56 protein-coding genes and 1 pseudogene (2 of these 57 only partly in view) are annotated in these 56,059 nt (G+C 64.5%); 36 read left to right on the forward strand and 21 right to left on the reverse strand.

Annotated elements, in window-relative coordinates; genetic code table 11:
- A protein-coding gene (locus tag XH85_RS06565; protein WP_128936665.1) for an IS481 family transposase crosses the window boundary here: on the forward strand, positions 1–6 show its 3' end. The gene continues 1,164 nt to the left of window position 1, outside the view; 6 of the gene's 1,170 nt are visible here — the last part of the coding sequence; the start codon falls outside the window, past its left edge; it ends in the stop codon at positions 4–6.
- Positions 7–142: 136 nt separating this feature from the next.
- On the opposite strand, the gene XH85_RS06570 is transcribed toward XH85_RS06565, so the two are convergent.
- The 5 genes from XH85_RS06570 to XH85_RS06590 form a co-directional block, all read right to left on the reverse strand.
- Positions 143–1,231: a TRAP transporter substrate-binding protein gene (locus XH85_RS06570; RefSeq protein WP_128931236.1), complete on the reverse strand. Its 1,089-nt coding sequence runs from the start codon at positions 1,229–1,231 to the stop codon at positions 143–145.
- A 180-nt stretch (positions 1,232–1,411) separates the two neighbouring features.
- Entirely contained in the window at positions 1,412–2,725 is a 1,314-nt protein-coding gene (locus tag XH85_RS06575) for an NAD(P)H-dependent oxidoreductase (RefSeq protein WP_128931237.1), read from the reverse strand.
- A 159-nt stretch (positions 2,726–2,884) separates the two neighbouring features.
- A complete protein-coding gene (locus tag XH85_RS06580) occupies positions 2,885–3,685 on the reverse strand; it encodes a phytanoyl-CoA dioxygenase family protein (RefSeq protein WP_128931238.1) in 801 nt (266 codons plus the stop codon).
- Between the two features lie 137 nt (positions 3,686–3,822).
- Entirely contained in the window at positions 3,823–4,500 is a 678-nt protein-coding gene (locus tag XH85_RS06585; RefSeq protein WP_128931239.1) for a GntR family transcriptional regulator, read from the reverse strand.
- A 201-nt stretch (positions 4,501–4,701) separates the two neighbouring features.
- The gene (locus XH85_RS06590) at positions 4,702–5,559 is read right to left on the reverse strand and encodes a sigma-70 family RNA polymerase sigma factor (RefSeq protein ID WP_128931240.1); all 858 of its coding nucleotides are present in this window, start codon (positions 5,557–5,559) and stop codon (positions 4,702–4,704) included.
- Between the two features lie 99 nt (positions 5,560–5,658).
- Between XH85_RS06590 and XH85_RS06595 the strand changes: the two genes are divergently transcribed.
- Positions 5,659–6,114: a carboxymuconolactone decarboxylase family protein gene (locus tag XH85_RS06595; RefSeq protein WP_128937126.1), complete on the forward strand. Its 456-nt coding sequence runs from the start codon at positions 5,659–5,661 to the stop codon at positions 6,112–6,114.
- Positions 6,115–6,182: 68 nt separating this feature from the next.
- Here the strand turns inward: XH85_RS06595 and XH85_RS06600 are convergent, their stop codons facing one another.
- Together XH85_RS06600 and XH85_RS06605 are read right to left on the reverse strand one after the other, a co-directional pair.
- Positions 6,183–6,995, reverse strand: a complete 813-nt coding sequence (locus tag XH85_RS06600; RefSeq protein ID WP_128931241.1) for an alpha/beta fold hydrolase — start codon at positions 6,993–6,995, stop codon at positions 6,183–6,185.
- 3 nt (positions 6,996–6,998) lie between these two features.
- Positions 6,999–7,817 carry an alpha/beta fold hydrolase gene (locus XH85_RS06605; protein ID WP_128931242.1) on the reverse strand — a complete coding sequence of 273 codons (819 nt, stop codon included), beginning with the start codon at positions 7,815–7,817 and terminating at the stop codon, positions 6,999–7,001.
- Between the two features lie 137 nt (positions 7,818–7,954).
- Here XH85_RS06605 and XH85_RS06610 point away from each other — a divergent pair, with 137 nt between their 5' ends.
- Positions 7,955–8,497 (forward strand): methylated-DNA--[protein]-cysteine S-methyltransferase, encoded by a 543-nt coding sequence (locus XH85_RS06610; RefSeq protein ID WP_128931243.1) that lies wholly within the window; start codon positions 7,955–7,957, stop codon positions 8,495–8,497.
- A 111-nt stretch (positions 8,498–8,608) separates the two neighbouring features.
- Here the strand turns inward: XH85_RS06610 and XH85_RS06615 are convergent, their stop codons facing one another.
- Together XH85_RS06615 and XH85_RS06620 are read right to left on the reverse strand one after the other, a co-directional pair.
- On the reverse strand, positions 8,609–10,153 hold the full coding sequence (locus tag XH85_RS06615) for an acyl-CoA synthetase (RefSeq protein WP_164940588.1): 1,545 nt from the start codon (positions 10,151–10,153) through the stop codon (positions 8,609–8,611).
- A 177-nt stretch (positions 10,154–10,330) separates the two neighbouring features.
- Positions 10,331–11,503, reverse strand: a complete 1,173-nt coding sequence (locus XH85_RS06620) for an acetyl-CoA C-acetyltransferase (protein ID WP_128931245.1) — start codon at positions 11,501–11,503, stop codon at positions 10,331–10,333.
- 151 nt (positions 11,504–11,654) lie between these two features.
- Here XH85_RS06620 and XH85_RS06625 point away from each other — a divergent pair, with 151 nt between their 5' ends.
- The 8 genes and pseudogenes from XH85_RS06625 to XH85_RS06660 all read left to right on the forward strand — a co-directional run bounded on the left by XH85_RS06625 (position 11,655) and on the right by XH85_RS06660 (position 20,710).
- Positions 11,655–12,314 (forward strand): TetR family transcriptional regulator, encoded by a 660-nt coding sequence (locus XH85_RS06625; RefSeq protein WP_206734307.1) that lies wholly within the window; start codon positions 11,655–11,657, stop codon positions 12,312–12,314.
- Positions 12,315–12,367: 53 nt separating this feature from the next.
- Positions 12,368–13,126, forward strand: a complete 759-nt coding sequence (locus XH85_RS06630; protein WP_128931247.1) for an SDR family NAD(P)-dependent oxidoreductase — start codon at positions 12,368–12,370, stop codon at positions 13,124–13,126.
- Positions 13,127–13,325: 199 nt separating this feature from the next.
- Positions 13,326–14,132: an enoyl-CoA hydratase/isomerase family protein gene (locus tag XH85_RS06635; protein ID WP_128931248.1), complete on the forward strand. Its 807-nt coding sequence runs from the start codon at positions 13,326–13,328 to the stop codon at positions 14,130–14,132.
- A 43-nt stretch (positions 14,133–14,175) separates the two neighbouring features.
- A pseudogene (locus XH85_RS06640) lies at positions 14,176–16,046 on the forward strand (AMP-binding protein).
- Between the two features lie 183 nt (positions 16,047–16,229).
- The gene (locus XH85_RS06645) at positions 16,230–17,357 is read left to right on the forward strand and encodes an acyl-CoA dehydrogenase family protein (RefSeq protein ID WP_128931249.1); all 1,128 of its coding nucleotides are present in this window, start codon (positions 16,230–16,232) and stop codon (positions 17,355–17,357) included.
- Positions 17,358–17,372: 15 nt separating this feature from the next.
- Positions 17,373–18,620, forward strand: a complete 1,248-nt coding sequence (locus tag XH85_RS06650; protein WP_128931250.1) for an acyl-CoA dehydrogenase — start codon at positions 17,373–17,375, stop codon at positions 18,618–18,620.
- A 9-nt stretch (positions 18,621–18,629) separates the two neighbouring features.
- Complete coding sequence (locus XH85_RS06655; RefSeq protein ID WP_128931251.1) at positions 18,630–19,874, forward strand: acyl-CoA dehydrogenase; 1,245 nt, start codon at positions 18,630–18,632, stop codon at positions 19,872–19,874.
- Between the two features lie 134 nt (positions 19,875–20,008).
- Positions 20,009–20,710: a nitroreductase gene (locus XH85_RS06660; protein ID WP_128931252.1), complete on the forward strand. Its 702-nt coding sequence runs from the start codon at positions 20,009–20,011 to the stop codon at positions 20,708–20,710.
- 102 nt (positions 20,711–20,812) lie between these two features.
- Here the strand turns inward: XH85_RS06660 and XH85_RS06665 are convergent, their stop codons facing one another.
- Both XH85_RS06665 and XH85_RS06670 read right to left on the reverse strand, forming a co-directional pair.
- Positions 20,813–21,361, reverse strand: coding sequence for a sigma-70 family RNA polymerase sigma factor (locus tag XH85_RS06665; RefSeq protein ID WP_008543571.1), 549 nt, complete (start codon positions 21,359–21,361; stop codon positions 20,813–20,815).
- Positions 21,361–21,594: a NepR family anti-sigma factor gene (locus XH85_RS06670; RefSeq protein ID WP_164934705.1), complete on the reverse strand. Its 234-nt coding sequence runs from the start codon at positions 21,592–21,594 to the stop codon at positions 21,361–21,363. The genes XH85_RS06665 and XH85_RS06670 overlap by 1 nt, the downstream gene beginning before the upstream one ends.
- 226 nt (positions 21,595–21,820) lie before the next feature.
- Between XH85_RS06670 and XH85_RS06675 the strand changes: the two genes are divergently transcribed.
- The 5 genes from XH85_RS06675 to XH85_RS06695 all read left to right on the forward strand — a co-directional run bounded on the left by XH85_RS06675 (position 21,821) and on the right by XH85_RS06695 (position 27,403).
- Positions 21,821–22,627 carry a response regulator gene (locus XH85_RS06675; protein ID WP_164934704.1) on the forward strand — a complete coding sequence of 269 codons (807 nt, stop codon included), beginning with the start codon at positions 21,821–21,823 and terminating at the stop codon, positions 22,625–22,627.
- 146 nt (positions 22,628–22,773) lie between these two features.
- The gene (locus XH85_RS06680; RefSeq protein ID WP_128931254.1) at positions 22,774–23,388 is read left to right on the forward strand and encodes a nuclear transport factor 2 family protein; all 615 of its coding nucleotides are present in this window, start codon (positions 22,774–22,776) and stop codon (positions 23,386–23,388) included.
- A 249-nt stretch (positions 23,389–23,637) separates the two neighbouring features.
- Entirely contained in the window at positions 23,638–24,069 is a 432-nt protein-coding gene (locus XH85_RS06685) for a hypothetical protein (RefSeq protein WP_128931255.1), read from the forward strand.
- A gap of 126 nt (positions 24,070–24,195) precedes the next feature.
- Positions 24,196–26,070 (forward strand): molecular chaperone HtpG, encoded by a 1,875-nt coding sequence (gene htpG / locus XH85_RS06690; protein ID WP_128931256.1) that lies wholly within the window; start codon positions 24,196–24,198, stop codon positions 26,068–26,070.
- Between the two features lie 379 nt (positions 26,071–26,449).
- The gene (locus XH85_RS06695) at positions 26,450–27,403 is read left to right on the forward strand and encodes an IS110 family RNA-guided transposase (RefSeq protein WP_128931257.1); all 954 of its coding nucleotides are present in this window, start codon (positions 26,450–26,452) and stop codon (positions 27,401–27,403) included.
- A 148-nt stretch (positions 27,404–27,551) separates the two neighbouring features.
- Here XH85_RS06695 and XH85_RS06700 read toward each other — a convergent pair whose 3' ends face one another.
- Positions 27,552–30,686 (reverse strand): multidrug efflux RND transporter permease subunit, encoded by a 3,135-nt coding sequence (locus XH85_RS06700; RefSeq protein WP_128931258.1) that lies wholly within the window; start codon positions 30,684–30,686, stop codon positions 27,552–27,554.
- A 424-nt stretch (positions 30,687–31,110) separates the two neighbouring features.
- Between XH85_RS06700 and XH85_RS06705 the strand changes: the two genes are divergently transcribed.
- The 7 genes from XH85_RS06705 (at position 31,111) to XH85_RS06735 (ending at position 36,546) form a co-directional block, all read left to right on the forward strand.
- Positions 31,111–31,389, forward strand: coding sequence for a DUF3551 domain-containing protein (locus XH85_RS06705; protein ID WP_128931259.1), 279 nt, complete (start codon positions 31,111–31,113; stop codon positions 31,387–31,389).
- 34 nt (positions 31,390–31,423) lie between these two features.
- The gene (locus XH85_RS06710; protein WP_128931260.1) at positions 31,424–31,693 is read left to right on the forward strand and encodes a DUF3551 domain-containing protein; all 270 of its coding nucleotides are present in this window, start codon (positions 31,424–31,426) and stop codon (positions 31,691–31,693) included.
- A gap of 235 nt (positions 31,694–31,928) precedes the next feature.
- On the forward strand, positions 31,929–33,743 hold the full coding sequence (locus XH85_RS06715; RefSeq protein ID WP_128931261.1) for a long-chain-acyl-CoA synthetase: 1,815 nt from the start codon (positions 31,929–31,931) through the stop codon (positions 33,741–33,743).
- 147 nt (positions 33,744–33,890) lie between these two features.
- On the forward strand, positions 33,891–34,136 hold the full coding sequence (locus tag XH85_RS06720) for an acyl carrier protein (protein ID WP_015688794.1): 246 nt from the start codon (positions 33,891–33,893) through the stop codon (positions 34,134–34,136).
- On the forward strand, positions 34,123–35,505 hold the full coding sequence (locus XH85_RS06725; RefSeq protein WP_164940710.1) for a class I adenylate-forming enzyme family protein: 1,383 nt from the start codon (positions 34,123–34,125) through the stop codon (positions 35,503–35,505). Before XH85_RS06720 ends, XH85_RS06725 begins: the two co-directional genes overlap by 14 nt.
- Positions 35,498–36,220, forward strand: coding sequence for an SDR family NAD(P)-dependent oxidoreductase (locus XH85_RS06730; protein WP_128931263.1), 723 nt, complete (start codon positions 35,498–35,500; stop codon positions 36,218–36,220). The genes XH85_RS06725 and XH85_RS06730 overlap by 8 nt, the downstream gene beginning before the upstream one ends.
- A 125-nt stretch (positions 36,221–36,345) precedes the next feature.
- Positions 36,346–36,546 (forward strand): hypothetical protein, encoded by a 201-nt coding sequence (locus tag XH85_RS06735; protein WP_128931264.1) that lies wholly within the window; start codon positions 36,346–36,348, stop codon positions 36,544–36,546.
- A gap of 4 nt (positions 36,547–36,550) precedes the next feature.
- Here XH85_RS06735 and XH85_RS06740 read toward each other — a convergent pair whose 3' ends face one another.
- Complete coding sequence (locus XH85_RS06740) at positions 36,551–36,937, reverse strand: hypothetical protein (protein ID WP_128937127.1); 387 nt, start codon at positions 36,935–36,937, stop codon at positions 36,551–36,553.
- A 227-nt stretch (positions 36,938–37,164) separates the two neighbouring features.
- Here XH85_RS06740 and XH85_RS06750 point away from each other — a divergent pair, with 227 nt between their 5' ends.
- Complete coding sequence (locus XH85_RS06750; RefSeq protein WP_128931265.1) at positions 37,165–38,310, forward strand: DUF3095 domain-containing protein; 1,146 nt, start codon at positions 37,165–37,167, stop codon at positions 38,308–38,310.
- Between the two features lie 7 nt (positions 38,311–38,317).
- Here the strand turns inward: XH85_RS06750 and XH85_RS06755 are convergent, their stop codons facing one another.
- The 3 genes from XH85_RS06755 to XH85_RS06765 form a co-directional block, all read right to left on the reverse strand.
- Entirely contained in the window at positions 38,318–38,752 is a 435-nt protein-coding gene (locus XH85_RS06755) for a DUF2147 domain-containing protein (protein WP_128931266.1), read from the reverse strand.
- Between the two features lie 109 nt (positions 38,753–38,861).
- Complete coding sequence (locus XH85_RS06760) at positions 38,862–40,247, reverse strand: MATE family efflux transporter (RefSeq protein WP_164940711.1); 1,386 nt, start codon at positions 40,245–40,247, stop codon at positions 38,862–38,864.
- 82 nt (positions 40,248–40,329) lie between these two features.
- On the reverse strand, positions 40,330–40,857 hold the full coding sequence (locus tag XH85_RS06765; RefSeq protein ID WP_128931268.1) for a GNAT family N-acetyltransferase: 528 nt from the start codon (positions 40,855–40,857) through the stop codon (positions 40,330–40,332).
- Between the two features lie 245 nt (positions 40,858–41,102).
- Here XH85_RS06765 and XH85_RS06770 point away from each other — a divergent pair, with 245 nt between their 5' ends.
- The 11 genes from XH85_RS06770 (at position 41,103) to XH85_RS44745 (ending at position 49,144) form a co-directional block, all read left to right on the forward strand.
- Complete coding sequence (locus XH85_RS06770; protein ID WP_061846478.1) at positions 41,103–41,699, forward strand: superoxide dismutase; 597 nt, start codon at positions 41,103–41,105, stop codon at positions 41,697–41,699.
- A 266-nt stretch (positions 41,700–41,965) separates the two neighbouring features.
- Positions 41,966–42,577: a permease gene (locus XH85_RS06775; RefSeq protein ID WP_128931269.1), complete on the forward strand. Its 612-nt coding sequence runs from the start codon at positions 41,966–41,968 to the stop codon at positions 42,575–42,577.
- The gene (locus tag XH85_RS06780; protein WP_128931270.1) at positions 42,574–43,074 is read left to right on the forward strand and encodes a hypothetical protein; all 501 of its coding nucleotides are present in this window, start codon (positions 42,574–42,576) and stop codon (positions 43,072–43,074) included. Before XH85_RS06775 ends, XH85_RS06780 begins: the two co-directional genes overlap by 4 nt.
- 43 nt (positions 43,075–43,117) lie before the next feature.
- The gene (locus XH85_RS06785; protein ID WP_128931271.1) at positions 43,118–43,342 is read left to right on the forward strand and encodes a hypothetical protein; all 225 of its coding nucleotides are present in this window, start codon (positions 43,118–43,120) and stop codon (positions 43,340–43,342) included.
- Between the two features lie 2 nt (positions 43,343–43,344).
- Complete coding sequence (locus XH85_RS06790) at positions 43,345–44,100, forward strand: metal ABC transporter ATP-binding protein (RefSeq protein WP_164940102.1); 756 nt, start codon at positions 43,345–43,347, stop codon at positions 44,098–44,100.
- 6 nt (positions 44,101–44,106) lie between these two features.
- Positions 44,107–44,976, forward strand: coding sequence for a metal ABC transporter permease (locus tag XH85_RS06795; protein WP_128931273.1), 870 nt, complete (start codon positions 44,107–44,109; stop codon positions 44,974–44,976).
- 2 nt (positions 44,977–44,978) lie between these two features.
- The gene (locus tag XH85_RS06800) at positions 44,979–45,842 is read left to right on the forward strand and encodes a metal ABC transporter solute-binding protein, Zn/Mn family (RefSeq protein WP_128931274.1); all 864 of its coding nucleotides are present in this window, start codon (positions 44,979–44,981) and stop codon (positions 45,840–45,842) included.
- 55 nt (positions 45,843–45,897) lie between these two features.
- Positions 45,898–46,947 carry a CobW family GTP-binding protein gene (locus XH85_RS06805; RefSeq protein WP_128931275.1) on the forward strand — a complete coding sequence of 350 codons (1,050 nt, stop codon included), beginning with the start codon at positions 45,898–45,900 and terminating at the stop codon, positions 46,945–46,947.
- Positions 46,947–47,966, forward strand: coding sequence for a WD40 repeat domain-containing protein (locus tag XH85_RS06810; protein WP_164940101.1), 1,020 nt, complete (start codon positions 46,947–46,949; stop codon positions 47,964–47,966). Before XH85_RS06805 ends, XH85_RS06810 begins: the two co-directional genes overlap by 1 nt.
- 30 nt (positions 47,967–47,996) lie before the next feature.
- Positions 47,997–48,713 (forward strand): MgtC/SapB family protein, encoded by a 717-nt coding sequence (locus XH85_RS06815; RefSeq protein ID WP_128931277.1) that lies wholly within the window; start codon positions 47,997–47,999, stop codon positions 48,711–48,713.
- A gap of 101 nt (positions 48,714–48,814) precedes the next feature.
- The gene (locus XH85_RS44745) at positions 48,815–49,144 is read left to right on the forward strand and encodes a hypothetical protein (protein ID WP_164940108.1); all 330 of its coding nucleotides are present in this window, start codon (positions 48,815–48,817) and stop codon (positions 49,142–49,144) included.
- 157 nt (positions 49,145–49,301) lie between these two features.
- On the opposite strand, the gene XH85_RS06825 is transcribed toward XH85_RS44745, so the two are convergent.
- From XH85_RS06825 to XH85_RS06850, 5 genes are all read right to left on the reverse strand, one after another.
- Positions 49,302–50,744 carry a homospermidine synthase gene (locus XH85_RS06825; RefSeq protein ID WP_128931278.1) on the reverse strand — a complete coding sequence of 481 codons (1,443 nt, stop codon included), beginning with the start codon at positions 50,742–50,744 and terminating at the stop codon, positions 49,302–49,304.
- Positions 50,745–50,792: 48 nt separating this feature from the next.
- Complete coding sequence (locus tag XH85_RS06830; protein WP_128931279.1) at positions 50,793–51,182, reverse strand: RidA family protein; 390 nt, start codon at positions 51,180–51,182, stop codon at positions 50,793–50,795.
- 149 nt (positions 51,183–51,331) lie between these two features.
- Positions 51,332–51,919 carry a GNAT family N-acetyltransferase gene (locus XH85_RS06835; protein WP_128931280.1) on the reverse strand — a complete coding sequence of 196 codons (588 nt, stop codon included), beginning with the start codon at positions 51,917–51,919 and terminating at the stop codon, positions 51,332–51,334.
- 130 nt (positions 51,920–52,049) lie between these two features.
- Entirely contained in the window at positions 52,050–53,192 is a 1,143-nt protein-coding gene (locus tag XH85_RS06840) for a type III PLP-dependent enzyme (RefSeq protein ID WP_128931281.1), read from the reverse strand.
- A gap of 673 nt (positions 53,193–53,865) precedes the next feature.
- Positions 53,866–54,120, reverse strand: coding sequence for a hypothetical protein (locus XH85_RS06850; RefSeq protein ID WP_091892120.1), 255 nt, complete (start codon positions 54,118–54,120; stop codon positions 53,866–53,868).
- A gap of 137 nt (positions 54,121–54,257) precedes the next feature.
- Here XH85_RS06850 and XH85_RS06855 point away from each other — a divergent pair, with 137 nt between their 5' ends.
- Positions 54,258–56,059, forward strand: partial view of a M3 family metallopeptidase gene (locus tag XH85_RS06855; protein ID WP_128931282.1) — the 5' portion only. 280 nt of this gene lie beyond the right edge of the window; 1,802 of the gene's 2,082 nt are visible here — the first part of the coding sequence; the start codon lies at positions 54,258–54,260; its stop codon lies off the right edge, out of view.

The raw sequence follows: 56,059 nt of genomic DNA on the forward strand, positions 1-56,059 counted from the left end.
GGCTGAACATCAAGCCGGGCGATGACACCTTTCGGGTAGCTCCATCTCTCGCCAAACTGTGCAATCATAGCCGCGCTCAACGCAAAAGCCCCGGAGACATCTCCGGGGCTTTCGTCGTTTCGCCGCTTGCCGCGCGATGCAGCTACGTCCGCGTCCGCATCCGCATCATGAAGCTGTCGAAGCTGAGCTCCGCGACCTGCATCCAGGCCAGCGACTCGCTGCGATAGGCGGTGAGGCTCGCATACATCTTGGCAAAATGCGGGTTGCTCTTGGCGAGATCGGCGTAGACCCCATTGGCCGCGCCGTAGCAGGCTTCGAGCACCTCCTGCGGGAACGGCTTGAGGATCGCACCGGCAGCCAGCAGACGCTTCAGCGCCGGCGGATTGACCGAATCGTACTTGCCCGTCACCCAGGTGAAGGTGTCCAGCGATGCCGCGCTGATTGCGGCCTGATAGTGCTTCGGCAGCGCATTCCACTTTTCGAGGTTCATGAGGTTGTGGCCCTGACCGGTGCCTTCCCACCACCCCGGATAATAGTAGTACTTCGCCACCTTCACGAAGCCGAGCTTCTCGTCGTCATACGGCCCCACCCATTCGGCCGCGTCGATCGTGCCCTTCTCCAGCGCTGGGTAGATGTCGCCGGCCGCGATCTGCTGCGGCACGCCACCGAGCTTCGAGATGATGGTGCCCGCGAAGCCGCCGACGCGGAATTTCAGCCCCTTGAGATCATCGACGGTCTTGATCTCCTTGCGGAACCAGCCGCCCATCTGGGCGCCGGTCGAGCCTGTGGGCACGCCGATCGCGTTATGCTCCTTCAGGAGCTCGTTCAGCATGTCCTGACCACCGCCCCAGATCAGCCAGGAAATGTGCTGGCGCGTGTTGAGCCCGAACGGCAGCGATGTGCCGAAAGTGAAGGCGGGATTCTTGCCCCAATAATAATAGAGCGCGGTATTGCCGATCTCCACGGTGCCGTTCGAGACCGCGTCGAGCACCTGCAATCCCGGGACGATTTCGCCGGCGGCGAAGGGCTGGATCTGGAATTTATTGTCGGTGATCTCGGCGACGCGCTTGCAGAAATATTCGCAGCCGCCATAGAGCGTATCCAGAGATTTCGGCCAGCTCGCCGCTAGGCGCCACTTCACCTCGGGCATCGATTGCGCGATAGCCGGTGCAGCAACTGCGCTTGCGGCAAGGCCCAGCCCGCCTGCCGTCAGGAATTTACGACGTTCCATGCATTCCCTCCTGTGATGTCGAGTCCTCGACGAGGGGATCGCGATCTTGGCGCCGCTTTGTCTTCGTCGCTGGCTGACGTTTCTTGGTGTCCGAAATTCAAATGTCCCGGATCGCGGTCAGGATGGCGAAAGGGCAGCAGCAAAGCAAGCGCACATTTGGTTGCGCTGCCGGCGAGGCCCTCAATGCTGCGCTGCGAACGCGGCCTCCATGGCCTTGCGTGTTTTCACCGTCTCGTTTCCCGCATCGAACTCGACGTCGCTCCAGCGCACCACCGCGCCATGCGCGACGTCATGCCTCAGCTTCACGCCGTGCGCGAGGCCGATCGGCAGCGCGCCGGTCTTCAGGCTCGCGGCCGCCGGTACCAGCTTGCCCCACACGGTGTAGCCGCCTTCGCCATCCAGCATCTCGCCGGCGCGCAAATTGCGTTTTGCCACAGCCGCGACATCGCCGCGGAAGCCGTTAGCTTGTCCGGTCGGCTCACCCCGCAGCGCCGCCGACAGCACCGAGATGTTCAGCTCCAGCCCGATCAGATGATAGGGCTTGTACATCGCCGCGAAACGACCGCTGGCGTCGGTCTTCAGGCCGTATTGCCTGAAGCAATCGGCAGCATAATCGTTCGGTGCCTCCAGCACGACATAGACGCCCCAACGCAGGTCGCGAAACACCGGCCGGCCGTCGCGCTCGAGTGAAGAGACCACTTCCACCACGCCCGATCGCTCCAGCACGCCGCCGCGCGAGCGCGGCCGCATGATGTGCGGCAGATCGTCAACGCCGCAGGGCGGAAACAGCAAGCCGTCGGCGGGCACGTCGAGGGTGCAGGCATTGGCGATCGCGGCCATCTCGATCGCCGACTTGGTGCCGTCCAGGAAGGAGTTGAACATCTGCGGATTCATGCCGGCCGACTGCGCTTCGCTCGCGGTGAGGCCGTAATGCTGCCAGACGCCATCAGGCGTCACGTCGTGATAGGCCGGCAGATATTTTGTGCCCTTGCCGGCAGCGACGACGTGGAATCCCGTCGCGCGCGCCCAATCCACCATCTCCGCCGTCAGCGCCGGCTGATCGCCATAGGCGAGCGAATAGACCACGCCCGCTTTTCGCGCTTCCTCGGCGAGCAGGGGGCCCGCCAGCACGTCGGCCTCGACATTGACCATCACGATATGCTTGCCCGCCACAATCGCAGCGCGCGCATGCTTGATGCCGACGGCGGGATTGCCGGTCGCTTCCACCACCACGTCTATCGCGCCGCCGGCGATGGCGCGCGCACCGTCATCGGTGAACGTGGTCGCGGCGATGCGGTCTGTATCCCAGCCGACAGTGCGGCAGGCCTCGCGTGCCCGGTCGCGGTCGATGTCGACGATGACAGGCACCTCCAGTCCCGGCGTGTGCGGCACCTGCGACAAAAACATCGAGCCGAATTTCCCGGCGCCGATCAGCGCGACGCGAACGGGTTTGCCGGCGGACGCGCGAGCTTGCAGGAGGCGGAAGAGGTTCATGTGGGTGTCCGAGAGTGCGTTGGCTGTTGCGCGACGCGAAGTGCGAAGTATCAACGTTCGTCATTCCGGAGCGACGCGTCAGCGTCGAAGCCCGGAATCCATCGGGCCGCAGAAACTGCGGATAAATGGATTCCGGGCTCGCGACTTCGGAATGACAGGTTACTCCGCCGCCTGTCGCGGCGCACGTGCGAGCCGCAGCAGCGCGTCGTCATCCACCGTCTTGATCGGCGTGAAATCGCGATGTGCGATGTAGTCCGGCCGCGTCGGGGTGCGGATGTAGTTCGAGACCGCGTTCAGCGTCAGATACACGATCTTGCGCGGATAGGGCGTGATGTTGCCGCTCGAACCGTGCACGAGATTGCCATGGAACATCAGCATGCCGCCGGGCTTGCCCGTGGGCGCCACGATGCCGCCCTGCTTGACGAGGCGCGTCACGGTGTCCTCGTCCAGCGTCCACAGCGGGTAGGACGTGGTGGCGAGGTCATGCGAGGCTTCGAGATCGCCGGCGTTCTGGCTGCGTGGCACCAGCATCAGCGGGCCGTTGATCGGCATCACTTCGTCGAGGAAGATCGCGATGTTCATCGCGCGCGGCTCCGGCATGCCGTCGTCGCGCTTCCAGGTGCCGTAATCCTGGTGCCACTGCCAGACGTCGCCGGTGAAGGCCGATTTCGCGTTGATCTTGAACTGGTGCATGTAGACCGGCTCGCCGAACACCTGCTCGACCGGCTCGATCATGCGCGGATGCGCGCCCAGGATGCCGAAGGCCTCGTTGTAGAGATGCGCGGCAAAGGCGGTGCGCGGCGCGCCGCTCTTCTCGCGCCAGACCTCCGGCCGGTTGGCGTCGTAGATGCCGACCGCCTCGCGCGCGAGCAGTTCGACCTCCTCCGGCCTGAACAATTCGGGCAGGAACAGCCAGCCCTCGCGGTGGAAGAACTCCAATTGCTCCTGAGACAGTTTCATGGGGCGTCCTCCTTGGTTTTGTTTATTTGTTTTCTCTCTCGTCATGCCCGGGCTTGTCCCGGGCATCCACGTTCTTCGTCGAGCAAAGGCGTGGATGGCCGGGTCAAGCCCGGCCATGACGGCGCAGGTGCAAATGACTACGCCGCCGCCTCTTCCGTTGCCCTCAATCTCTCCTCGGTCATCCGTCCCGCCGTCTGCGCATGCGCCAGCGCCGCGCGTTCGGCGGCGTTCGCATCGCCCGCGAGAATGTGTTTGGCGATATCGGCATGCTCCGCCCAGGCGCTGCCGCGATAGTCGAGCTCGGACAGCACCGTCGCCATCGAGCGGCGCATGTGCGGCCATTGCGGCGCCATCGTCTCCTCGATCACGGGATTGCCGGCGAGCTGATAGATCGCGCGGTGAAAATCGACGTCGAGCACGATGAGCTCAGCAAGCGTCGTGTTGCGATCGATGCGGCGTCCGGCCGCAAGCGCCGCCTCCAGCCGCGCGCGAGCCGCGGCGTCAGTGGCTGCGCGCTCGGCGGCAAGCCGGGCGGCCAGCGCATCGATGGCGCCGCGCACCTCGTAGAGCTGGCGGATGCGTGAGGGGTCGAGCTGGGTCACCTCAAAGCCGCGCTTGCCGCTCTCGGCGACAAGGCCCTGCCGGTGCAACAGATGCAGTGCGTGCGACACCGGCTGGCGCGAGACGCCGAGCTTGTCGGCGAGCTCGTTCTGCCGGATGCGCTGTCCGGGCTGAAGGGTCCGGTCGGAGATCGCCTCCAGGATCCGGGCGTAGACCTGGTCGATCAGGTTCGGGAGCGGGTCGAGAGGGATCACGCCGGCAGCTCCGAGAGGCGCAAGAGGGAATACGGAATTCCGTATTCGAAGCTACGCCGCGGGGTCGACCGCGTCAAGCGGTACCGGAGGGTGGCCCCGACCTTCCTTTCGGAAGTTGCTAAGCTGTTGATATTGCTAGGGTCGTCTACTGTGCATGGGGTTGTTCTTCGAGAAAAATGATCTGGCCTGGGGCGATGCCATCTAGCGCTCGAGCACCTCCACATCGAGCGTCGCAATTCGCTCGGCATCGGCCGTAGCATCGATCCCGGCGATCCGGCCGTCCCTGAAGCTGACGCGCAGCGCGATGCGCAGCTGGCCGCCGAGAACGACGGCGACGCCCATTTCGCCATCGACCAGCGCGGCCCGTGCCGCCTGAGCGCGGCCCTTGAAGGTCTGCGCGACCGCGTCCGCGCCGCGGATCTCGGGCAGCGAGCCGAGCCGCACCGCGGCCTGGTCGGCGCGGAATACGACGTCGGGATCGAGCACCGCCAGCAGGCCCTCGAAATCGCCCTCGCGCGAAGCTTTGAGGAAGGCATCGACGACTCCGCGCTGGCGCGACAGATCCGTCTCCGGCACCGGCGCGCCCTGCACGCGCCGCCGCGCACGACTCGCCAGCTGCCGCGAGGCGTCAACGGAGCGGCCGACGATCGGCGCGATCTCCTCGAAGGGAACGGCGAACATGTCGTGCAGGACGAAGGCAAGCCGCTCCGCCGGCTGCAATGTCTCCAGCACGACCAGCAGTGCCGCGCCGACGGAATCGGCCATCTCCGCCTCGCGCTCCCGCGTCTCGTCGACCGGCTCGGGCACGTGCGGACCCATCGGCTCTTCCTTGCGCGACTTCCGTGCGCGCAGCATGTCGAGGCAGATTCGCGCCACCACAGTGGTCAGCCAGCCGCGCAGGTTCGCCACATCGGACATGTCGTAGCGGCTGACCCGCAGCCAGGCCTCCTGCACGGCATCCTCGACCTCAGCGCGGGAGCCCAGCATCCGGTAGGCGACCGCGCGCAGATGGTCCCGGCTGGCCTCGAACTGGCGGGTGAGAAGATTTTCTTCAGTCATCGGTCACATTCCCTCATCGCGATCCGTCATGCCCATGACGAAGCCAATCCGGTCGATGTGACCGGAACCTTCGAAATTCTCGAACGGAGACGCAAAATGATGCACGCACGTATGAACCATCCGGTCATGGTCCTGCCGGAGGCGATGAATGTCCTTCAGTCCCTCGGCAATTTGACCAAACAGGTCCTGCCGGAAAAGCTCCTGGAACTGGTGCACCTGCGCGCCAGCCAGATCAATGGCTGCAGCGTCTGCGTCGACATGCATCCGAAGGTCGCGCGCAAGCTCGGTGAGACCGATGAACGCCTGTTCGCCGTGTCCGCCTGGCGCGAGGCGCCCTATTTCACCGAAGCCGAACGCGCGGCGCTGGCGCTGACCGAGGCGGTCACGCGTCTTGCCGATCGCGAGGATCCCGTGCCGGATGCGATCTGGAACGCGGCCGCCAAGCATTTTGACGAGCGCGAGCTCGCCACGCTGATCCTCTCGATCGCAACGATCAACGTCTGGAACCGGCTGAACGCGACGATCAAGATGCCGGTCGGCGTTTGGAAGGTGTGAGCACGTGTGAGGGAGGCACTGACCGTGCACTCCCTCGCCCCGCACGTGGGAAGAGGCAACGAGAGCGCCTACTCCGCCAAGAACCTGTTCACTGCCTCGCCGAACTCCAGCGGCGCCTGTTCGAACATCCAGTGGCCGGCGTTCGGGATCACCGCTGTCTTGCTGCCTTCGATGTGTTCGGCCAGCACGCGCCACATCACCGACAGGCTTCCCGTCGTCGTGCCGCCGCCGATCAGCAGCGTCGGCGTCCTGATCGCCTGCGCATCAGCGAGTGTGTAGGGCCTGCGCTGCTCGTTGATCTGGCCGAGGAAGGTCAGTGCGTTGTCGCGGAGTTGCTGCTTGGCCGCCGCCGGCACGCGGCGCCAGGAGCCGGCGCCCTCGATGCCTTCGTAAAAATTCTGCAGCGCGCCCTCGATGTCGCCGGCGCGGATCATCTCGACCGATCGCGCGGTGCGTGCGGCGAGCGGCGGATGCGTCGGTGTGCCTGTGGGAACCGGCAAGCTGGCATCGAGATCGCCGCCCGGTTCGGCCAGCACCAGTTTTCGCAACAGATCCGGTCGGGCCTGCGCCACGCGGAAGGCGATGTGGCCGCCGCGCGAATGTCCCATCAGATCGACCGGTCCGGGCTGGACGTGCTCGATGAAGGCGATCGTATCAGCGACATGCTGGGCCATCTTGTAGTCGTCGCCGACGGCATCCCAATGCTCCGGAAAGAAGCGCCGCAGGCTGACCGAGATCACCCGATGGTTCTTCGACAGCGGGCCGAGCACCGAATACCAGGTGCGGAAATCCCCGAGCGTGCCGTGCACGCAGACCAGCGGCGGGCCGTCTCCGACTTCGAGATAGGCCATGTCGTAACTGTTGACGCGAAATGTCTGCATGGGTCAGCTCGCCAGAAAATCCAGCACCACTTCGGAGTATTTTTGCGGTGCCTGCTCGAACATCGGGTGCGTCGCGTTCGGGATGACCGCCGTCTTTGAATAAGGCACATGCGCCGCGAGCGCGTGCAGCACCTTCGGCAGCAGGCCCTTGGTCCGCGCGCCCAGGATGAACAGCGTCGGCATTTTGATGGACTCCGCGTCCGCCTTCGAGAACGGCGGGCGATTGTCGCGGACCTGGCCGATCAGCGTCATCGCGTTGTCGCGCAAATTCTGCTTCACCATCGCCGGCAGTCGCGGCCAGGTGCCGGGGCCCTCCAGCGTGTCGACGAAGACGGCAAGGCCGCCGTCGACGTCGCCGGCTGCGATCTTCTCGGCCGAGGCCGAGAACCGCGCCAGCAGCGGCGAGGGGCCGCCGACATGATCGGGATCGAGGCTTGCATCGAGCTCGCCGCCGGGCTCGGCCAGGATCAGCCGCCGGAGCAGGTCCGGCCGCGCCTGCGCCACGCGGAAGCAGATGTGCCCGCCGCGGGAATGTCCCATCAGGTCGACCGGCCCGAGGTCGAGCTTCTCGATGAAGGCGATGACGTCGTCGACATGCTGGGCAATCGAATAGGTGTCACCGAGGCCGTCCCATTGCGCCGGGAAGAAGTGCCTCAAGCTGACAGCGATCACCCGGTGTCGCTGCGTCAGCGGTCCGAGCACGCAACCCCAGATGCGGAAGTCCGAGAGCGAGCCGTGCACGCAGACCAGCGGCGGGCCGCCTTTGTCCTCGCCCACGTCGAGATAGGGCATGTCGTATCCGTTGACGTGGAGGCTTTGCATTCTGGGCTCGCGCGAAGGAACAGGAACTCCTGTGCAAGATTCCCGGAAACCGGGTGGATCGCAACTATTTCCAAGCCTAGATTTCGCAGGAGATCAAAGAGGGGGCCTGCGACGAGAAGCAAGCCAGGAACCAAGCCATGACCGACCAGCATTTTGCCCTGTTCGACACCAGGATCGGCCTGTGCGCCATCGCCTGGGGCCCGCGCGGCATCAACGGCACGCAATTGCCGATGGGCGGCGAGCAGAAGATCCGCACCCGTATCCATCAGCGCCATGCCGAGGCGACCGAAGCCGAGCCCACAGCCGAGGTGCAGCGGGCGATCGACCGCATCGTCAAGCTGCTCGCGGGCGAGCCGGATGATCTCACCGACATCCCGCTCGATCTCGACGGCGTGCCCGAGTTCAATCGCGGCGTCTACGACATCGCCCGCACCATCCCGCCCGGCAAGACCATGACCTATGGCGACATTGCGAAGCAACTCGGCGGCGTCGAACTGTCGCGCGACGTCGGCCAGGCGCTCGGCCGCAACCCGTGCCCGATCGTCGTGCCCTGCCATCGCGTGCTGGCGGCCGGCAACAAGCCCGGCGGCTTCTCGGCGAATGGCGGCGTGGTGACGAAGCTGAAGATGCTCGAGATCGAAGGCGCGCTGGTGAACCACACGCCGAGCCTGTTTGATTGAGGTTGCGGGACGCGGAGGGTGGGTTAGCCGAAGGCGTAACCCACCTCTTCCGCCTCCGTGGAGACAAACAGTGGCGGGTTACGCTACGCTAACCCACCCTACGAACCCCCGCTAAATCTTCGCCGCCGTCTTCGGCCAATACTTGTCGCGCAGATGGCGTTTCACCAGCTTGCCCGTGGGCGTGCGCGGCAGCTCGGCCTCGAAATCGATCGAGCGCGGACACTTGATGGCGGAGAGGCGGTCCTTGCAATAGGCGATCAACTCGGCCCCAAGCGCCTTGCCGGCACGGCTCATGTCGTGCGGCTGCACCACCGCCTTCACCTCTTCGCCCATCTCCTCGTTCGGCACGCCGAACACGGCGACGTCGGCGACGTCAGGATGGGTGATGAGCACGTCCTCGGTCTCCTGCGGGTAGATGTTCACCCCGCCGGAGATGATCATGTAGGACTTGCGATCGGTGAGATAGAGGAAGCCGTCCTTGTCGAGATAACCGACGTCGCCGAGCGTCGACCAGCCCTTTGCGTTGTAGGCCTTCTTCGTCTTTTCGGGATCGTTGTGATAGGTGAAGGCCGGCGCGTCGGCGAAGTAGACGGTGCCGATCTCGCCCACCGGCTGCTCCTCGTCGTTCTCGTCCAGAATCTTCACCTTGCCGACCACGGCGCGGCCGACACTGCCGCGGTGCGTCAGCCAATCTTTCGAGCTGCAGACGGTGACGCCGTTGCCTTCCGAGCCGGCATAATACTCGATCAGGATCGGTCCCCACCATTCGATCATCTTGGCTTTGACGTCGACGGGGCAGGGTGCGGCGGCGTGGATCGCGCCCTCCAGCGTGGAGACATTGTATTTGGCGCGCACCTCGTCCGGCAGCTTCAGCATCCGCACGAACATGGTCGGCACCAGCTGCGACTGCGTGACCTTGTATTTCTCGACGAGCTTCAAAAATTCCTCGGCATCAAAATGCTCCATGATGATGGAGGTGCCGCCGAGCACGACTGCCATCATGTTGAAGCGCAATGGGGCCGCGTGATAGAGCGGCGCCGGAGAAAGGTAGATTGTGTCGGCGTTCATGCCGCACATGTTGGCGCAGAGCACGCGCAGGAATGCGTTCGGCTCGTCGATCGGCTTGCCCTCGAACGCCTTCTTGACGCCTTTGGGGCGGCCCGTGGTGCCGGACGAATACAGCATGTCGTAGCCGGCGACCTCGTCCGCGATCGGCGTCGTAGGCTGCGCGCCTGCTTCCTTGTCGTAGGAGCGGAAGCCCGGTAGCGGCTCGTCCATCATGTAGAAGATCGGCTCGCCGGCAGCGCCCTTGATCAGGCCCTTGATCTGGTCGGCGCATTTCGGCGTGGTGATCACGACCTTGGCGCCGCAATCCTTGACGATGTAGTCGATCTCGTCTTGCTTCAGATAGCGGCTGATCCCGGTGTAATAGAGCCCGCTGCGCTGTGCCGCCCAGCAGATCTCCATGAAGGCGAGCCGGTTCTCCATCAACAGCGCGATGTGGTCGCCGGCCTTGAGACCAAGCGAGCGGAAGAGATGCGCGCCCTGGTTCGAGAGTTCGTCGAGCTCGCGATAGGTGATCGCCTTGCCGGTGCCGGCCATCTGATAGGCGATCTTGTTCGGCGTTGTCTTCGCGTAGACGGATGGATGAGTCATGAAAGTTGGTCTCGCAACAACAAAGGTGTCATCCCGGCGAAAGCCGGGATCCACAACCACCGAACTAAATTGTTGAAACGCGGTGTCGCCCCAGCTCGCCCCTACCACAGACTCTTGTGGTTATGCGTCCCGGCTTTCGCCGGGACGACACCTTTAGTGTGGCAACTGCAACGGCGCTTACAGCCGCTCCACGATCGTGACGTTGGCCATGCCGCCGCCCTCGCACATGGTCTGGAGGCCGTAGCGCTTGCCGCGCTGATGCAGGGCGTGGACCAGCGTGGTCATCAGCTTGGTGCCGGAGCCGCCGAGGGGGTGGCCGAGCGCGATCGCACCGCCGTTGACGTTGAGACGCTCCGGATCGGCGCCGGTGGTCTTGAGCCAGGCGGTCGGTACCGAGGCAAAGGCCTCGTTGACCTCAAACAGATCGATGTCGCCGATCTTCATGCCGGCCTTCTCCAGCGCGCGCTTGGTCGCGTGCAGCGGAGCGTCCAGCATGATGACGGGATCGCCGCCGGTCATGGTCATGTGGTGGATGCGCGCGAGCGGCTTGACCCCGAGCTGCTTTAGGCCGCGCTCATTCACCACCATGACGCCGGAGGCGCCGTCGCAGATCTGGCTGGCGCTCGCCGCTGTGAGCTTGCCGTTCTCGGCGATCAGCTTGACACCCCTGATGCCTTCGATCGTTGCATCGAAACGGATGCCTTCGTCGATGTGATGGGTGTCCTTGCTGCCGTCGGCGCGGGTGATCTCCAGCGGCACGATCTCCTTCTTGAAGTGACCCGCTTGCGTCGCCGCGATCGCGCGCTGATGGCTGCCAAAGGAGTATTCGTCGAGCTCATCCTTGGAGAGGCCGTACTTCTCCGCCATCATCTCCGCGCCGGTGAACTGGCTGAACATGATGTTCGGATATTTCTTCTCGATACCCGGGCTCTTGTAATTGCCAAAACCGTTCTTGGCCGGGAGCTGTGACGACAGGCCCATTGGCACCCGCGTCATCGATTCCACGCCGGCGGCGATCACCACGTCCATCGCGCCGGACATCACAGCTTGCGCGGCGAAGTGCAGCGCCTGCTGCGAGGAGCCGCACTGGCGGTCGATCGAGGTGCCCGGCACGCTCTCCGGCAGTTTTGACGCCATCACCGCGTTGCGTGCGATGTTGTTGGACTGCTCGCCGACCTGCATCACGCAGCCCATGATCACGTCCTCGACCAGGGCTGGATCGACCTTGGTGCGGTCGACCAGCTCGTCCAGCACCTTGGCGGCGAGATCGGCCGGATGCCAGCCGGCGAGGCGGCCCCCCTTGCGCCCGCCGGCGGTGCGCGCAGCGGCGACGATGTAAGCCTCGGCCATGTCGGTTTCTCCCTGAATTCTTGATTGGGTTGGTTGTCGGGGACGGATTTAAGGGACGCGAGATCGTTTAGTCAATCGATCAATTAACTCTTGTGATAGGGCGCTGCTTGGGCTTATCTGCGCGCCTCACGAGGCATGTTCAGGGATCTCTGTGGCTACCAGCGTACCGACCAAGCTCCCCAGCGGGAAGAATTCCACGGCAGAGAAATTGCTCGTGGCCGCGAGCGAGCTGATGATCGAACGCTCCTCGATCGAGATCTCGCTCTCCGACATCGCCCAGAAGTCCGGCGCCAATGCCGCGCTGGTCAAATACCATTTCGGTAACAAGGACGGCCTGCTGCTGGCGCTGCTGGAGCGCAACGCCGCGACCGAACTGTCCAATCTCGAATATCTGCTGGCGCAGCCGATCACGCCGACCGCTAAGCTGAAGCTGCATATCGGCGGTATCATCCGCGCCTATTACCGGTTCCCCTATATGAACCGGCTGATCCACTATCTCCTGCATGAGACCAAGCCGGAATGCGCAGATGAGGTGTCGAAATTCTTCGTCGCGCCGCTGCTGGACTTCCACCGCCGCCTGCTCGCCGACGGCGTCAGCCGCGGCGAGTTCCGCGCCACCGATCCTGTGCTGTTCTACACCAGCCTGATCGGCGCTTGCGATCACCTGTTCTTCGGCCGGCACGCAATGTCTCGCGCGACCGGCGTCGGCCCGGTCACCGACGAAGTCTGCCGGCAATACATCAAGCACATGGAAACGCTGATTTGCGGCGGCATCCTCACGCAAGCCGAGGAAGCTGCCGCGGCCGGATGATCCGGCTGAACCTTCAAGTCCAGAGAAGAAACGCCCAAGGAAAGGTACAAGCGATGCAGTTGAAAGACGTAGCCGTTCTCATCACCGGCGGCGGTTCGGGCCTGGGTGCCGCGACCGCCCGCGCCATGGCCGCCAAGGGCGCCAAGATCGGCGTGATCGACCAGAGCAAGGAAAACGCCGAGAAGGTCGCCGCCGAGGTGAAGGGCGTCGCGCTCCATGCCGACGTCACCAGCGAGGAGCAGATCAAGGCGGCGATCGCCAAGGCGGAAGCCGCGCATGGCGTCGCGCGCGTGCTGATGAACTGCGCCGGCATAGGCGGCTCGCAGCGCATCGTCGGTCGCGACGGCGTCTACCCGCTGGAAAAGTTCGCGCGCATCATCAATGTCAATTTGATCGGCACGTTCAACTGCCTGCGGCTGTTCGCCGAGCGTCTCGTCACGATCGAGCCGGTCGGTGAAGAGCGCGGCGTCATCGTCAACACCGCGTCGGTCGCCGCTTACGAAGGTCAGATCGGCCAGATCGCCTATTCGGCGTCGAAGGGCGGCGTCGTTGGCCTGACGCTGCCGGCGGCGCGCGACCTCGCCAGCCAGAAAATCCGCGTCAACACCATCGCGCCCGGCTTGTTCTTCACACCGCTGCTGATGGGCCTCAACGAAGAGGCCCGCAAGAGCCTCGGCGCGCAGGTGCCGCATCCCTCGCGTCTCGGCGATGCCGCCGAATACGGCATGCTCGCGGTCCACATCGTCGAGAACCCGATGCTCAACGGCGAGACCATCCGCCTCGACGGCGCCATTCGCATGGCGCCGCGGTAAGCGGCGCTTCTTACCCTCCCCTGGAGGGGGAGGGTCGGCGCGAAGCGCCGGGGTGGGGTGATCTCTCCACTCGGGCACTGTTCGGTGGGGAGAGACTGTCACCCTACCCCGTCTCACATTTCGCTGCGCGCAATGTGAGCCGACCCTCCCCCTCCAGGGGAGGGTGGCAGTCCGGCCCATGACCGATGTGCGAGGTCCCATGTCCCAACCGCTGCTGATCGAGCATGACGACGGCGTCGACCGGGTGACGCTCAATCGTCCTGACAGCCTCAACGCGCTCGATCCCGCGCTGATCGATGCTCTCAACGTCTATTTCCAAAGCCTGCAGCGCAACCGCGACACGCGCGTGGTGGTGTTGCGCGGCGCCGGCAAGAATTTCTGCGCGGGCCTCGATCTCAAGGCCGCAATGGCGCGCCGCGCTGGTCAGCAGGAGCCACCCGGTGTGACCGAGTCGCTCGACTCGCAGCGGCGCATCGCCGACATCGTGATGCTGATGCGGCGTTGCCCGCAGCCGATCCTGGCACTGGTGCAGGGCGCCGCGGCCGGTGGCGGCTTCGCGCTGGCGCTGGCGTCCGACATCCGCATTGCGACGACATCGGCGCGGATGAACTGCGCTTTCATCAAGCTCGGCCTCGGCGGCTGCGACATCGGCACCAGCTATTTCCTGCCGCGCCTCGTCGGTGTGTCCGTGGCATCGGAATTGATCCTGACCGGGCGCTTCATCGGCGCTGAGCGCGCGCTGGCGGTCGGGCTTGTCTCGGAGGTCGTCGACGAGGACAAGCTCGATGACGCGGCCGCGCCTTATATCGACGCGATGATGACGGCCTCGCCCGTGGGGCTGCGTCTGTCCAAGGAATGTCTCAACATGAGCGTCGATGCCGGTTCGCTGGAAGCTGCGATTGCGATGGAGGACCGCAACCAAGTCCTGTGCAGTCGTTCCGAGGAGTTTTCGGAAGGCATCAGGGCCTTCCTTGAGAAGCGAAAGCCTGTCTATATCAAGCGCTGAACGAGAATGATCCGCAAAGGACAATAATTCCGGGAGACGCAAAATGAGTGGAAGCGCGGCGGCAGTAATGACGAAGCCCGCCTTTCGCAAGGTCCAGTGGCTCGCGCGCGACATCGAGGTCGAGCGCCGTGGCGACGGCACGCTGGTGCTGAAGTCGCGCATTCCGCTGCAAGCTTACGAGAAGCATATCCCGGCGTCGCTGGCGAAGTGGGCGAAGGAAGCGCCCGAGCGCATCTGGCTTGCGCAGCGTGGCGGCCCGAACCGCGAATGGAGAAAAGTCTCCTACAGCGAAGCCAAGCGGACCGCCGATGCACTGACGCAAGGCTTGCTCAATCTCGGGCTTGACGGTCGCCCGGTTGCGATCCTCTCCGGCAATTCGATCGAGCATGCGCTGATGACGCAGGCCGCGATGCAGGCGCGCGCGCCGGCGGCACCGGTATCGCCGGCCTACTCTTTGATGAGTCACGATCACGTCAAGCTGAAATACCTGTTCGACCTGATCAAGCCGGCCGTCGTGATGGTGCAGGACGGCCCGACCTTCGAGAAGGCCCTGAAGGCGCTCGATCTCACCGGCGTCACCGTCGTTCATGTCGTGCGACCCTGCGACGGCATCAAGAGCGTCAGCTTTGCCGAGCTCGCGGCGACGCCGGTCACGAGGGATGTCGAGACGTCGATCGCGAAGATCACGCCGCAGACCATCGGCAAGCTGCTCTTCACCTCCGGCTCGACCGGCATGCCCAAAGCCGTCATAAACACCCAGGAGATGATGTGCGCCAATGCGGCCATGATGATGCAGGTGCGGCCGCGTACGCCGGGCGGCCCGCTGCCGACCGTGCTCGACTGGATGCCCTGGAATCACACCATGGGCGGCAATGCGGCATTCCACCCCGTGCTGGTCGAAGGCGGTACGCTCCATATCGACGACGGCCGGCCGGTGCCGGGCCAGTTCGAGGAGACCTTGCGTAATTTGCACGAGATCTCGCCGACCTATTACGCCAACGTGCCGGCCGGCTATGCCGCGCTCGCGGCGGCGATGGAGAAGGACGACGCGCTGTGTCGCTCCTTCTTCAAGAACCTCTCGATCATGGCTTATGGCGGTGGCGGCTGCCGGACGATCTCTACGACCGCATGCAGGCGCTGGCGGTGAAGACGACCGGCGAGCGCATCGTGTTCTACACCGGGTGGGGCTCGACCGAGACCGCGCCGACCTCGACCGGCACCTATTGGGACACCGAGCGCGTCGGCCTGATCGGCCTGCCGTTCCCCGGAGTCGAACTGAAGATGGTGCCGTGCGGCTCGAAATACGAGCTGCGCCTGCGCGGCGTCAACGTCACATCAGGCTATTTCGGCCAGCCGGAGCTGACGAAGAAGATGTTCGACGAGGAAGGCTTCTACTGTATCGGCGATGCCGGCATTTTCGTCGACGATGCCGATCCGGTGCAGGGCATCATCTTTGCCGGGCGCGTGGTGGAGGATTTCAAGCTCACCACGGGCACCTTCGTGCATGTCGGCTCGCTCCGTACCGATGCGATCGCGGTGACGACGCCCGTCGTGCATGACGCGCTGGTCGCGGGACAGGATCGCGCCTTCATCGGCCTGCTTGCCTGGCCAAACCTGCATGCCTGCCGCCAGCTCGTCGGCAATCCTGACCTGAGCTTTGCGGATGCGGTGAAGCACCCTGAGATCATGGCCTGCTTCAGGCGCGGGCTGGAGACGCACAACCGAGAGTGCGAAGGCGCCAGCAGTCGCGTCATCGCGCGCGCCATGTTGATGGTCGAACCGCCTTCGATCGACGGCAACGAGCTCACCGACAAGGGTTATATCAACCAGCGCGCCGGCTTAGAGCGCCGCGCAGCGCTGGTGGAGCGGCTTTATGCGGACAAGCCGGATGAAGATGTGATCGTGCTGCGATGAATGCACAACTCTCTCACCTCGTCATTCCCCGGGGGCGCGCAGCGCGAACTTTGATGCGCAATTGCGCATCAGCGAATCCATCGGGCCGCATTGACGCGGTGGAATGGATTCCGGGCTCGCGACTTCGTTGCGCCCCAGAATGACGGCATCAATGAATGACAACGAATAAAAAGGTAGCCCGCCATGAACTTCGATTTCTCCGACGACCAGAAGCAGCTCCGCGACCAGGCGCGCAAATTCCTCACCGAGAAGTGCTCGCCCAAGGCGGTGCGCATCGTGCTCGACGGCAAGGCGCCCTATGACAAGGCACTTTGGAAGGGTCTCGCCGAAATGGGATTTCTCGGCGTCGCGATCCCGGAAGAATTCGGCGGTGCGGGTGCCGGTCATCTCGAGCTCTGCGTGATCGCGGAGGAGATGGGCCGGGCCAATGCGCCGGTGCCGTTCTCCTCGACCGTGTATCTTGCCGCCGAAGCGCTGCTGATCGCCGGCAGCGACGCGCAAAAGAAGAAGTGGCTGCCCGCGATTGCTTCGGGCGAAGCGATCGGCACGCTGGCGCTGTTCGAGGGCAAGGGCAATCCGTCACCGAAGAATGTGAAGGTGACGGCCGCGAATGGCATGCTCAACGGCGTCAAGAAGCCGGTGGCCGATGGCGCCATCGCCGACTTCGCCGTGGTTGCCGCGCGCACGGGATCGAGTGGACGTGAGAATGATATCTCGCTGTTCTTGGTCGATCTCAAAGACGCGGGTGTTGAGGTGAAAAGTCTCACCAATCTCGACCCTACCCGTGGGCAGGCCGAGATCTCCTTCAAAGACTGCAAGGCCGAGCCGCTAGGTGCTGCCGGCGACGGCTGGAGCATCCTCACCCAGGTGCTCGACCGCGCCGCGGTGTTGTGCGCGTTCGAGCAGGTCGGCGGCGCCGACCGCGCCCTGGAGATGGGCCGAGACTACGCGCTCGACCGCATCGCCTTCGGCCGTCAGATCGGTTCGTTCCAGGCCATCAAGCACATGCTCGCCGACATGTATGTCTCGGCGACGCTGGCACGCTCCAACAGCTATTACGGTGCCTGGGCGCTCTCGACCAACGCTGCCGAATTGCCGGAAGCGGCGGCGGCCGCGCGGATCAGCGCGACGCAGGCCTTCCAGCACTGTGCCAAGAACAACATCCAGGTTCACGGCGGCATGGGTTTTACCTGGGAATTCGACTGCCACATGTACTACCGCCGCGCCAACGCCATGGCGCTCGGGCTCGGCAGCCTCACCTATTGGGAAGACCAGTTGATCGACCGCATGCGGAAGAAGAACGCGGCGTAAGCGAGGAGCAACGTTATGAACTTCGACGACACCCCGCAGGAAGCCGAATTCCGCGCCACCGCCCGCGCCTGGATCGGTGCCAACGCACCCAAGCAATACGAGGACGAGCTGCGCAAATCCTCGCTCGGCCGCACGCAGCTCAAGAACGCGAACATTCTCGAGGTCGCAAAGGCCTGGCAGAAGAAGAAGGCCGATGCCGGCTGGGCCTGCTTGCATTGGCCGAAGGAATATGGCGGCCGCGGGTCGTCGCCGATCGAGCGGGTGATCTGGCAGCAGGAGGAGGGTCCGTTCGGAAAGCTCTCCCACATGTTCATCATCGGCCACGGCATGTGCGGGCCGACCATGATGGCGTTCGCGCGCGAGGAGCATAAGCGGGCCTATCTGCCGCCGCTTGCCTCCGGCGAGAAGGTGTGGTGCCAGCTGTTTTCCGAGCCAGCCGGCGGCTCGGACGTCGCGGGCCTGCGCACGCGTGCCGAGAAGGACGGTGACGAGTGGGTCATCAACGGGCAGAAGATCTGGACCTCGGGCGCGCATTACTCGGACTACGGCATTCTCCTGACCCGTACCGACCCCACCGTGCCCAAGCACAAGGGCCTCACCATGTTCTTTCTGGACATGAAGAGTCCGGGCGTCGAGGTCAGGCCGATCAAGCAGGCGAGCGGCGCCTCCGATTTCAACGAAGTCTATTTCACCAATGTCCGCATCCCTGACCACCAGCGCCTCGGCGAAGTCGGTGACGGCTGGAACGTCTCGCTGACCACGCTGATGAACGAGCGCATGTCGATCGGCGCCGGCGTTTCGACCGGCTTTCCGGAGCTGTTCGAGTATTGCTCCAGCCTGATGCTCGACGATGGACCTGCGATCGAGGATCGCGCGGTGCGCGCGAAGCTCGCGAACTGGGCGGTGAAGGCGAGCGGCCTGCGCTACACCAGCATGCGCGCGATCTCGGCGCTGTCGAAGGGCGAGCGGCCGGGTCCGGAGAATTCCATCGGCAAGCTGGTGGCGGGCTCCATGATCCAGGACGTCGCGACCTACGCGCTGGATCTGCAAGGCGCGGCTGGCGTCGTCAGCGGCCCCGAAGACGCCGAAGTGGCTGGCCGCTTCCAGGCGATGCTGCTGCGCGCACCGGGTACGCGCGTCGAAGGCGGCACCGACGAGATCATGCGCAACATCATCGCCGAGCGGGTGCTGGGCCTGCCGGGCGATATCCGTGTCGACAAGGACGTGCCGTTCAACAAGATCCCGACGAAGGGAAGAGGTTAGAGGTCCGCCATGAATTTCGACGATACGCCGCAAGAAGCCGGATTCCGCGAGACCGCGCGCAAATGGGTCGAGGCTAACGCGCCGAAGGAGCTGCATGCCGAGCTGTCAAAATCCTCGCTCGGCCGCATCCGGCTTGCCAAGCAGGACATCGTCGATGTCGGCAAGGCCTGGCAGAAGAAGAAGTTCGAAGCGGGCTGGGCCTGCCTGCACTGGCCGAAGGAATATGGCGGCCGCGGCGCGACGCCGATCGAGCGGGTGATCTGGCAGCAGGAAGAGGGCGTCTACGGCAAGCTGACCCAGCCGTTCCAGATCGGCGAGGGCATGTGCGGCCCGACCGTGATGGCCTTCGGCAGCGAGGACGCCAAGCGCCGGTATCTGCCGAAGCTCGCCTCGGGCGAGGAGATCTGGTGCCAGCTGTTCTCGGAGCCGTCGGCCGGCTCCGACGTTGCGGGTCTGCGCACCCGCGCGGAGAAGAAAGGCGACAACTGGATCGTCAACGGCCAGAAGATCTGGACCTCCGGCGCACATTACTCGGACTACGGCCTCTTGATTGCGCGCACCGATCCTGATGTCCCAAAACACAAGGGCCTCACCATGTTCTTCCTGGACATGAAGAGCCCGGGCGTCGAGGTGCGTCCGATCAAGCAGGCCAACGGCATGCAGGAGTTCAACGAGGTCTATTTCACCGACGTCGTGATCCCCGACAGCCAGCGCCTCGGCGCCGTCGGCGAGGGCTGGAGCGTGTCGCTGACCACGCTGATGAACGAGCGCATGTCGATCGGCGCGCGGCTCGCAACCGGCGTGCCAGAAATGTTCGAGTTCTGCTCGAATCTGATGTTGGAGGATGGGCTTGCGATCGATGATCCGGCGGTGCGCTCAAAGCTTGCGAGCTGGGCGGTGAAGTCGAGCGGGCTGAAATACACCAGCTACCGCGCGATCTCGGCGCTGTCGAAGAGCGAGCGGCCGGGCCCGGAGAATTCTATCGGCAAGCTGGTGTCAGGCATGATGCTCCAGGACATCGCCACTTATGCCATGGACCTGCAGGGCGCAGCCGGCGTTCTCACCGGCAGCGACGAGGAGACGTTGCAGGGCCAATTCCAGCAGATGCTGCTGTCCTCGCCTTCGATGCGCATCGCCGGCGGCACTGACGAAATTTTACGCAACATCATCGCCGAGCGGGTACTGGGTCTGCCAGGTGACATCCGCGTCGACAAGGACGTGCCGTACAACAAGATCCCGACCAAGGGACGTTGATCTCACCTCTCGCTGTATCTTGTAGGGTGGGCAAAGCGAAGCGTGCCCACCATATGCAGATGCTCCGGGGTAAGTCTGTCGGTGGGCCCGGCGCTATGCGCCTTTGCCCACCCTACCAAGAGCGCGAGCTAAACATGGATGCAAAAGTGAGCCAGACACAAGACCGCATCGGCGTGCTCGAAGAGCTCCTCAACGAGCGCTACTCCGTGCGTGCCTTTCTCCCGAAGGAAGTTGACCGTGCCATCATCGAGCATGTGCTGACCACCGCGCAGCGCACCGCGTCCTGGTGCAACAGCCAGCCCTGGCAGGTGATCATCGCCAGCGGCGCGGCCAAGGAGCGCTTTCGCCAGGCGATCTACAAGGAGGCCTCGGGCGGTCTCGGCGACGATTACGATTTCACCCCGCCGCGAGAATATGTCGGGGTCTATCTCGAGCGCCGGCGCGAGAGCGGCTTTCAGCTCTACAATACGCTCGGCATCGTCCGCGGCGACAAGGCGGCCTATGCCAGGCAGGCGCTGGAGAACTACAATTTCTTCGGCGCGCCGCATGTGGCGATCATTCACACCAATGAGCCGCTCGGCATCTATGGTGCGATCGATTGCGGCGCCTATGTCTCCAATTTCCTGCTGGCCGCGCAGGCGCTCGGGCTCGGCACCATTCCGCAGGCGGCGCTTGCGCGCCATTCCGGCTTGATCCGCCGTCACTTCAACCTGCCCGACGACCGCCGTGTCGTCTGCGGCATTTCGTTCGGCTATGCCGACCACGCGCACAGGGTCAACAGCTACCGCACCTCGCGAGCCAATGTCGCGGGCACCGTGACCTTCGTGGACGAGTGATCGGCGCTGCAAGCTTGGCGCGATCACGTTTTTCGCACGCGCGCAAAGGCGGCCGCGCAAGCGGCCGTCTTCATGCCGTCTCGATCCTGATGATGCCTGCCGTCAGCCGCCGCTGCCGCCGATCACGGCCCGTACGGTCTCGTCGGGCCCAAAGTCCTCGGCGCCCTCGACATAGAGCAGCGCGGCGAGCTTCGAGCGGGCGCGGTTGACGCGGCTCTTGATCGTGCCGACCGCGCAGCCGCAGATCGAGGCCGCGTCCTCGTAGGAGAAGCCGGAGGCGCCGACCAGGATCAGCGCTTCACGCTGGTCCTGTGGAAGCTTGTCGAGCGCCGTACGAAACTCCTCGAATTCGAGATGCGCATTTTGCGACGGCTGGGTCTTCAGTGTCTTGGCGTAGTTGCCTTCGGCGTCCTCGACCTCCCGCCGCCGCTTGCGATAGTCGGAGCGGAACAGGTTGCGCAGGATCGTGAACAGCCACGCCGGCAGGTTGGAGCCAGGCTGGAACGAGTCGATGTTGGCCAGCGCGCGGAGCAACGTCTCCTGCACCAAATCGTCGGCGCGGTCCGCATTGCCGCTGAGCGAGATGGCGAACGCGCGTAAGCTCGGCACGGCCGCCAGGATGTCATTACGCAGGGAGTCCGTGAGAGGCATTAATCCCTCCCATTGTTGTTGTCGTTGGATCCACCCTCATTTTCCACTTGGTGGGCCGCTCCCGGTGCATCAAGCTTCTTGATCAGTTCAGCGAACCGATCCGGAACCCCTTGCCGCACCACGTCGTCGTACATGGCGCGCAGCTGATGGCCGATCCGGGATTGGATCTCCGGAGTGAGCCCTCCCTTGCCGGGGGTCGTGCTTTTGCTGGCTTGAGACTTGAGATCTTTCATGGCCTGTTCCACGTTTCCCCGAGTTAAGTGACTGTAAAATCGAGAATTTTTCTCAACCGGGAGCCGTTCCCTGGATAGGCACAATGCGAGTTGCGCGAAAAAGTTCCGCCCAATACGGAACTTTTCTCAGGCTGATGCGTAATCAGCCGAGCAGGGGAACCGGGCCCCCGCGTAACGCTGACCTCAGGGTAACCTCAAGTCTGGCCCGAAGATGAATGGAGTGGGGATGTCCCGTTCACAGCTTGTTGCTGAACACTTGCCGTTGTTGCGCCGGTACGCACGCGCCCTGACGGGCAGCCAGGCCTCCGGTGACGCCTATGTCGCGGCCATGTTGGAAGCCATGCTTGGCGATCCATCAGTGCTCGACGAGAGCCATGGGCCGCGCGCCGGCCTGTTCCGGCTGTTCACCCAGATCTGGAATTCCGTCTCCGTCAACGACGATGCCGAGGTGACGACCTTGCCGATGCCGCCTGAGAGGCGGTTGTCGAATATCACGCCACTGCCGCGGCAGGCCTTCCTGCTGCTCTCGCTCGAGGGCTTTTCGGAAGAGGAAGTCGCCTTCATCCTCGGCACCGACGTGGGCGAGACGCGGCGGCTCGCAGACGCTGCCGGTCGCGAGATGGCGGCTGAGATAGCCACCGACGTGCTGATCATCGAGGACGAGACTTTCATTGCCATGGACCTCGAGAGCCTGGTGAAGAATCTCGGCCACAACGTCGTCGGCGTCGCGCGCACCCATGCCGATGCGGTGGCGCTGGCCAAGAACAGGCGGCCCGGCCTGATCCTCGCCGACATCCAGCTCGCCGACGGCTCGTCGGGCCTGGATGCCGTCAACGAGCTGCTCCGCACCTTCGAGGTGCCGGTGGTGTTCATCACCGCGTACCCCGAGCGCTTCCTCACCGGCGAGCGCCCCGAGCCGGCATTCCTGATCTCAAAACCGTTCCAGCCCGCGATGGTGTCGGCGGTGGCGAGTCAGGCGCTGTTCTTCCAGCGCAACTCGCGCAACCGCACGCCCAAGGCGCCGGCAGCGTAACGGTGCGCTCGTAGTCTGAACGTTCGCAACGCATTTGATCCGGCGTGCTGCAAGGCGCGCCGGATTTTTCGTGTCCGCTTGCGGCGCTTGACGGCATCGCATTCGCCGCTCAAACCTCGTGCATCGACCCAATCGGAGATGTGCTCATGGACCCGCAGCTGCTCGATCGCCTCGCCATCCGCGACCTCGTCGAGAACTGGGCGGTGTGGCGCGACGCCGGGGACTGGGAGCGCTTTGCGACGGTCTGGCATGAAGAAGGCTGGATGTCCGCCACCTGGTTTCAGGGGCCGGCGCGGGATTTCATGCGCGTCAGCCAGGAGGGCTTCGCCAAGGGCGTGCGCATCCTGCATTTCCTCGGCGGCACCAGCATCGACCTCAGCGGTGAGCGGGCCATCGCACAGACCAAGATGACGATCTCGCAGCGGGCTTTGGTGCACGACGTGCTCTGCGACGTCGTCTGTACCGGCCGCTTCTACGATTTCCTGGAGAAGCGGCAGGCCCGGTGGGGCATCGTTCGCCGCCAGCCGATCTACGAGAAGGACCGGATCGACCCGGTCGATCCCGCTGCGCCGCTTCAGCTCGACCAGAAAGCGCTCGCCGCGCTCCCCGAGGGCTATCGCCATCTCGCCTACATGCAGGAGCTGATCGGCTACAAGGTCAAGCGCGACATGCCGGGCATGATCGGGCCCGAGGTCGAGAAGCTCTATGGCGAGGGGCGGGACTGGCTGGCGGGACCGCCAAATAACGCAACGCAAAAGTGAGCCCCAGACAAAAGTAAGGCGCGACTGGCATCACCACAGTCGCGCCCTACGTCGCCGGCTTATGGGGCAGGGGGGAATAGCCGGCTGCTGAGACGACTCCCGTCCGCAAAAGTCGTTCCAGGCCTTGCGAAATATTTTGCGGGCCTCTGGCATTTTTCGCACACGGTTAAGTGATCGTAACGGCCAAGAACCCCCGATCCTCCGCCCGCGTTGTTCCCGCGATCGCCATGGGGCGAGGGATCAATAGCCATGTTACAGATTCAAAAGGTATTTTTGGGCGCCGTCGCGATTGCCGCCACGCTGGGTGCCGTGCAACTGGCCTCCGGCCATGATTTGGCCGACCGCTGGCAGGCGGTCGCCGACATCTCCAGCCAGAGCTCAAACTTCGCCCCGAGCCACAACGTCAATCGTGCCGGCAAGGCCGACCGGCTCGGCGAGATCAAGCCGGCACCGGTCGCCACCCGCACCGTGTCGATGCGGCTCAACGACCTCGCCGACACGTCGGTGTTGTTGCGGGTCCCCGCGGTGATCGAAACCGGCAATGCCAAGCCGCCGGTGCTGCTCCAGAACCAGAAGAACCAGAAGCAGGGCCGCAGCAAGCCGACGATCGCCTGCGAGCCGATGGTCAGCTCCCTGACCGAGATCGCCAAGCTGCTCCAGCCCGGCCGCTGTGTGACCTGATCCGCGCCATTGGTCCGACCAAGGCTGCTCTGTCGCGACTTGCGGCCGAGCCTTCACATCCTCTTGATCCGCCGTTTCATCGCGCTATATCCGGGTTCCTCCCCTTTGATTTGACCGGGTAAGCGCATGACGACGTCAGATACGGCTGTGCACACGCAGCCTTTCCAGGCCGAAGTTTCCGAACTGCTGCACCTCATGGTGCACTCCGTTTATTCGGAAACCGACATCTTCCTCCGCGAGCTCATCTCCAATGCCTCCGATGCCTGCGACAAGCTGCGCTACGAGGCGATCGCCAGTCCGGACCTGCTCGGTGAGGGCGACGCGCTCAGGATCCGCATCATCCCGAACAAGTCGGCCGGAACGCTCACGATCGCCGACAACGGCATCGGCATGGAGCGGCAGGAGCTGATCGATCATCTCGGCACCATCGCCCGCTCCGGCACCAAGGCGTTCGTATCGAAGCTGAAGGAAGCCAAGGACGGCCTCGGCCTGATCGGCCAGTTCGGCGTCGGCTTCTATTCCGCCTTCATGGTCGCCGAGAAGATCGACGTGGTCAGCCGCCGCGCCGGTGAGAGTGACGTCTGGACCTGGACGTCCTCCGGCGGCTCCGGATTCGAGATCGCCCGCGCCAGCGACGAGGACGCGGCGCGCGTGACGCGCGGCACCGAGATCGTCCTGCACCTGAAGGACGACGCCAAGAAATATCTCGAGACCTACGAGATCGAGCGCATCGTCGGTGCCTATTCCGACAACATCCTGTTTCCCATCGAGCTCGTGCCTGGCGAAGGCGAGCCGCGCCAGATCAATTCGGCAAGCGCGCTGTGGCAACGCTCGAAATCCGAGCTGACGGCAGACGACTACAAGAAAGCCTATCAGCAGATCGCCTCCGCCTTCGACGATCCCGCGATGACGCTGCACTACCGCGCCGAGGGCCGCTATTCCTACGCAGTGCTGCTGTTCGCACCGTCGACGAAGCCGTTCGATCTGTTCGAGCCGAACCGCAAGGGCCGCGTCAAGCTCTACGTCCGCCGGGTCTTCATCACCGATGATGCCGATCTGCTGCCGGGCTACCTCCGCTTCATCCGTGGCGTCATCGACAGCGAGGATCTCCCGCTCAATATCTCTCGCGAGATGCTCCAGAACAATCCGCAGCTCGCGCAGATCCGTAAAGCCGTGGCGACCCGCGTCGTGTCCGAGCTCGAAAGCCTCGCCGACAAGGACGCGGAGAATTTTGCCAAGATCTGGGACGCCTTCGGCGCGGTGCTGAAGGAAGGCATCTACGAGGATTTCGAGCGTCGCGAAAAGCTCCTGGCGCTGTCGCGCTTCACCACGACGTCGGGTGAAAAGCGGTCGCTGAGGCAGGTTATCGCCGATTTCAAGCCGAACCAGACCGAGATCTATTATCTCGTCGGCGACAGCATCGAGCGACTGAAGTCCAATCCGCGGCTCGAGGCCGCGACTGCGCGCGGCATCGAGGTGCTGCTGCTGTCCGATCCGGTCGACGCCTTCTGGACCTCGATGCCCTCGGAGTTCGACGGCAAGCCGCTGAAATCGCTGAGCCAAGGCGATCTCAACCTCGACCTGATCCCGCGCCTCGACGACAAGGACGAGGCGAAGAAGGATGAGCCTGAGGCGGATGAAGCCGCCACCATCGCGGTGATCAAGGCCGCGCTCGGCGAGCGCGTCAGCGATGTCAAGGCCTCGACGCGCCTCACCAGCTCGGCCTCCTGCCTGGTTGCCGACAGCCAGGGGCCGAGCCGCGAGCTGGAGCGCATTCTGGCGCAGCAGAACCGGGGCATGAAGACCAAGCCGATCCTCGAGATCAATCTGCGCCATCCGCTGGTGACTGCGATCACCAAGGCGCAGGCCGGCTCCAAGGACGTCGACGATCTCAGCCTGCTGCTGCTCGAACAGGCCCAGATCCTGGACGGCGAATTGCCGGAAGATCCGGCGGCGTTTGCGGCGAGGCTGAACCGGCTGGTGTTGCAGGGACTGGGCTGACGCTCGCCCAACGTCGTTGCGATGGGGAAGCAGCTCGCCACGCACGCAGACCTCGTAGGGTGGGCAAAGCGACTTGTCCGCCATAGCTCGAAGAGCGACGGCGGAAGCGTGCCCTCCACATGCGCAGCGTGACCGGAATGGTGGGCACGGCGCTTTGCGCCTTTGCCCACCCTTGTAATAGCGCAATCAGATATTGTCGGCGTGTTCCGTGAGGAATGGCCTGCCGCGGCTGCAACCCGCGGCAGGCCGCTGGCGATCGGATCGCGCCCACCCTGAGCAGTTTGTGGCTGCCCCGTAGCAGGATCGCGCCAGCACCTTCATCGGACCCGGATGGTTGCCGGAACAATCAGGTTCGCTTCACAAGGCAGGGTCGACGAAGATGGCACAGACTAGCACGACGACAGCGGGAATCGATACGTCCAAGGCGAAGCTCGACATTGTAGTTCATGGTCGAGACGAGGGTTGGGAGGTCGCCAACGACCTTCCCGGTTGGCGGAAGCTGGTGCAGCTGCTGACCAAAGCTGGCGTCAAGCGAGTCGGGATCGAAGCGACCGGCGGTTACGAGCGTGGGGTAGTGGAGCATTTGCGTGCGGCCGGCGTCATCGTGCTGGTGCTGCAGCCGATCCAGGTCAAGGCGTTCGGCCGCTCCCGATTGCGTCGCGCCAAGAACGATACGCTGGATGCCGCGCTGATTGCTGCCTGCGCGGCATCGCTCGAAGAGGTGAGGAGTGCGCCGGATCCGCGCTTGGCGGAGCTCGCCGAGCAGCTCACCTTCCTCGAGCAGATCGAGGACGACATCAAGCGCTTCAAGACCCGGCTCGAGCATCTCGAGAAGCCTGGGCTACGCCGCATCGTGCTGGATGACATTGCCCGGTTGAAGGCAAGGCGGCTCTCCCAAATCCGTCACCTCGCCAAGCAACTACGTGCTCACCACGATCTCGCTGTCCGCCTTGACCTGGTGATGAGCATTCCCGGGATCGGTGAGCGCACGGCACTGGCCCTCCTGGTCCGCATGCCTGAACTCGGCCGTGTCAGCCGGGAGGAAGTCGCAGCCCTTGCCGGGCTGGCTCCCTTCGACAACGATAGCGGGCAGTACAAGGGCCAACGCCGTATCGCCGGCGGCCGCGCTCGCCTGCGTCGCTCTCTGTTTGCGGCAGCCCTGCCTGCGGCCTTCCGCTGGAACAAGGCCGTCATGGCCCTCTATGCCCGCCTGACTGCGGCCGGAAAGGCTCACAATGCCGCTCTCATCGCATGCGCGCGCAAGCTGCTCATCTATGCCAACACCGTCGTGCAACGCGGAACGCCGTGGACTGAAAAACTCCTCGGCGTTTAATGGTTGCTACGACACCTGCAAGAGCGAAGCTGTTGCCTCATACTCCGTCATTGCGAGGAGCCCTCGCGACGAAGCAATCCAGAATCTCTCCGCGGAAAGACTCTGGATTGCTTCGCTGCGCTCGCAATGACGGAGGTCGTGGTTCGGCTCACTCCGCCGCATCCTTCTGCTTGTCCCTAGCTGCCTCCGCATCTGGCTTCCCCTCCATCCAGCGCGAAAGCAGGTTGGAGAATCGGTCGAGGTAGAGATAGACGATGGGGGTCGTGAACAGCGTCAGGGCCTGGCTCACCAGAAGGCCGCCGACCATGGCGTAGCCGAGCGGCTGGCGGATCTCGGCGCCGGTGCCGTGGCCGAGCATCAGCGGCACGCCGCCGAGCAGGGCCGCCATTGTCGTCATCATGATCGGGCGGAAGCGCAGCAGCGCGGCCTGGCGGATCGACTGCTCAGGCGTCAAATGCTGCTCGCGCTCGGCGACGATGGCAAAGTCCACCATCATGATCCCGTTCTTCTTGACGATGCCGATCAGGAGGATGACGCCGATCAGGGCGATGAGGCTGAAGTCGAAGCCGAAGATCATCAGGATCGCGATCGCGCCGACGCCGGCCGACGGCAGCGTGGACAGGATGGTCAGCGGGTGGATGTAGCTCTCGTAGAGCACGCCCAGCACGAGATACACCACGACGAGCGCCGCGAGGATCAGCATCGGCACGGTGCCGAGCGATTGCTGGAACGCCTGCGCGGTGCCCTGGAAGCTCGTCGATAGCGTCGGCGGCGCGCCCATCGCGCTGACCGCGCGCAGCACGGCATCGGTCGCCTGTCCTAAGGCCACGCCTTCGGCAAGGTTGAAGCTGATCGTGACCGCCGGAAACTGGCCCTGATGCGCGATCGCAAGCGGCCGCACCGGCACGTTGGTCCAGTTGCAGATCACCGAGAGCGGCACCTGCTCGCCGGTGAGCGGCGATTTGATGTAGAGCTTCTCGAGCGTATCGAGCTGCCCCTGCAGCGCCGGCGTGATCTCGAGCACGACGTGATAGCTGTTGGTCTGGGTGAAATACTGCGCGACCTGGCGCTGGCCGAAGGCGTCGTAGAGCGTGTCGTCGATCAATTGCGGCTGGATGCCGTAGCGTGCGGCGGTGTCGCGATTGATCCTAAGCTGCAGCGTCGTGCCCTCCGTCTGCTGGTCGGTGGCGACGTCGCGCAGTTGCGGCAGGCCCCTCATGCCGGCCAGGATCTTTGGCGCCCATTCGTTCAGCTCGGCGAGATTGGCGTCCTGGAGCGTGAACTCGAACTGGGTGCGGGTGGCGCGCCCTCCGAGCCGCACGTCCTGCGAGGCCTGCATATAGAGGCGTGCGCCCTCGACTTCGGCGAGTTTTGGCCGCAGCCTCGCGATAATTTGCTGTGCGCTGGCATCGCGCTCACCGATCGGCTTCAGAGTGACATACATGCGCCCCGAATTCAGCGCCGTGCCGCCGCCGCCGATGAACATCGCAATGGAATCGACGGCAGGGTCGGCCTGCACGATGGCGTTGAGCTCCTCCTGCCGGCGCTTCATCTCGGCGAAGGAGATGTCCTGGGGCATCTCGGACACCGCGGTGAGGAAGCCGTTATCCTGCTGCGGGAAGAAGCCCTTCGGGATCACGATGAACAGCAGTGCCGAGAGCGCGACGGTGCCGAAGAAGATGAGAAGCGTGACGAAGCTGTGCCGCAGCGCGAGGTCCAGCCCGCGCTCGTAGGCGCCGAGCAGGCGCTCGAACATCCGCTCGCTCCACTGGTAGAAGCGGCCGCGCCGCGCCTCATGGTCGGCGCGCAGGAAGCGCGAGGCCATCATCGGCGTCAGGGTCAGCGACACCACGAGCGAGACGAAGATCGCCATCGATAGCGTCACCGCGAATTCGCGGAACAGCCGGCCGATGATGCCACCCATCAGCAGCAGCGGGATCAGCACGGCGACCAGCGAGACGCTGATGGAAACGATGGTGAAGCCGATCTCGGCGGCGCCCTTGTACGCCGCGGCGAGTGGGCTCTCGCCCCGCTCGACATAGCGCGTGATGTTCTCCAGCATCACGATGGCATCGTCGACCACGAAGCCGACCGCAATGGTCAGCGCCATCAGCGAGAGATTGTCCAGCGAATAGCCGAACACCCACATCAGCGAGCAGGCGCCGAGCAGAGCCAGCGGAACCGTGATGCTCGGGATGATCGTGGCCCAGAAGCTGCGCAGGAAAATGAAGATCACCATCACCACGAGCGCGATGGTGATCATGAGCGTGATCTGCACGTCGTCGACCGCCGCGCGGATGGTGATGGTGCGGTCGCTGATGATCTTGATCTTGATCGCGGGCGGGATCGCCGCGATCAGCCGCGGCAGTTTCTCCTTGATGCGGTCGACGGTCTCGATGACGTTAGCGCCGGGTTGCTTGAAGATGACCAGGAACACGCCGCGCTTGCCGTCGGCCCAGGCCGCGGTCTTCATGTCCTCCGGCCCGGACACGGCCTCGCCGATGTCGCGGATCCGTAAAGGCGCGCCGTTGCGGTAGGCGACGATCACGTCCTTCCAGTGCGAGGCCTCGAGCAGCTGGTCGTTGGCGTAGATGGTATAGGAGCGGCGCGTGCCGTCGATGTTGCCCTTCGGGCTGTCCGCGGTGGCGGCCGCGATCTGGCTGCGAACGTCCTCGAGCGACAATCCCTTGGCGACGAGCTTGGTCGGATCGATCTGGATGCGCACCGAGGGTTTTTGCTGCCCGCCGACGAACACCTGCGCCACGCCGGGGATCTGGCTGATCTGCTGGGCGAGCTGTGCGTCGGTGCGGTCGCTGACCGTGGTCAGCGGCAGCGTATCGGAGGTCGCCGACAGGATCATGATCGGCGAGTCCGCCGGGTTGACCTTGCGATAGGTCGGCGGCGAGGGCAGATTCTTCGGCAATTGTCCGCTCGCCGCGTTGATCGCGGCCTGCACGTCATTGGCGGCGGCGTCGATCAGGCGGTTGAGATCGAACTGGATGGTGATCGACGCCGAGCCCAGCGAGCTCGTCGAGGTCATCTGCGTGATGCCGGGGATCTGCGCGAGCTGGCGTTCGAGCGGCTGTGCCACCGAGGAGGCCATGGTTTCGGGACTGCCGCCCGGAAGTGACGCGGAAACCTGGATGGTCGGAAAGTCGACCTGGGGCAGCGGTGCAACCGGCAGCAGAGGATAGGCCACGAGGCCTACGAACAAGATGCCCGCCATCAGCAGCGAGGTGCCGATCGGATAGCGGATGAACGGAGACGAAAAGCTCTCTTGCATGCCCTGAGCCTGCAGACCGGCCGGCGCATCTTTCCCCGCGCAGGGCGGAGCCGCGCTCGAGAGCCCCGAGCGCGAATGTGCGTTTCCTTCAGCCCCTATGTCTATTGATTGCCCTGGAACGTCGTTGGTCCGGGGCCAGTGTTGTAACCGAAAGAGTAATCCGTTCGCTGCAGCCTGCGAACGGATTCCTGCTCCGGATGCTTGCGACCTTTGTCGAAGGAATGCTGTCGCGAGATATGCGTCCTGTGCAGGCCCGAAACGGAGCTCTTTTCCGCTTTTGCGTCGTTGCAGTGCCGTGTCTCATCCGTTTCGGCGCGTGTCACAAGCGGGAGAGGTATGAACAGGAACAATCGCTTCTTCCGCGCTGTTGTGCCATATCGAAATGAAATAACGCGTGCCGTTGCCACGATTCGAGGACTGCCCGATGCGCCTGCCGATCCTGACCCTCACCGCCATTGCCACGCTTTTCATGGCGGCAGATGCCAGCGCCCAGACCTACGATCCGCGCTACCCGGTATGCATGCATGTCTACACGCCCGGCGGCTTCGCCGGTGGCGGCGGCGATTATTACGACTGCTCCTTCACTTCGCTGCCGCAATGCCGTGCCACGGCGTCAGGCCGCTCGGCCAGCTGCGACGTCAATCCCTATTACGCTTTCGATGAACCGCCGCCGCCGCGCCGGCGCTACAAGAAGGTGCACTAGCGCTTCCGCGATGCGACTTCCGAGGACCGATTTCATGCGCCACTCATTCGGCCTGATCGCGACTTTCGGTGCCTTACTGGTAGCCGCGCCCTCACATGCGCAGACCTTTGATCCGCGCTACCCCGTCTGCATGCACGTCTATTCCGGCTCAAACGGCGGCGGCGGGGACTGGTACGAGTGCTCCTTTGTCTCGGTACCGCAGTGCCGCGCCACTGCGTCGGGCCGCGCCGCAACTTGCGATCTCAATCCATACTTTGCCGTCAACGTCCCGGCATCGCGCCCGCGTTATAGGCGAAATGGTTAGCATCGGGCGGATTGCCGCGCGGTCTCGCCTGGGGCCTGCCGCTACCCCTTCCTGATCCCCGACAACTCCACCTTGTGCCAGCGATCGTCTCGGCCGGCAGCATGCCGCCGAACTCGCCCGCTTGGTAAAGGATCGCTAGCGTTAATCCCGCCCTAACCGGGTTTTAGCCTGTCTCTTAACATCTGGGCAGGCTCGCAGGTCTAAGCTGCCGGATCAGCAGACACGTCCCGAAAGAATGAACGGCATGACCACCGGTGTCCTCGAGCAACAGAAAGCCGCGCGCGCCCCCTCGGCTTCGAAAATCTGGCTGAAGGCAATCGAGCTCACCGCGCGGATCGAGACGCTGCCGGGACGTCTGTTTGCGGACGTCGTCGACGATTGGGCGCAGCGCCAGCCCGATCGCGCAGCGCTGGTGACCGACGATGCCACTCTCGATTACGAAGGTCTGTCGAAGAGGATCAACCGCTATGCGCGCTGGGCTCGGTCGGCTGGCGTTGCCAAGGGCGACACCGTTGCTCTGATCATGCCGAATGGCATCGACTATGTCGCGGCCTGGCTCGGCATCAGCCGTATCGGCGGCGTGGCTGCGCTGATCAACACCAAGCTCATTGGGCAATCGCTCGCACATTGTGTCGACGTCGCAAAGCCGTCGCATGTCATCGTTGCGCATGAGCTGATGGAGATGTGGGACAGCGCAGCGCCGTACCTGAAGACGGACGCAAAAGTCTGGACCCATGGCGATGCCCGCGGCGAACGCGCGATCGACGTGGCGCTGGCCGCGCTCGAAGATGGAGCGCTCTCGCCGGACGAACATGGCGACGTCACCATCGATGACCGCGCGCTGCTGATCTACACCTCGGGCACCACCGGCTTGCCGAAGGCCGCCAGCATCAGTCACCGCCGCATCCTCAATTGGGGCTTTTGGTTCGCCGGCCTCACCGGCGCGACGCCGCAGGACCGGCTCTACGATTGCCTGCCGCTGTTCCACTCGGTCGGTGGCATCGTCGCGCCCTGCAGCATGCTGGCTGCCGGCGGCTCGGTAGTGATTGCGGAGAAATTTTCGGCCTCGCATTTCTGGTCCGACATCGTCCGGCATGATTGCACGCTGTTCCAGTATATCGGCGAGCTCTGCCGTTATCTGCTCAAGGCGCCGCCGTCGGAATATGAGAACCGGCATCGTCTGCGGCTCGTCTGCGGCAACGGCCTGCGTGGCGACATCTGGGAAGACTTTCAGGCGCGCTTTTCCATTCCGGGCATCCTCGAGTTCTATGCTGCAACCGAGGGTAATTTCTCGCTGTTCAACGTCGAGGGCCAGCCGGGCGCGATCGGCCGCATCCCGCCGCTGCTCGCGCATCGCTTTCCCGCAAGCCTCGTCAAGCTCGATCCCGATACCGGCGCGCCGCTGCGCAACGAAGAAGGCTTTTGCATCGCCTGCGCCCGCGGTGAGGCCGGGGAAGCGATCGGCCGCATCGGCACCGCGGACCAGGGCGGCGGCCGTTTCGAGGGCTATACCGACGCTGGCGAGACCGAGAAGAAGATCCTGCGCGACGTCTTTGCCAGGGACGATGCCTGGTTTCGCACCGGCGACCTGATGCGGGTCGACGACAAGGGCTTCTTCCATTTCGTCGACCGCATCGGCGACACCTTCCGCTGGAAGGGCGAGAACGTCGCGACGTCGGAAGTGAACGATGCCGTGCGGGATTTCACCGGCGTGATCGATGCCACCACCTACGGCGTCAGCATCCCCGGTACCGACGGCCGCGCCGGCATGAGCGCGCTTGTTGTGAATGAGGGCTTTGAGATCGCCGCACTGCCTGCGCATCTGGCGCAGCGCCTGCCGGCCTATGCCCGTCCCGTTTTCATTCGCATCTCTTGCGAGATCGATGCGACCGAGACCTTCAAGCAGAAGAAAGGCGACCTCGCGCGCGAAGGCTTCGATCCAGAGGCGATAACGGATCCGCTGTTCATGGTTGACCCGAAATCCGGCGCCTATGTCGCGCTTGACGCTGAGGCCTATGCGCAGATCGTGGACGGCGCGATCAGGTTGTAACGCTGCGAAAAATCCGCAGATAGGTCCAATTTTATCTGAATTGTCCAAGAAGCCATTTACTTCTGTCGGGTAAACAGGCGGCCATGGGGAGGCGGTCAGCAAGAGCCGCCGCAACGCGAACGATCGATAACAACAAGCGAGCCAGCCATGTCGGTAAGGTCTAAGGTCATTGAAGCGATCCAGCAGATCGCCAAGGAACAGCACGTCACGCTTCCTGCACTCTCGGACGATCTGTCCCTGCACGAGACGGGCTTCGACTCGCTCGCCTTCGCGATCCTGGTCGCGCGTCTTGAGGACGAGACCGGCGTCGACCCCTTCACCATTTCCGAGGACGCAGCGTTCCCCGCCACCGTGGGCGATTTCGTGCGGGCCTACGAAAATGTCCCCGCGTGAGATCTTTGCGCTTCGCGACCATCTCGGCGCGGAGCTGAAGGGCCGCACGCTGTCAGATGCGCAGACGAGCGTGTCGCTGACGGACATCCTGTCGCAGACGGTCCTCGGCGGCCGCCTGCGCGAATTGTCCGGCCGCTGTGTGCTGCTCAGGCTGTCCGACCAGCTCCGGTCGGGCCTTGCCATGATCGAGCTCGACGGCATCGCGCGTCGCATGCTGCTGTGCCCGCCCGATCTCAACCCGGCGCATCTCGATGCGTTGATCGCGGATGCCGGGATCGATGCCGTCGTGACTGACGAGCCGGATCGCTGGGCCAACACCGGCGTCGCGCTCATTGTCACTGCAGACCTGCCGCTCGAAGCGGCCGCGCCGGCGAAGACCGAACGTGCCACGGAATGGCTGATGCTGACTTCGGGTACGTCGGGCGTGCCCAAGATCGCCGGGCACACGCTGGAAGCACTCACCGGCGCAATCGTCGCCGAAGGCCCCGCGCGCGGACCTGCGCCGGTGTGGGCCACGTTCTACGACATCCGCCGCTATGGCGGGCTGCAAATCTTCCTCCGCGCCATCCTTTCCGCCGGCTCGATGGTGCTGTCGGACCCGCATGAGGCGCTGGCCGATCACGTCGCGCGGCTGAATGCGCGCGGCGTCTCGCATATCTCCGGCACGCCCTCGCACTGGCGCAAGCTCCTGATGAGCGGCTCGGCGGCACAGTTCGCGCCGGGTTACGTCCGTCTCTCCGGCGAGATCGCCGATCAGGCGGTGCTGGACGGCTTGAAAGCGGCATTCCCCAAGGCCTCCGTCGGTCACGCCTATGCCTCGACCGAGGCCGGCGTCGGCTTCGCTGTCAATGACGGGCTGGAGGGTTTTCCGGCCGACTATCTCGGTAACCGCAATGGTGTCGAGATGAAGGTGGTCGACGGCTCGCTGCGCATCCGCTCGACGCGCACCGCGCACGCTTACATTGGCCGCAACGCTGCCGCGCTCACCGATGCGGACGGCTTTGTCGATAGCGGCGACATCGTCGAGCTGCGCGGCGATCGCTATTATTTCGTCGGCCGCCGCGGCGGCATCATCAATATCGGCGGGCTGAAGGTTCACCCCGAGGAGATCGAGGCGGTGATCAACCGCCATCCCGACGTGCGGATGTCACGGGCCAAATCCCGCCGCAGCCCGATCACCGGCGGCATCGTCGTCGCCGACGTGATCCTCGCCGACGGCTCCGATCCCGCGCGCGCGAAAGAGATCCGCGACCAGATCCTTGACCAGTGCCGCGCCCAGCTCGCCTCGCACAAGGTGCCGGCGGTGATCCGTTTCGTCGAGGCGCTCGACGTCACTCCGGCCGGCAAACTGGCGCGCACCGATGCATAATGTTCTCGTCACCGGCGGCAGCCGCGGCATTGGCCTTGCGATCGCAAGGCGCCTCGCCGGCGCTGGCTTCAACGTGATTGCCGCCGCACGGCGCGAGAGCGAGGAGCTCAAGGCCGCAATCGCCGCGTCTGAGGGACGCCTGCATTTCCGCGCCTGCGATCTCGCCGTGATCGACGCGATCCCCGCTTTCGCAAAGCTCGTCCGCGACGAATTCGGCCCGATCTACGGCCTCGTCAACAATGCCGGCCTCGGCACCGAAGGCCTGCTCGCCACCATGCACAATTCCGAGATCGAGGCGCTGGTGCAGCTCAACGTGCTGTCGCCGATCATCCTCACCAAATATGTCGCGCGGCAGATGATGGCCGATGGCGCCGGCCGCATCATCAACATCTCCTCGATCATCGCGACCACCGGCTATAATGGCCTCTCCGTCTACGGCGCCACCAAGGCGGCCGCGACCGGCTTCACCCGCTCGCTGGCGCGCGAGGTCGGCAAGCTCGGTATCACCGTGAATGCGATCGCGCCGGGATTCATCGACACCGAGCTGACGCACAATCTCTCCGACGAGGGACGCAAACGCATCGCCGGCCGCAGCGCACTGCGCCGCCTGCCGGAGACAGAGGACGTCGCGCGCATGGTGGAATATCTGCTCGGTGAGGGCGGCCGCAACGTCACCGGCACCGTCTTCACGATCGACGCGGGGAATACGGCGTAGCGGAACTCTGTCGCCGCAATAGATTTGATCCGGCTCAATTTGAATTCACCGGATTTGGTCGTATGATGCCCCGCAATCGGTTGGGTTACGTCAATCGATCTGCCCTAATCGACAGGGAGCAGTCCATGACCGCTTCGAATCTGGGCCGGGCGTCAGCAGAGCAGTCTTGCTCGAGGCCGGACGATGTCCATTGCCAGCCGATGTCGCATCAGAATTCCGGTGATCACGGCCACGAAATGTATCCGCAGCAATTCGTGCGGCTGGTCGGCTGTCACGATGTCCCCGCGTCAACGGTGCGCAAGCGTCAGGACGAGAAGCTGCACTAACCACTCACCTCTGATGCTTCGGCAAGTCAATTCGTTCATGTGAGAACTCCGGCGGCCCCTCGGTGAGGCGGCGGATGCGGCGCTCGCGTTCGTCTGCCGGCAATGCGGGATCAAGCAGTGCGTCGATCTCGTGCACGGCGATGTATTCAATCTGCGTGGCGTCCGATGTGATCGCGTGCGCTGATGCCGGTTCGGCAGGCGCGATCTTCAGCGCCAGTTCGACGAGCTTGCAGATTGCATCCGAGCGGGTCAGCTGATGGGCTTCAGCCCAGGCATCGACGGCGGCGGTCAGCCGTTCCGGCATCTTCACCGCGCTGATTGCGTCGAGGCCCGTGCGCCGGCGTACGGGTGAGGTCGAGTCCTTGTTGCCGATGTCGGACACTTCGATGATCCCGGGCATTCATTTTCGATAAATCAAGAGTAAACGCCTTTTGCGGTGTGTCGTTTGATGTCGATCAATGACAAACTGCAGCACTGCATCGCGGTGCGAGCTTGTTGTCCGGCTCCATTTCGGCCAATGATCGGGACGTCGCGGAGAGGCCGGCCGGCGAACCCGGATCGATCCTGCCACGTATCTACTTTTCGCAACGCGCCATCCCAACCGTCCGGCATCACCCGATGACATCAGGCGAATCCTTCTACAGCGGCATTCCGGTCTTCCGTGGTTTCACCAGCCTGATGGACCCGGTGCTGTATGCGCCGCTGCCGGACGACTGGAGCGTCGGCGTTGCCGACATCGTCGATTCGACCAAGGCTATCGCGGCGCAGCGCTACAAGGCGGTGAACATGGCCGGCGCCGCCGTGATCGCGGCGGTGACCAACGCGTTGGAGGGGCGCGAATTCCCCTTCGTGTTCGGCGGCGACGGTGCCAGCTTTGCGGTCGCGCCTCACGATCTCGAACTGGCCCGCGACGCGCTGGCGGCGACCGCGACCTGGGTGCGTGAGGATCTTGATCTGAAGATGCGCGTCGCCCTGGTGCCGGTCAGCGCCATCCGTGCGCAGGGCCTCGACGTACGCGTCGCACGCTTCGGTCCGTCGGCGAACCTGTCCTATGCGATGTTCTCCGGCGGCGGCCTCGCCTGGGCCGACGCCGCGATGAAGCGCGGCGAGTTCGCGGTGACCGAGGCGCCGGACGGCACGCAGCCCGATCTCTCCGGCCTGTCCTGCCGCTTCGAGGTGATGCCGGCGTCACGCGGATTGATCCTGTCGGTGCTGGTGATGCCGGCGCGTGGCGCTGACCCGCTGGCTTTCCGCAAGGTGATCGAGGACATCATCCATCTCGTCGAGCGCAGTCCGGATGGCGGCCGCCCGGTGCCGGCGCAGGGGCCGCCGCTGAAATGGCCGCCGCAGGGGCTGGATTATGAAGCCCGCAGCAGGCGCGGCGGCCCGCTGCTTGCCCGCCGGGCCGCCGTCCTGGCCTACACGTTGTTCGCCTATCTGATCATGCGCTTCGACATCAAGGTCGGCGGCTTCGTGCCAAACGTCTACAAGCGTCAGGTGGTCGAGAACTCGGACTTCAGGAAATATGACGACGGATTGCGCATGATCCTCGACTGTACGAACGAGCTCGAACGCGCGCTGAGCGATCGTCTCGCTGCGGCCGCGCGCGAGGGCATCGTGCGCTACGGCCTCTATCAGCAGGACGCTGCGATGATGACCTGCTTCACGCCCTCGGCGCTGCGCAGCGACCACGTCCATTTCATCGACGGCGCGCGGGGCGGCTATGCCTCGGCTGCGACGGCGTTGAAGGCAATGACGACGTGAGCGGCGGCTATCGCCCCGCGCGCGTCCAGGTCTCGCCGCCGCAGAGGGCGCCGACGCAGCCCTCGACGCGCAGCGAATCCGCGCCCGTCACGCTGATACTGCTCGCATAGGTGCTGCCGTCGTCGGCATTGTAGATCTGGCCCGACCATTTGTTCGGAGCTGACGGCTGCATGCCGCTGAACAATGGCAGGCCGATCATCGGACGCCTGGCGAGCGCGGGATTGGGATTCTTGGTGTCGGTCGCGGGCTGACCGGTCGCGGTGTCCATGGGTTCGCGCAGCCAGACGATGTGGCCGCAGATGCCGCCGCCGCATTTGCTGATCTTCACGCGCGCATCACCTGCCTGGGTGAGCCAGGTCCCGTCGGCGCTCTGCGCATGGGCGCTCGTCGCGCCAAGCAGCGCAGCCAGGACGACGAAGGGAATCGCGAATCTTCTGAACATGGAGAGAGCCCCGAAAATGAAAGGCGCCTCCATAGCAGTCCGGCAGGATAGTGCAACGCTGGATGGAATCACATTCCTGCGCTTACTGTCTGCGCTTGTTCGCCTGCGCTCATTTGCCCCAGTGCACGAAGGCGACCGAGACGGCGGTCGAGAGCCCGAACAGGACCATGGCGCCGCCGACCAGAGCGAACAAGGTCCAGGCCGGCGCCTGCATCGTCATGAGGCCGACGCCGCCGATCGCGACGATCAGGAGCCGCACTGTGGAGGCAAGCACGGGCCCGCCGACGCGCGCCGCGCCTTGTGAGGAGAAGTACAACGATACGCCCATGCCGAAAAACACGAAGGCCGGACCTGCCCAGTGGAAATAGCTGTACGCGGCGGCGGTAACGCCCGGATCCCGCGTGAACAGCGCGACCCACAGCGACGGATCGAGCGCGATCGCGAGGCCGATCAGGCCGACCGTGAGTCCGGAGGCGGCGGCCGCGGTCCAGGCCACGCGCCGCGCGCGCTTCCGATGTCCGGCGCCGATCGCCATGCCGACCATCGGCACCGATGCGATGCCGAAGGCGAAGGTGATCGGGATCAGCAAGAATTCCAGCCGCGAGCCGATGCCGTAGCCGGCCAGCATCTCGGTGCCGAAGGTCGCGAGGATTTTTGTGAAGATCAGAATGGTGAGCACGGTCTGGAGCGGCGACAGGCAGGCCACCGCGCCCACTTTCAGAATGTCCACGAACATCGCGCGCTCGAAATGGAAGGCGCGGAAGTCGAGCGGCAGCCTGCTGCGGCCGGACAAGAGGTACCAGAGCAAGAAGATCGCGGCACAGCTGAACGCGATCAGCTGGCCGCTCGCGACGCCGGGCATGCCGAATTGCTTCACGCCGAACAGGCCAAGCCCCAGCGTGCCGCCGAGTGCGACCTGGAGCAGGCTCGCCCCGATCAACGTCATCGAAGGCAGACGCATGTCGCCGGTGCCGCGGATCACCGAGGCCAGCGTATTGACGAGCCAGATCGCGACCGCGCCGGAGAACAGCACCTGCGAGTAGCCGCTGGCCTCCTCCAGCACGCGCTCGCGGCCGCCGAGCAGCGCGAAGAACGAGCGGCCGAAGATGAGCATCATCACCGTGAAGAACAGGCCGCCGCAGAGGCCGATGATGGCGGCATGCAGCGCCAGCGTCGCGGCGCGGTCGCGATCTCCTGCGCCGAGCGCGCGGCTGATCGCGGAGGAGACGCCGCCGCCCATCGCGCCCGCGCTCATCATCTGCGTCAGCATCGCGAACGGAAACACCAGCGCGATCGCGGCGAGCGGGATGGTGCCGAGCCGACCGATATAGGACGTCTCTGCGATCGCAACCAGCGTGCTGCCGACCATCGCGATCATGTTTGGGATCGCGAGCCGCAGCAATGTCGGCAGAATCGGCGCCGTCAGCAGGTTGGCGATGGGGGAGGCGACCGGCGCAAGCGGCGGGACGGCGTCTGCAGGGGCGTCGATCGTCATGTTCACCGGGCGGAATATTAAATGATGGTCGACATATTATAGGGTGTGAGGCGGCCGGCGCAGCCCTCCGCTCACGCAGGGCTCACCAGGGCAGGCCGCATAGGTCGATGGTGCCTAGCGTCGGCGCCCGGACGATGTCGAAGACGTAGGGTGCCATGTAGTCGAAGCGGATTCGTCCCTCCGGCTGCTCGCAATAGACCTCGCCCTTGAAGGGCTGCCATCGGCGCGCCTCGTAGAACGCGAAATTGTGCGGCTCGCAGAACAACAGCGCGAAGCGCACCGCCTCGTTGGCGCGCATAGTGTGCACCGCCGCGTCGATCGCCATGGTTGCATAGCCGCGACCGCGCCGGTCCTCGCGGGTACAGACGCCTCCGATGCCGCCGACATGGACCTTCTGTCCGTTCCAGGTGACGGTCCGGAAGTAGACGCCGACATGGCAGACGAGGCCGTCGTCGGGCGTGTCGAGCAGCACGCGAAGATGAGCGTTATCCCATTTGACGTGAGCCCAAGGCTTATCCGCAACCATGTGTGGGCCCCAGATTGCCTGGTGCAGCGGCTCTGCGATCGGCCACGAGGCGTCGCCGTTCAAAATGTCGATCTCGATGCTCATGGCTCTGTCTTTCGCAAGGTCGGTCCGTGGTGCATTCGTTCTGCCATAAGCGCCTCAAAGGCAATGATATTTTGCATCACGCCACCAAGGCCGCGCGAATGTCCGCGTGCTGCGACGATTTTATGCAATCGTGCCAAGCGTTCGCATCACGCATTTTCGCAAATTGGCGGTATTTAACGACGCAGGAACCTTCTATAAGGGGTGACCGTTAGAACTCGTTCCCCACCAGTTGCGGACAAGAAGCCATGACCTTTACGCTGCCCCCTCTCCCTTACGCCTATGACGCCCTCGGCCAGTATATGTCGAAGGAGACGCTGGAATATCATCACGACAAGCATCATCAGGCCTACGTCACCAACGGCAACAACGCGCTCAAGGGGACCGAATGGGAAGGCAAATCCCTTGAAGAGATCGTCAAGGGCTCGTTCGGCAAGAACCCCGCGGTGTTCAACAATGCCGGCCAGCACTACAACCACATCCACTTCTGGAGCTGGATGAAGCCCAATGGCGGCGGCACCAAGCTGCCCGGCAAGCTCGAGAAGAAGATCAACGAGGACCTCGGCGGCTTCGATAAATTCAAGACCGACTTCCAGGCGGCCGGCGTCGGCCAGTTCGGCTCCGGCTGGTGCTGGCTCCAGGTCAAGAACGGCAAGCTCGAGATCTCCAAGACCCCGAACGGCGAGAATCCGCTGGTGCACGGCGCCACCCCGATCCTCGGCTGCGACGTCTGGGAGCACTCCTACTACATCGACTATCGCAACCGCCGTCCGGACTATCTCAAGGCGTTCGTCGAGAACCTCGTGAACTGGGAATACGTCGAGTCTCTGTTCGAGAAGGCGTAGGCATTTGGAGTCATTCCGGGGCGCGCCAAGCGCGCGCCCGGAATCCATTTGTCCACTCGGGATGACGCCCGATGGATTCCGGGTTCGGCGCTGACGCGCCGCCCCGGAATGACAGAGTAGAGAAGGGCGGTCGCATGCGCGGCCGCCTTTTTGCTGTGCGGAATTGCCCTGCGCGGTGCGCGTATCGGCCTGTGATCGTTCCGTTTGCATCGCATGGGCAGCCCCCTTAAGCAGGATGGGCATCACCCTCGATCCGACCGAGCCCGTTGTCAGAACCTTCCCCGAAAGACCCGGCGTCTGCCGAGGACGCGGACTCCGAGCCGCGGCCGGGGCGTGCGCGCAAGCCGATCGGCTGGTCGACCATCATCATCGCGGCCCTGGTGGCGGTGAGCGCGGGTCTGGTCTGGCGGCGTGACGGCACCGATGGTGTTCTCGACATTCTCACCCACGACCTCTCGCTGTTCGGCGGTATCCTGCCGCGCGTGCTCGCCGGTTGCCTGCTTGGTGCGTTCATCTCGGAAATCCTGCCGCACGAAAAAGTCTCGCGCTCGCTCGGGCCGAAATCCGGCCTGATGGGGCTTCTGATCGGCACCGCCTTCGGCGCGATCCTGCCCGGCGGTCCCTTCACCGCCTATCCGGTGGCGAGCGCGCTGCTCGCGGTCGGTGCCGATTTCGGCGCCACCATCGCCATGGTCGTGAGCTGGACCCTGATCGGCTACGGCCGGGCGGTGGCCTGGGAAATCCCGATCATGGGCACCGATTTCACGCTGTGGCGGATCGTGATCTCGCTGCCGCTGCCGGTGCTCGCCGGCGCGCTCGGCCGCTCCGTCTATGTCCGGCTCTATCCGAAGCCGATCCCGAAGGGCGACGAGACGTGAGCGCCGCGCTCCTGATCGACATCCTGTTGTGGGGCTCGGTGTTCGGCGTCGGCCTGATCGCCTTCCGCCGCAGCCCTGCCGTGTTCAAGGCTTCTCTGCGCGAAGGCTCGATGGACTTCATCAACATCGTGCCGCGGATCGCGCTGGGGGTGATCGGCTCCGGCTACATCGCCGCCATCATCCCGCAAGAGGTGATCACCGGCTGGCTCGGGCCGGACAGCGGCTGGCTTGGGGTCGCGTCTGCCGTGGTCGCCGGCGCCGCCACGCCGGGCGGGCCTGTGATCGGCTTCTCTATCGGCACGGTGGCGCTGAAGTCCGGCGGCGGGGTGCCTCAGGTGGTTGCCTATGTCGTCGCCTGGGCCCTGTTCGCGTTCCAGCGGGTGATCCTGTGGGAGATCCCGTTCATGCCGGCCCGTTTCGTCTGGTTCCGCTGCGCGGTGTCGGTGCCGTTCCCGTTCGTAGCGGCCGCCATCGCCATGCTGATCGACCGGCCCTGAGCCCGGCGTGGACAGGCGCAATGTTATAATATAACGTCTCGGGATGGTTCCTGCCGCGTCTCACGCCCATCATCACGACCATTCCCACGACCACGCCCATTCGCACGGGCACGACCACACTCATGCCCATGTCCATGACGCGGCTTCGCCGCATCCGGCCCAGGCGGCGCCGTGGTCGATCCTGCGCATGACCATGGCGGGGCGCCTCGCGGCCGCGCTCGCTGTCTGCGCCGTGCTCTGGGGCATGGTCTTCCTGGCGATGAGGTGACCATGGCACAGCTAGCCTTCCATAACGTCACGCTCGGCTATGACCGGCATCCGGCCGTGCATCATCTCAATGGCGAGGTCGCACCCGGTGCACTGGTCGCCGTGATTGGCCCGAACGGCGCCGGCAAATCGACGTTGCTGCGCGGCATCGTCGGCATCCTCAAGCCGCTCGACGGCAGCATACATCTCGGAGGCCGCGACAGCAGGGACATCGCCTACCTGCCGCAAAGCGCGGAGATCGACCGCAGCTTTCCGATCTCGGTGTTCGATTTCGTCGGCACCGGGCTGTGGCGCGGGACCGGCCTGTTCGGCGGCATAGGCAAGGCTGCGCGGCAAAAAATCCTGCGCGCGATCGCCGCCGTTGGTCTCAACGGGTTCGAGAACCGCCCGATCGGCACGCTCTCCGGCGGCCAGATGCAGCGCGTGCTGTTCGCGCGGGTGCTGCTCCAGGACGCGACCTTGATCGTGCTCGACGAGCCCTTCAACGCCATCGACAGCAAGACCACGGCCGATCTGCTCGCGCTGGTGAAGGAGTGGCACACCGAGGGCCGCACCGTGCTGGCCGCGTTGCATGACATGGAGATGGTGCGCATCCATTTCAGCGAGACGCTGGTGCTGGCGCGCGGCCCCGTGGCGTGGGGACCGACGGCCGAGGTGCTGACGCCGGAGAATTTGATGGTCGCGATGCGGATGTGCGAGGCCTTCGACGACAGTGCGGCGGCCTGCGCGGCCGACTACGGGCGTTCGCAGGCGGCGTGATCGCAAATGGCCTATGATGCGCTGATCGGTCCGTTCACCGAATTCGAGTTCATGCGGCGGGCACTCGCCGCCGTGATCGCGCTGTCGCTGGCGGGCGCGCCGATCGGCGTGTTCCTGATGCTGCGGCGGATGAGTCTCGTCGGCGATGCCATGGCGCATGCGATCCTGCCGGGCGCCGCCATCGGCTTCCTGCTCTCCGGGCTCAACCTGTTCGCGATGACCGCCGGCGGCCTGATCGCCGGCTTTGCGGTCGCGATCCTCGCCGGTGTGGTCGCACGCTCGACCGGGCTGAAGGAGGACGCTTCGCTGGCCACCTTCTATCTGGCCTCGCTCGCGCTCGGCGTCACCATCGTTTCGATCAAGGGCACCAATATCGATCTGTTGCATGTGCTGTTCGGCAACATCCTCGCGATGGACGACCAGACGCTGCTGGTGGTGGCCTTCAACGCCACGGTGACGCTGCTCGTGCTCGCCGTGATCTACCGCCCGCTGGTGGTCGAGAGCGTCGATCCCTTGTTCCTGCGCACGGTGAGCCGCGCCGGGGGGCCTGCGCATCTCGCTTTCCTCGCGCTCGTCGTGATCAACCTCGTCAACGGCTTTCAGGCACTCGGCACGCTGCTTGCGGTCGGCCTCATGATCCTGCCGGCCGGCATTGCGCGGTTCTGGTCGCGCGATCTCACCGCCATGATCTGCATCGCGGTCGTCGCTGCCGCCGTCTCGGGCTATGCCGGCCTCGTGCTGTCGTTCCAGACCCGCGTGCCGTCGGGCCCTGCGATCATTCTCGTGGCGACGGCGCTCTACGTGGCTTCCGTCCTGTTCGGCCGCGTCGGCGGTATCGTCCGGCAATTGTTTCCCGGCCGGCATCTGGAAGCGTGACGATGCGGCTCATCCTGCTTTGTGCGCTGTTGCTGATCGCCCCGCCACTGCACGCCACAGAGCGGCTCAACGTGGTCGCGAGCTTCTCGATCCTCGCCGATTTCGTCCGCAATGTCGGTGGTAGCAGGATCAATCTGACCACGCTGGTCGGCGCCGACAGCGATGTCCACGTCTACACGCCTGCACCGAGCGATGCGAAGCGAATCGCGGATGCAAATCTCGTCATCGTCAACGGGCTCGGCCTCGAGGGGTGGCTGCCGCGGCTCGTGCAGTCCTCGGGCAGCAAGGCGACGGTCGTGACTGCGAGCACCGGTATCACGCCCCTGAAATTGGGTTCGGCCGCCGATCCCCACGCCTGGCAGTCCATCCCCAACGCCAAGGTCTATGTCACCGACATCGCCAATGCACTCGCCGCGGCCGCCCCGGATGACGCGGAGTTCTTCCGCGCCCAGGCCAAAGCCTATTTGGAAAAGCTCGAAACCCTGGACCGCGAGGTCCGCGAGGCCGTGGCCAAGATCCCACTGGAGCGGCGCAAGGTGATCTCCACCCACGACGCCTTCGGCTATTTTTCCGCCGAATACGGTATCCAGTTCATCGCCCCCTTGGGTGTCTCCACGGAGACCGAACCCAGCGCGCGCGACATCGCCGCGATCATCGGCCAGATCAAGGCCCAGAAAATCCCGGCCGTGTTCCTGGAAAATATCAGCGACGACCGGCTGATCCGGCGGATCGCGGCCGAGACCGGGGCAAAGGTCGGCGGGACCTTGATTTCCGACGGTTTGACCGGCGAAAAGGGGCCTGCACCCACTTACATTGACATGGTCAGGCACAATATAAAGGCCCTGACCAGCGCGCTTGACCACTAGGGCAGGGGCCACCCCGCCTCGCGTCGCGCGAAAAGCCTTAAAGTCCGGAGTTGTTATGTCTGAAGCGACTGCCCCAAAAATTCCCGTGACCGTACTGACCGGCTATCTCGGCGCCGGCAAGACCACGCTTTTGAACCGCATCCTGTCGGAGAACCACGGCAAGAAATACGCCGTCATCGTCAACGAATTCGGCGAAATCGGCATCGACAACGACCTCATCATCGGCGCCGATGAGGAAGTGTTCGAGATGAACAACGGCTGCATCTGCTGCACCGTGCGCGGCGACCTCGTGCGCATCATGGACGGCTTGATGAAGCGCAAGGGCAAGTTCGACGCCATCATCGTCGAGACCACCGGCCTTGCCGATCCGGCGCCGGTCGCCCAGACCTTCTTCGTCGACGAGGACGTGCAGAAGAACGCGCGGCTCGATGCGGTTGTAACTGTGGCGGACGCAAAGTGGTTGTCCGACCGGCTCAAGGACGCGCCCGAGGCCAAGAACCAGATCGCCTTTGCCGACGTGATCGTGCTGAACAAGACCGACCTTGTCAACAAGGGCGAGCTCGCCGAGGTCGAGGCCCGCATCCGCGGCATCAACCCCTATGCGAAGCTGCATCGCACCGAGCGCTGCTCGGTGGCGCTGGCCGACGTGCTCGATCGCGGCGCGTTCGACCTCGACCGCATCCTCGACATCGAGCCTGATTTCCTTGAGGCCGACGATCATGACCACGACCATGATCATCATCACCATGGCCACGACCATCACAACCACCATGATCACGGCCATGGCCTGAAGCACTATCACGACGAGGACATGCAATCGCTAGCGCTCAAGACCGACAAGCCGCTCGATCCCAACGTGTTCATGCCCTGGCTCCAGAACCTGGTGCAGATCGAGGGCGGCAAGATCCTGCGCTCCAAGGGCATCCTCGCCTTCCACGACGATGACGACCGCTACGTCTTCCAGGGCGTCCACATGATGCTGGAGGGCGACCACCAGCGGAAGTGGAAGGAGGGCGAGCCGCGCGAGAGCCGCCTCATCTTCATCGGCCGCGAACTGCCGGAAGAAGCCATCCGCAAGGGTTTTGAGAGCTGCATCGTCTCGTGATGAAAGAGTTTACGCCGGCTCCCGACTCCGCCTCGATCGTCTCCGTCACCGACCGCGTCAAGCCGGTCGCGCTCGGCATGGCCGTGACCTCAGTGCATTTCCTCGCCGATCGGGCCGCCTTCGTCGGCGGCGAGGAGAATGTCGCGTTGGTCGATGCCAAGGGCGAGATCAGCAAGGTCGCCGTGCACAGCGGCGGCATCCTCTCGACCGCCTCCGACGGCAAGCGCCTCGTCATGGGCGGCGACGACGGCAAGGTCGTGTCGCTCGACGCCAAGGGCGAGGTGACCCTGCTCGCCACCGATCCGAAGCGGCGCTGGATCGACGCGGTGGCGCTGCATCCAGATGGCGCCTTCGCCTGGTCGGCCGGCAAGACGGCGACCGTCAAGAGCGGCAAGACCGAGGAGAAGTCGATCGAGGTGCCCTCGACCGTCGGTGGGCTTGCCTTCGCACCAAAAGGCCTCCGGCTCGCGATCGCGCATTACAACGGCGCGACGCTGTGGTTTCCCAACATGGCTGCCACAGCCGAATTCCTGCCCTGGGCCGGCTCGCATCTCGGCGTCACTTTCAGCCCGGACAACAAGTTCCTGGTCACTGCGATGCACGAGGCGGCGCTGCATGGCTGGCGGCTCGCCGACAACAGGCACATGCGCATGACCGGTTATCCCGGCCGCGTCCGCTCGATGTCCTGGAGCGCCGGCGGCAAGGCGCTGGCGACCTCGGGCGCCGACACCGTGATCCTGTGGCCGTTCGCCGGCAAGGACGGTCCGATGGGCAAGGAGCCCGCGATGCTCGCGCCGCTGCAAGCGCGCGTCGCGGTGGTGGCCTGCCACCCCAAGAACGACATCCTCGCCGCCGGCTACAGCGACGGCACCGTGCTGATGGTGCGGCTGGAGGACGGCGCGGAGATCCTGGTCCGCCGCAACGGCACCCCGCCGGTCGCCGGACTCGCCTGGAACGCCAAGGGCACGCTGCTGGCGTTCGCGGATGAAAATGGGGACGGCGGCCTGCTGGAGCTTTAATCTGTCATGGTTCCCGCCGTATAGGGGGCCATGCGGTTTCTGACGACCTTCCAGCTTGCCGATTTTGCGGACACGCTGATCAGCCTATTGACGGCCTTCGTGCTGGGGACGCTGATCGGCGCCGAGCGACAGTACCGCCAGCGCACGGCGGGCCTGCGTACCAATGTGCTGGTCGCGGTCGGCGCCGCCGCCTTTGTCGATCTCGCCATGCATCTGACCGGCGCCGACGGCGCGGTGCGGGTGATCTCCTATGTCGTCTCCGGCATCGGCTTCCTCGGCGCCGGTGTCATCATGAAGCAGGGCATGGACGTGCGCGGGCTCAATACGGCCGCGACGCTATGGGCCTCGGCCGCGGTCGGCTCCTGTGCCGGCGCCGACATGGTCGCGCAGGCGGCGGCGCTGACCGTGTTCGTCATTGCCGGCAACACGCTGCTGCGCCCGCTGGTCAATGCCATCAACCGCATTCCGCTGAATGAGCGTGCACTGGAGGCGACCTACTATTTCAAGCTGGCGGTCGCGGCCGACGCTCTGCCTGACATGCGCGACCGCCTCGTCGAGAGGTTGGAAGCCGCGAAATATTCGGTCGCTGATATCGATGTGGCCGAGATCGGCGACGACATCCTGGAGATCGTCGCAAAGCTGGTTGCGACCGCGGTCGATCCGAACGAGCTGAACGCGGTGGCGACGGATCTCCAGCATCTTCCAGGCGTGCGCCACGCCACCTGGGAAGTCAGCACCACGGATTGAGCGCGGCGTTCTGGCGCGCCGGCGTGCGGTTCCCACCTTGCCAGGCTCGGAACCCGCGCGCGGCCATTTCGTTGATTCCGCGGACAAATGCGGTGATCGACATGACAGGCTATGACAAGCGCAGACTGAGACTCGACCTGATAATCGCCTCTTCGCTGTTCGCAGCGGGCGTCGTGGTATCGGGCCTGTCGCTGGCGCAGATTCGCGCCGAGAGCCGGATGCAGATGGCGCAGGCAACGCCACCGCTCCAGGGCACCCCGTCCGACGATCAGAGCAAGACGCCCGCGGAGTCCAAGCCCGGCGGTGATCGCCCGACTACGCCGGCCCCCGAGCCCGCACGGCCCGATTCCCAGACGCAGGGCGCGGCGACCAAGCCCACGCTGCCGCCCGCTCCAGCCGAGAAGGTCGCGCCGCCGATTGAGAAGAAGTAGCTGTGCGGCCGTGCTGATCGTCACATACTCGGTGTCATCCCCCGCGAAGGCGGGGGATCCAGTATTCCAGAGAAGGAGCGTGGATACGGAGAGGCCGCGGCGTACTGGATGCCCCGGCCAAGCCGGGGCATGACAGTGTACTCAGGGCGAACCGCCCTCACCGCACCAGAATATTCCGGAACTGCCAGGGATCGCTCGTATCGATATCTTCCGGGAACAGTCCCGGGCGATCCGTCAGCGGCGTCCAGTCGGTGTACAAACCCTTCACCGGGCCGAGATAGGGCAGCTGGATTTCCAAGAGACGATCGAAATCCATCTCGTCGGCTTCGACGATGCCTTCGTTCGGGTTCTCCAGCGCCCACACCATGCCGCCGAGCACGGCGGAGGTCACTTGCAGGCCGGTGGCGTTCTGGTAGGGCGCGAGCTTGCGGGTCTCTTCGATGGAGAGCTGCGAGCCGTACCAGTAGGCATTGTTGTCGTGGCCGAACAGCAGCACGCCGAGCTCGTCGATGCCATCGACGATTTCGTTCTCATCGAGGATGTGGTGCTTGTCCTGCATCTTCGCCGCGCGGCCGAACATTTCATGCAGCGACAGCACAGCATCGTCGGCCGGGTGATAGGCATAATGGCAGGTCGGCCGGTAGATCGCCGTGCCCGATGCGTCACGCACCGTGAAGTAATCGGCAATCGAGATCGACTCGTTGTGGGTAACGAGGAAACCATATTGCGCGCCGCGGGTCGGGCACCAGGTGCGCACGCGCGTGTTGGCGCCGGGCTGCATCAGATAGATGGCGGCGCCGCAGCCGGCTTCGTGGGTCCGCGCATTCTCGGGCATCCACTTTTCATGGGTGCCCCAACCGAGTTCTGAGGGCTGCACGCCTTCCGACAGGAAGCCTTCCACCGACCAGGTGTTGACGAAGACGTCGGGCTCCTTCGGCTTCTTGGAGCGCTGGGTGTCGCGTTCGGCGATGTGGATGCCCTTGACGCCGGCCTGCCGCATCAGGTCCGCCCATTCGGCTTTGGTCTTCGGCTTGGGGGCATTGAGCTTCAGATCAGCGGCGACGTTGAGCAGCGCCTGCTTGACGAAAAAGGAGACCATGCCGGGATTGGCGCCACAGCAGGAGACGGCCGTCGTCGAGCCCTTAGGCCGCGCCTTCTTGGCGGCCAGCGTCACTTCGCGAAGAGCGTAGTTGGAGCGCGCTTCCGGGCCCTTCGAAGCGTCGAAATAGAAGCCGAGCCAGGGCTCGTTGACCGTGTCGATGTAGAGCGCGCCAAGTTCGTTGCAGAGCTCCATGATGTCGGTGGAGCCGGTATCGACCGAGAGATTGACGCAAAAGCCCTGGCCGCCGCCTTCGGTGAGCAGCGGGGTCAGCAAGTCCCGATAATTGTCCTTGGTCACGCCCTTCTGGATGAAGCGGACATTGTGCTTCTCGCAATGCGCCTTGCGGCCCTCATCCTTGGGATCGATCACGGTGACGCGCGACTTGTCGTAATCGAGATGCCGCTCGATCAGCGGCAACGTGCCTTTGCCGATGGAGCCGAAGCCGACCATGACGATGGGACCGGTGATCTTCGCGTAGATCTGCGAGGCGGGACTCATGGGATGGTTTCTCCGGAACGTGCTGGCAGACAATGGGTGAGGGGTGGATCAGACGCTACGCCGCTTGGCGGTGACTTCGATCTCGACCTTCATCTCGGGCTTGTAGAGCGCCGAGACGACGAGAAGCGTTGCAGCCGGGCGGATGTCGCCGAGGACTTCGCCGCAGACAGCGAAATGCGCGTCGGCATCTTTGACGTCGGTGAGGTAGTAGGTCACGCGGACGATGTCGGCCATCTCGAAGCCGCCCTCCTTCAGGGCGGCTTCGATGGTCTTGAAGCAGTTGCGTGACTGGCTCGTGACATCGGCCGGCATTGTCATGGTGGTGTAGTCATAGCCCGTGGTTCCCGCGACGAAGGCGAACTCGCCGTCGATCACGGCGCGGCTGTAGCCGGCGGTCTTCTCGAACGGGGAGCCAGTGGAAATCAGGCGACGGGACATGCTCTCGGACCTCGACTGAAGGGGGATGTTTTGCGGGGTTAAAGGGGGTTTCTCGGGCTCGCGCAACCCCAAAGGAACAGGCATCAAGTCAGGCGCAGCCTGGTATGGCCGCTGGATGCGGCTTCGGTCGTTGCCATCATGGCAATCTCTTAGGCCGCGTGCGCCTGGAGAGCGCGAACCGCCCTCCGTTTGGACAGAGCCGCTCCGGTCGGAACGATCATCCCTTCGGCGCGGTCGAGCGCGCCTTCCGCGAACTCGATCGCCAGCAGCCGGTCGCGCTCGAATGGGCCGGGCAGCGACAGCGCACCGGTCTTGTCGGCCGAGAAGCCGAAGCGGGCGTAATAGGGGGCATCGCCGAGCAGGATCACCGCAGCATGCCCGCGCGCCCGGGCGGCGGCCAGCGCTTGATGCATCAGCGCGGCGCCGATCCCGAGCTCGCGGCTGGCAGGGTCGACCGCCAGCGGTCCGAGAACCAGAGCGGGCCTGCCTCCGGCGCTGACGTGCCACAGCCGCACGGTTCCCACGAGCTGTCCCTCGCGCACGGCCGACAGGGCAAGGCCTGCGGCAGGCGCGCGTCCGTCGCGCAGACGCTGGCAGGTCCGGCCATGGCGGTTCTCGCCAAAGCAGGCATCGAGCAGCGCTTCACGCATCGCGACGTCGCCAGCGCGCTCGCTGCGGATCGCAAACGGAGCGGCTTTCGAGGTGAGGGCGATCTGTGGCTTCCGAGGAGCAGTCATGGCGCGTCAGTCCCCGCTTGAACCGACGTGAGCGAGCGCGCCGGTCCAAGACGTCGTCAGAAATCGAAATGTGAGGGAGGAGCCGGCTCGGCCGGCTCCCGGGTTCGTCAGGCCTCGAAAGAGAGGCGGATCAGATGTGGTAGGTCTTCAGCGGCGGGATGCCGTTGAACGCCACCGACGAGTAGGTCGACGTATAGGCCCCGGTGCCCTCGATCAGCACCTTGTCGCCGATCTCGAGCGTCACGGGGAGCGGATACGGGGTCTTCTCGTACAGCACGTCGGCGCTGTCGCAGGTCGGCCCTGCAAGCACGCACGGCGTCATGTCCGCGCCGTCGTGACAGGTGCGGATGGCGTACCGGATCGACTCGTCCATGGTCTCGGCGAGGCCGCCGAACTTGCCGATGTCCAGGTACACCCAGCGCACTTCGTCCTCGTCGCTCTTCTTCGAGATGAGCACGACCTCGGATTCGATGATGCCGGCGTTGCCCACCATGCCGCGGCCCGGCTCGATGATGGTCTCCGGGATCTGGTTGCCGAAGTGCTTGCGCAGCGCGCGGAAGATCGACCGGCCATAGGTGACGACCGGCGGCACGTCCTTCAGGTACTTGGTCGGGAAGCCGCCGCCCATGTTGACCATGGACAGGTTGATGCCGCGCTCGGCACAGTCGCGGAACACCTGCGAGGCCATCGCCAGCGCACGGTCCCACGCCTTCACCTTGCGCTGCTGCGAGCCGACATGGAAGGAGATGCCGTACGGCTCCAAGCGAAGGCGCTTGGCGAGGTCGAGCACCTCGACCGCCATCTCCGGATCGCAGCCGAACTTGCGCGACAGCGGCCATTCGGCGCCGGCGCAGTCATAGAGGATGCGGCAAAACACCTTTGCGCCGGGGGCGGCACGGGCGACCTTCTCGACCTCGGCGGCGCAGTCCACGGCGAACAGCCGAATGCCGAGCGCGAAGGCGCGCGCGATGTCGCGCTCCTTCTTGATCGTGTTGCCGAAGGAGATGCGATCCGGCGCCGCACCCGCGGCCAGCGCCATCTCGATCTCGGCGACCGTCGCGGTGTCGAAGCAGGAGCCCATGGAGGCGAGCAGGGCCAGCACTTCCGGCGCCGGGTTCGCCTTGACGGCGTAGAACACGCGGCTGTCGGGCAGCGCCTTGGCGAAGCTCTGGTAATTGTCGCGCACGACCTCGAGGTCGACGACGAGGCACGGCTCGGTGTCGAGGCCATCCTTGCGGCGATTGCGCAGGAATTCCTGGATACGTTCGGTCATAGCACTCTCCAACGGTCCCAGCGACGGGAGCCGTATCAACGTGACGTCTGATGAGAGTGCTTCGGCCACATCGCGCGATGGAGGCGCGTTGAGGCCAAACGACTCAAACCAGACTGTGCTGCCGTGGATTGGTTGGGAGAGATTCCCACCCGCTCACCTGGCAATGAAGGACAAGCCTTTTCAGTAGCCCGCGCCGGCGTTGGACTGCCGGTAGAGACCAAAAAAGCCCGATCCGTCGTTGCTTTAAGTCGCGTCCCCCGTTGAGAGCGGGGTGCGCCGGTTCGCCTCCGGCTGCCAGTCACGGTTGCAAAGAGCGAAGTCACCTTCGACATGGCATCTCTTTGAGAGAGATGCTGGGCGCTCCGGGTTTGCTTCGGTCGCTCGACTTTTCAGTCCTCGACTTCCGCACTTCCGAAGAGCCCCTCGGCTTCTTCACCCCTTGGCGGCTGTCCGGCCTCTTGTCCGGATACCTACCGACTGACACACGACCACAGGCACGTGCGAAATTGGGCAAATCCGCACATAAGCGTTTTGACTCTGCTTCGCAAGAATTTTTTTAGGCTGAGAACAGAATTGCCTAACACCTGCTTGCGCAGTGTTGCGCGAGCGACGCGGAAGATGAACGCGCGTTAAGTTTTCTGCGCAGCGCGCGTGCCTCGCGCGCGACGACGCGTCAGCGGCGCTTCGTGAATGGCTCGACGCGCTGAGCTCCGCGGATGAACGCGGTCATCACCAGCACGCCGAGTGTGAACAGCACGGCCTGAAGGATGTGCGCGCCCTGATCGCCGAGCCCGAACAGGATCGCGAGCGCCCAGCCGCCGGCAAACGCCGCGCCGAACACCTCCGCGCCAATCAGGATGGCGGCGCTGATGACGGTGATGACGCTCGGCCAGGCGATCTGGCGGGAAGAGGAGGCAGGCGCGTTCATGAGCTCAGGGATCCCGTGTCTTCGAGGGCCGCAATCTCCCCGAAAAGGCGGCCGGGAGCAAGGGCAAACGGCCCAAAAAAGCCCCATCGCGTGCTATAGCTGGCTGCAACAAATCGGCTCAAAAATCGGGACTTGTGATGTCAGAACTGCGCCAAACTACGGACGCCGAGACCAACCCGCTGCTGAGGGCCTGGGTGACGCCGTTCGCGACCCCGCCTTTCGACGAGATCAAGCCGGAGCACTTCCTCCCGGCCTACGAGCAGGCCTTCGCCGATCACTCCGCCGAGATCGCGGCGATCACCAACGATCCGGCCGCGCCCGACTTCGCCAACACCATCACGGCACTGGAGCGCTCGGGCAAGCTCTTGAGCAAGGTCGCGGCGGTCTTCTACGACCTCGTCTCGGCGCATTCCAACCCGGCCATCCTGGAGATTGACAAGGAGGTCTCCTTGCGGATGGCACGGCACTGGAATCCGATCATGATGAACGCCGTGCTGTTTGGCCGCATCGCCCAGCTGCACGAGAACCGCGCCAATCTCGGTCTCACGCCCGAGCAGCTGCGCCTGTTAGAGCGCACCTACACCCGCTTCCACCGTTCCGGTGCCGGCCTCTCCGACGAGGCCAAGACGCGGATGGCGGAGATCAACGAGAGGCTCGCCCAGCTCGGCACCAGCTTCAGCCATCACCTGCTCGGCGACGAGCAGGACTGGGTCCTGGAGCTCGGGGAGGCCGACCGCCAGGGCCTGCCGGAGAGCTTCGTCGCCGGTGCCAAGGCTGCGGCAGAAGAGCGCGGCATGGAAGGTAAGGCCATCGTCACGCTGTCGCGCTCCTCGGTCGAACAGTTCCTGAAGAGCTCGGCGCGGCGCGACCTGCGCGAGAAGGTCTACAAGGCCTTCACCGCGCGGGGCGACAACGGCAACGCCAATGACAACAACGCAACCATCGTCGAGATCCTGAAGCTGCGGGAGGAAAGCGCCAAGCTCCTGGGCTACCCGACCTTCGCCGCCTACCGGCTCGAAGATTCCATGGCCAAGACGCCGGAAGCGGTGCGTGGCCTTTTGGAACGGGTCTGGAAGCCGGCGAGGGCGCGCGCGCTCGCCGACCGCGACGACATGCAGGCGCTGATCACGGCCGAGGGCGGCAATTTCAAGCTCGCCCCATGGGATTGGCGCTTCTACGCCGAGAAGCTGCGCCTTCAGCGTGCCAATTTCGACGACGCGGCGATCAAGCCGTATCTTTCGCTCGACCACATGATCGCCGCCGCCTTCGACTGCGCCACGCGCCTGTTCGGCATCACTTTCGAGGAGCGCAAGGACGTTCCGGTCTGGCACCCGGACGTCCGGGTCTGGGAGGTGAAGGGCGGGGACGGCAAGCACAAGGCGCTGTTCTATGGCGACTACTTCGCCCGGCCCTCGAAGCGGTCCGGCGCCTGGATGACCTCGCTGCGCGACCAGCAGAAGCTCGACGGCGACGTCGCGCCGCTGGTTCTCAATATCTGCAATTTTGCCAAGGGAGCCGGGGGCGAGCCTTCGCTGCTGTCGCCCGACGACGCACGCACCCTGTTCCACGAGTTCGGCCACGGCCTGCACGGCATGCTCTCCAACGTCACCTATCCCTCGCTGTCGGGTACCTCCGTGTTCACCGACTTCGTCGAGCTGCCGTCCCAGCTCTACGAGCACTGGCAGGAGCGGCCCGAGGTGCTGCAAAAGTTCGCCCGCCACTACCAGACCGGCGAGCCCCTGCCGGACGACCTCCTGCAACGCTTCCTTGCCGCGCGAAAATTCAACCAGGGTTTTGCCACGGTCGAGTTCGTCTCCTCGGCGCTGGTCGATCTCGAATTCCACACCCAGCCGGCTTCCGCCGCGCAGGACGTGCGCGCCTTCGAGAGACAAGAGCTGGAGAAGATCGGCATGCCCGAGGAAATTTCGCTACGTCACCG

Origin of the sequence: Bradyrhizobium zhanjiangense (genome assembly GCF_004114935.1) — a bacterium.
In the GTDB taxonomy this organism is placed as follows: domain Bacteria; phylum Pseudomonadota; class Alphaproteobacteria; order Rhizobiales; family Xanthobacteraceae; genus Bradyrhizobium; species Bradyrhizobium zhanjiangense.

Coding starts and splice junctions, on each gene's coding strand:
- XH85_RS06715 (WP_128931261.1), top strand. CDS start 31,929: ATGAACGGCATGACCACCGGTGTCCTCGAGCAACAGAAAGCCGCGCGC.
- XH85_RS06615 (WP_164940588.1), bottom strand. CDS start 10,153: ATGACTCATCCATCCGTCTACGCGAAGACAACGCCGAACAAGATCGCC.
- XH85_RS06800 (WP_128931274.1), top strand. CDS start 44,979: ATGCGGCTCATCCTGCTTTGTGCGCTGTTGCTGATCGCCCCGCCACTG.
- XH85_RS06825 (WP_128931278.1), bottom strand. CDS start 50,744: ATGAGTCCCGCCTCGCAGATCTACGCGAAGATCACCGGTCCCATCGTC.
- XH85_RS06655 (WP_128931251.1), top strand. CDS start 18,630: ATGAATTTCGACGATACGCCGCAAGAAGCCGGATTCCGCGAGACCGCG.
- XH85_RS06670 (WP_164934705.1), bottom strand. CDS start 21,594: ATGAAAGATCTCAAGTCTCAAGCCAGCAAAAGCACGACCCCCGGCAAG.
- XH85_RS06710 (WP_128931260.1), top strand. CDS start 31,424: ATGCGCCACTCATTCGGCCTGATCGCGACTTTCGGTGCCTTACTGGTA.
- XH85_RS06725 (WP_164940710.1), top strand. CDS start 34,123: ATGTCCCCGCGTGAGATCTTTGCGCTTCGCGACCATCTCGGCGCGGAG.
- XH85_RS06735 (WP_128931264.1), top strand. CDS start 36,346: ATGACCGCTTCGAATCTGGGCCGGGCGTCAGCAGAGCAGTCTTGCTCG.
- XH85_RS06570 (WP_128931236.1), bottom strand. CDS start 1,231: ATGGAACGTCGTAAATTCCTGACGGCAGGCGGGCTGGGCCTTGCCGCA.
- XH85_RS06760 (WP_164940711.1), bottom strand. CDS start 40,247: ATGACGATCGACGCCCCTGCAGACGCCGTCCCGCCGCTTGCGCCGGTC.
- XH85_RS06750 (WP_128931265.1), top strand. CDS start 37,165: ATGACATCAGGCGAATCCTTCTACAGCGGCATTCCGGTCTTCCGTGGT.
- XH85_RS06595 (WP_128937126.1), top strand. CDS start 5,659: ATGCACGCACGTATGAACCATCCGGTCATGGTCCTGCCGGAGGCGATG.
- XH85_RS06650 (WP_128931250.1), top strand. CDS start 17,373: ATGAACTTCGACGACACCCCGCAGGAAGCCGAATTCCGCGCCACCGCC.
- XH85_RS06590 (WP_128931240.1), bottom strand. CDS start 5,559: ATGACTGAAGAAAATCTTCTCACCCGCCAGTTCGAGGCCAGCCGGGAC.
- XH85_RS06850 (WP_091892120.1), bottom strand. CDS start 54,120: ATGAACGCGCCTGCCTCCTCTTCCCGCCAGATCGCCTGGCCGAGCGTC.
- XH85_RS06635 (WP_128931248.1), top strand. CDS start 13,326: ATGTCCCAACCGCTGCTGATCGAGCATGACGACGGCGTCGACCGGGTG.
- htpG (WP_128931256.1), top strand. CDS start 24,196: ATGACGACGTCAGATACGGCTGTGCACACGCAGCCTTTCCAGGCCGAA.
- XH85_RS06695 (WP_128931257.1), top strand. CDS start 26,450: ATGGCACAGACTAGCACGACGACAGCGGGAATCGATACGTCCAAGGCG.
- XH85_RS06645 (WP_128931249.1), top strand. CDS start 16,230: ATGAACTTCGATTTCTCCGACGACCAGAAGCAGCTCCGCGACCAGGCG.
- XH85_RS06815 (WP_128931277.1), top strand. CDS start 47,997: ATGCGGTTTCTGACGACCTTCCAGCTTGCCGATTTTGCGGACACGCTG.
- XH85_RS44745 (WP_164940108.1), top strand. CDS start 48,815: ATGACAGGCTATGACAAGCGCAGACTGAGACTCGACCTGATAATCGCC.
- XH85_RS06575 (WP_128931237.1), bottom strand. CDS start 2,725: ATGAACCTCTTCCGCCTCCTGCAAGCTCGCGCGTCCGCCGGCAAACCC.
- XH85_RS06630 (WP_128931247.1), top strand. CDS start 12,368: ATGCAGTTGAAAGACGTAGCCGTTCTCATCACCGGCGGCGGTTCGGGC.
- XH85_RS06770 (WP_061846478.1), top strand. CDS start 41,103: ATGACCTTTACGCTGCCCCCTCTCCCTTACGCCTATGACGCCCTCGGC.
- XH85_RS06660 (WP_128931252.1), top strand. CDS start 20,009: ATGGATGCAAAAGTGAGCCAGACACAAGACCGCATCGGCGTGCTCGAA.
- XH85_RS06795 (WP_128931273.1), top strand. CDS start 44,107: ATGGCCTATGATGCGCTGATCGGTCCGTTCACCGAATTCGAGTTCATG.
- XH85_RS06830 (WP_128931279.1), bottom strand. CDS start 51,182: ATGTCCCGTCGCCTGATTTCCACTGGCTCCCCGTTCGAGAAGACCGCC.
- XH85_RS06730 (WP_128931263.1), top strand. CDS start 35,498: ATGCATAATGTTCTCGTCACCGGCGGCAGCCGCGGCATTGGCCTTGCG.
- XH85_RS06840 (WP_128931281.1), bottom strand. CDS start 53,192: ATGACCGAACGTATCCAGGAATTCCTGCGCAATCGCCGCAAGGATGGC.
- XH85_RS06600 (WP_128931241.1), bottom strand. CDS start 6,995: ATGCAGACATTTCGCGTCAACAGTTACGACATGGCCTATCTCGAAGTC.
- XH85_RS06705 (WP_128931259.1), top strand. CDS start 31,111: ATGCGCCTGCCGATCCTGACCCTCACCGCCATTGCCACGCTTTTCATG.
- XH85_RS06665 (WP_008543571.1), bottom strand. CDS start 21,361: ATGCCTCTCACGGACTCCCTGCGTAATGACATCCTGGCGGCCGTGCCG.
- XH85_RS06685 (WP_128931255.1), top strand. CDS start 23,638: ATGTTACAGATTCAAAAGGTATTTTTGGGCGCCGTCGCGATTGCCGCC.
- XH85_RS06700 (WP_128931258.1), bottom strand. CDS start 30,686: ATGCAAGAGAGCTTTTCGTCTCCGTTCATCCGCTATCCGATCGGCACC.
- XH85_RS06680 (WP_128931254.1), top strand. CDS start 22,774: ATGGACCCGCAGCTGCTCGATCGCCTCGCCATCCGCGACCTCGTCGAG.
- XH85_RS06610 (WP_128931243.1), top strand. CDS start 7,955: ATGACCGACCAGCATTTTGCCCTGTTCGACACCAGGATCGGCCTGTGC.
- XH85_RS06835 (WP_128931280.1), bottom strand. CDS start 51,919: ATGACTGCTCCTCGGAAGCCACAGATCGCCCTCACCTCGAAAGCCGCT.
- XH85_RS06805 (WP_128931275.1), top strand. CDS start 45,898: ATGTCTGAAGCGACTGCCCCAAAAATTCCCGTGACCGTACTGACCGGC.
- XH85_RS06810 (WP_164940101.1), top strand. CDS start 46,947: ATGAAAGAGTTTACGCCGGCTCCCGACTCCGCCTCGATCGTCTCCGTC.
- XH85_RS06765 (WP_128931268.1), bottom strand. CDS start 40,857: ATGAGCATCGAGATCGACATTTTGAACGGCGACGCCTCGTGGCCGATC.
- XH85_RS06790 (WP_164940102.1), top strand. CDS start 43,345: ATGGCACAGCTAGCCTTCCATAACGTCACGCTCGGCTATGACCGGCAT.
- XH85_RS06580 (WP_128931238.1), bottom strand. CDS start 3,685: ATGAAACTGTCTCAGGAGCAATTGGAGTTCTTCCACCGCGAGGGCTGG.
- XH85_RS06620 (WP_128931245.1), bottom strand. CDS start 11,503: ATGGCCGAGGCTTACATCGTCGCCGCTGCGCGCACCGCCGGCGGGCGC.
- XH85_RS06675 (WP_164934704.1), top strand. CDS start 21,821: ATGTCCCGTTCACAGCTTGTTGCTGAACACTTGCCGTTGTTGCGCCGG.
- XH85_RS06605 (WP_128931242.1), bottom strand. CDS start 7,817: ATGCAAAGCCTCCACGTCAACGGATACGACATGCCCTATCTCGACGTG.
- XH85_RS06785 (WP_128931271.1), top strand. CDS start 43,118: ATGGTTCCTGCCGCGTCTCACGCCCATCATCACGACCATTCCCACGAC.
- XH85_RS06720 (WP_015688794.1), top strand. CDS start 33,891: ATGTCGGTAAGGTCTAAGGTCATTGAAGCGATCCAGCAGATCGCCAAG.
- XH85_RS06755 (WP_128931266.1), bottom strand. CDS start 38,752: ATGTTCAGAAGATTCGCGATTCCCTTCGTCGTCCTGGCTGCGCTGCTT.